The organism is Rhodopila sp. (assembly GCF_965277825.1).
In the GTDB taxonomy this organism is placed as follows: Bacteria; Pseudomonadota; Alphaproteobacteria; order Acetobacterales; family Acetobacteraceae; genus Rhodopila.
Window position 1 is genome coordinate 4,570,788 of sequence record NZ_OZ255846.1, and the last position, 55,918, is coordinate 4,626,705.

Below are 55,918 nucleotides of genomic sequence, written 5' to 3' on the forward strand. Positions count from 1 at the left end.
CAGGGCCAGCGCGGCGTCCTGCAGCGCCATCAGCAGATCGACGAACGCCTCGCGCGCGGCGGGATGTTTCCAGCGCGGACTGGCGAGCACGCGTCCCAGGCTGGATGGCGCCAGGCCGGCCTCGACGAAGCCGCGGCTGACCGGCAGCGGGAACTGGACCACGTCGCGCAGTGCCTCGGCGAAGATCCCGCCCAGCCCGGCGATCAGCACCAGTCCGACGCCATCGGCGCGGCTGACGCCGGCGATCGCCTCCAGTTCGGCGCGAATCTGAGGCTGGACGATGACGCGCGGGCAGCCGACCGTGGCGCAGGCTTTGGCCACCGCGTCGGGATCGCGCAGACCGATATGCACCAGGCCGAGGTCGCTCTTGTGCGCCACCCCGTCGGCGACGCCTTTCAGCACCACCGGATAGCCCAGCCGGGTTGCCGCCGCGACCGCATCCGCGGTCGAGTTGCATTGCAGGGTGGGCACGGTGCGCACGCCGTATTCGGCCAGCAGCCGCAGGCTTTCCGGTTCGCTGAGCGGGCGCGCAGGCAGCGGGTTGGCCGGACGCCGCGATGTTTGCGCCGGAGCATCCGCCGCGGGCGTCATCAAGGCGCCGATCGCCTCCAGCAGGATGTCGGTTTCGGTGAACACGTCGATGCCATGCTCGCGGTAGGTCTGGCGTTCGGCGTCGGGCATGCCGCCCGGCGTCACCACCAGCAGCGGTTTGCCCGAGCGTTCCCGCGCCGCCGCCATCGCCGATCGGTAGGGGTCGCCCTGCCACGGGTTCATCGAATGCACCAAGGCCAGCCCGACCGAGACGCCTGGATCGCCCAGCAGTAGCGCGGGCACCTCCGCCGAACGGCGCATGCCACCGAAAATGCCCAGGTCCAGCGGGTTGCCGATGCGGGAAAACATCTTGTGCGCGTCGATCGCCGCATGGGTTTGCGGCGTCAGGGTGGCGAGCGGGACGGCCAGCGCCTCGCACCGATCGGCGATCAATGAGGCTCCGGCGCCCGAGGTCGACAGCGCGCCCAGGCGGCCGGGGCAACTGCCGTACTTGTCGAGCAACGCGGCGGCCGTCATCAGCCCTTCCAGCGTTTTCACGGTGGCCACTCCGCTGGCCGCGAACAGCGCGCGATACGCCGCATCGTCGCCCGCCAGGCGAGACGAATGCGCCACCGCGGCGGCGGCGCCGGCCGCCGACCCGCCGATCTTCAGCGCAACGACGTGTTTGCCGGCGGCGTGCGCGGCCGAGGCCAGGCGGCGGAAGCGGGGCCCGTCGTCCAGGCTGTCGATCAGCAGCGCGATCACCCGCGTCGGCGGGTGGCCGATGCCGTACTCCATGTAGTCCAGCACCGACATGTCGGCCTCGTTGCCGGCCGAGGCGAACAGTGACAGCCCGGCACCCAGCATGCTCAGCCGCCCGGCCATGGCATCGAACAGCGCGCCGCTGTGGGAAAAGATCGAGATGCCGCCCGGCTTCTGGCGCTTGGCGTGTGAGGTGTTGAATCCGACCGACAGCGGCAAGTGCGCGTTATAGATGCCGTTGCAGTTCGGCCCGACGATGCGGATGCCGTGGTCGCGGGCGAGTCGCTGCAATTCGCGCTGGCGTTGTTCGCCGCCGGCATCCAGGCTCTCGGCATAGCCCGCCGACCCGACGATCACCGCGGACAGGCCGGCTCGGGCCGCGTCGCGCACCGCCTGCACGGCGGCCTCGGCGGGGACCGCCAGGAACGCGATATCCACTGGTTCCGGCAGCGCTGCCAGGTCAGGCCAGCAGGGGATGCCGTCGATCTCGCGCAGTCGTCGGCTGATGCCGTGGATGCCGCCCTGAAAACCGGTCTCGCGCAGGTTGGTCAGCACGATGTAGCCGTGCTTGGTGGTGTCGTCCGACGCCCCGATCACCGCCACCGCGCGCGGGTGGAACAACGCGTGCAGCGCGGCCTGGGTGGTGATCTGGGCTGGCATCCGGCGGTTTCTCCGTCATGATCGCGCGGCATACTGTCCACGGCCCGCTGCCATGTCCATGCGGGCGGGGCCGGGCTAGTGTCCCGGGTCTGAAGTTCGCCAAATCGGGCGAACATCAGTCTCGCGACGCTAGCTCTTTGTTTCAGTGGCCTGCTGATCCCAAAAGTCTGCCGCATAATGCGGCGAACTTCTGGGGCGGGACACTAGGTTTGCGACCAGCTTCGAACGGAGACAACGATGACCGACCCGATCCTGTTGTCGGAAACACGCGGCCATGTCCTGGTGCTGACGATCAACCGTCCCGAGCGGATGAACGCGCTGTCGCCGGACCTGTCCGACGCCTTGATCGCGGCGTTCGTGGATGCCGGCGCCGATCCCGCCATCCGAGCCATCGTGCTGACCGCGGTGGGAGATCGCGCGTTCTGCGCCGGCGCCGACCTCAAGGCCAGGGCGCAGCAGGACGCCGAGGGCAAGCCGTTTCAGCCGTTACTGTCCCGCGTGCAGCGCTACCTGTTCGAAGTGGTGTATGAAACCGTCAAGCCGACGATCGCGGCGGTGAACGGTCCGGCGGTGGCGGGCGGCATGGAACTGGCGCTGGCCTGCGACATCCGCGTCGCCGCCGATCATGCCCGGTTCGGCCTGCCGGAGGCGAAGCGCGGCAAGGGCGCCCATTTCGCCAATGTCATGCTGCCGCGGATGATCCCGTCCGGCATCGCGTATGAGATGCTCTACCTTGGCGAGTATATCGGCGCCGAGGACGCGCGGCGCTGGGGGCTGGTGAACCGCGTGGTCGGGCGCGGCGAAGTATTGAATGAGGCGCTGCGCATGGCCGAGGCGATCTGCCGGAACGCACCGGTGTCGCTGCGCCGGATGAAGGAAACCGCGATCCGCTCCAACGGACTGCCGGTGCCCGCGGCGCTGCGGCTGAACGAGGGACTTAGTCCATACAGCAGCGAGGACCGTGTCGAGGGCATCCGCGCCTACATCGAAAAGCGTGAGCCGGTCTGGCGGGGAAAGTAATGCTTAATCACGCCATCAGGCTCAGGCCAGTTCCAGCCGCACCGCAATTGCCGCGGCGGCGATGACCGCGTTGTCGCCGCGTTCGCGGTCGATCACGTCCAGGCCGCCCTTGACCGCGTTGACCGTAACGATACCGTGCGGCAGCGACGCCTTTACCGCCTCGGTATCCACCTTTTCGGGCTGTTGTACGCCGATGGTGACCTCAACGAACATCTGCGTCTTGGGGTCGATGCCGAGCGAACGCAGCATCGACAGCGAGGAGTGGTGCAGCGCGTCCTGCACCGCGCGTAGCGCCGCCTTGGTGTAGTCGCCGCCGTGCAGATCGTTGCCGCTGCCGAGTTCCAGGATGACGCGCTTGCGTGCCATGGTGGTTGTTTCCTTACGCGATATCGAGCCACACCACCGCGGCGGCATTGGCGATCAGGGTGGCGTTGGTGCCGTCGTCAGTGGTGATCTCCAGCCCACCATCGACTACGGTGACGGTTCCGCTGCCGTGCGGCAGCACTGCCAGCACCGCGTCCTTGTCCACCCGTTCGGGATGCGGCACGCCGATGGTGACCTCCACCTGCATCTGATCCGTGTCGAGGCCGAGCGCGGCGGCAACGCTCAGTGAATTGTGCCATAGCGCGTCTCGCAGCGCGCGGACCGCCGCCTTGGTCGGTTCGGCACCCCTGATGTCGGTGCCCATGCCGATCTCCAGCACCATGCGTTTCAGCGCCATGCGGTGGTTCCCTTGCTGCGGCTTGGACCTTACCCGCGCCTCAGCACCCGGCCAAATTTGCCCCCTACGCAGGTCCGTGAAAGCATGGCGGGCAAACGTATCAGGAGGACGCGATGGACGTCGGCTTGCAGATGGTGTTTGCCAGCTATGGCTGGACCGGGGTTTCGGACGAGCAGGTCTGGGACGAGGAGATCAGGCTCGCCCGGCTGGCCGCCGACAGCGGGTTCGACGCGCTGTGGTCGGTCGAGCATCACTTCAACGATTACTCGTTTTGTCCCGACAACCTGCAACTGATGGCCTATCTTACCGCGGTCTGCCCGAACGTCGATCTCGGCACCGCCGCGGTCATCCTGCCGTGGAACGATCCGCTGCGCGTGGCGGAGCGGGCGATTATGGTCGACCTGCTCAGCAAAGGGCGGCTGCGCCTGGGCATGGGCCGCGGCCTGGCTCGGCGGGAATTCCACGCCTTCCGCGGCACGATGGATGAATCGCGCGGCCGGTTCGATGAAGCAGCGGCGATGATCGTCGATGCGCTGCGCACCGGCTTCATCGAGGGCGACGGCAAGTTCTATCCCCAGCCGCGCACGGAGCTGCGGCCGCGTCCATACAAGCCGATTGATGGACGTGTCTACGCGGTGGCGTCGTCGGACGATTCTGTCGTGTCGGCGGCAAAACTGAATGCCAGGATGGTGATGTTCGCCGATCGGCCGTGGCCGATGCGGATGCCGGCGATCCAGAAACACCGCGAGCTTACCCGCCAGATGCACGGCGGGCCGGCGCTGCCGCCGCTGCTGGCGGACTTCTGTGTCTGCACCCCGACCATGGATGGCGCCGAGGACAGGGCGCGGAAGTACATGGGCAAATTCGTCGAAAGCAACTTCTATCACTACGAGTTGCTGGGGGAGCATTTCAGCACCGTGAAGGGATACGATGCGTACGCGCAGAAGATCGCGCTGGCCAAGGAGGTCGGCATGGACGGCATCGTCTCGGCCTTCATGCAGGCGGCGGTCTGGGGCACGCCCGATCACATCCTGCGGATGTTCGAGGAACGCCGCGCCCTGGTCGGCGACTTCGAACTGGCGACGTCGTTCCGCTTCGGTGGCACGCCATACGCGCTGGCTGAGGATGGGCTGAAGCTGTACGCGAAAGAGGTTCTGCCGGTGCTGCATTCGTGGCAGCAGCCGATGGCGCAGGCGGCGGAATAAGCGCGGCGCTGACGCCGCGTGCCCGCTGCCGGGCACGTTCGTTCAGGAGAACCTAACGGACACAAGTACGCGATCCCGCAGCGCGTGAGCCTGTCCGGCCGGCGTCGATGCCAATTTGGCAATGAATTTCCTGTGCGCATGCGTTATCACCGGTAGAAATCCGGTAATGATCGGCAACGGCGTCCAACCGACACCGTCTTGCCCCGATCCGCCGCTCGGCGGGAAACTGGAACCGCCCGATGACACCGGCTGACCGCATGCAGAAGCCTCGCTACCGCTACCGCCATTTCGGCGGCTTTCGGCTGCTGCTCGCGATGCTGGTGATGTTGCAACACTTCGCCGCCGACCTGGCGCCCTTGCCGCTCGCTCGGGCGTTCGCGCCATACCCGGTCGGCGGCATCGCGGTGCTGGTGTTCTTTGCCCTGTCGGGGTTCGTCATCACCGAGGCGATCGACTGCATCTACCGGGAACGGGCTGGCGCTTTCCTCGGCAACCGGCTGTTGCGCATCGTTCCGCACTTCCTGCTGGCGGTCGCGCTGTCGATGCTGGCGCACGAGATCTTCAGGGCCACCGGCGGAGCGCGGCTGTGGCGTTCGCAGCCATCGTTTCCCGCCGACGCCTTCGCGCCGATCAATGTGGCGTTGAACTTCATCGGCATCACGCCGTTCATCGACCGCGCCATCGACTACAACTTCCTCGACATCACCTGGGCGGTCCGCGTCGAGATGGTGTTCTACCTGGTGATGGCCGGCTGCATCGCGATCGGGGCAAGATTGCCCGGCAAGAAGGGGTTCACCATCGCGGCCACCGCCGCGGCGCTGCTGCTGACGCCGTTGTTCGCTTTCGCGGTCTACGGCCGCGGCGCCAGGATGATGGAGTTCCTGCCGTATTTCGGCTTCGGCGTCGGGCTGTACTTCGCCACAATCGGCCGCCGCGCCGGCTGGCTGACGGTGGCGCTGTCGGTTCCCGCCATGCTTTGGCAATCCATCCTGCAGCAGTCCCTCGAACCGGTTGCCGGCATGCCGGCACCGTCACTGGCGGGACAGTTGATCATGCTTGGCCTGCTACTGGGCGTGCTCGGCGTGCTCGCGTTCAGCGACATCGCCCGGGGGCGCGACACCGACCGCGTGCTCGGCGGACTGACCTACCCGCTCTATTTGTATCACCAGGATGTACTGGTGCTGCTGCTGACCTTTACCGTCGGCTACAGCTACGCCGTGTTCGTCACCGGCATCCTGCTCAGCCTGCTGGTGGCGATGGCGCTCACCAGCTTGGTCGACCCGATGGTGACGCGCTACCGCGACAAGGTCCGCGGCGGCGCACTGCGCGCCGGCAAACCGGCGCGATATGCGCTGGTGCGGCACTGAACCGGGCCGCCAGCGAGGTCGGGGTAGCCGAAACCGCGATCCATACCGCGACCCGCCGATAGAAGCTTGCCGGCAGCCGCCGTCGTCCGCACAATCGCCGCCTGGGACGGCTTGCTTGTCAGGACAAACATCATGCGCATCCGCCTGCTGGCCGTTATCTGCGGCTTGGCCGCTTTATTCGCCGCCGCAGCCCCGACGCGGGCGCAGACCCTGCGGATCGCGCTGCGTGAGGACCCCGATATCCTCGACCCGACCCTGGCCGGCAGCTATGTCGGGCGCATCGTGTTCGCCGGCCTGTGCGACAAGCTGTTCGACATCGACGAAAAGCTGCGCATCGTGCCGCAACTGGCGTTGGGCTACGAATGGGCCGACCCGCGCACCCTGGTCATCCACCTGCGCCCCAACGTGAAGTTCCAGGACAACGAACCGCTCGACGCCGCTTCAGTGAAATACTCGCTGCTGCGCTACCTGACGTTTCCCGGCAGCTACCGCCGCGGCGAAATCAACATGATCGACGACATCCAGGTGGTCGATCCGCTGACCGTGCGGCTGGTGCTGAAATCGCCCTCGGCACCGTTGCTGGCGACGCTGACCGACCGCTCCGGCATGATCCTGGCGCCGAAGGCGGCCGAAACCGAGGGCAAGGATTTCGGCCTGCACCCGGTCTGCGCCGGCCCGTTCAGCTTCAAGGAACGCGTGGCGCAGGATCGCATCGTGCTGGAGCGCTTTCCCGGCTACTGGGACGCCGCCAACATCCATTTCGACCGGGTGATCTACCAGCCGATGCCCGACCCGGCGGTGCAGTTGGCCAACCTGCACACCGGCAACATCGACATTGCCGAACGCGTGCTGCCGTCCGATGTCGCCGAGGTGAAGCGTGATCCCAAGCTGCGCATCGTTACCTCGCCGGCGCTGGGCTACAACGGCATCGTCTTCAACCTGGCGAATGGCCCGCGGGCGAACACCCCGATCGGTCAGAATGCGCTGCTGCGCCAGGCGTTCGAGGCGGCGATCGATCGCCAGGCGCTGGTCGATGTGGTGTTCAACGGCATGTATAAGCCCACCGCGCAGGCGGTGTCGGCGGCCTCGCCGTTATACGTGAAGGGCATCGAACCGGCGCCGCGCGACATCGGCAAGGCCAAGGCGCTGGTCAAGCAATCGGGCGCGGCGACGCCGATCGCGGTGACCCTGCTGGTGCCGAACACGCCGGATCAGACCCAGCTCGCCGAGGTGATCCAATCCATGGTCAGTGAAGCCGGCTTCGAGGTGAAGATCAGCCCGGTCGATGTCGCGACCTTCCTGTCCGCCGGCCACCAGGGCAACTTCCAGTCCGCGCTGCTCGCCTGGTCGGGACGCCCCGACCCGGATGGCAACCTGTATGTGTTCCTGCATTCCGGCATCGGGCAGAATTACGGCCACTATGCCAGCCCGATCGTCGATGCCGCGCTCGACGCCGCCCGCACCGCCACCGACCCGGCCGCGCGGCTGGCGCAATACGCCAAGATGATGCAGCAGGAACGCCGGGATCTACCGATCATCTACCTGTATAATCCGGTCAACATTGTCGGCCTGTCGGCGAAGCTGTCCGGCTTTCGCGCGGTGCCCGATGGGTTGATCCGGCTGCAGGGACTGGCGATGCAAACCACCGCGGCGAAGTAACCGGCGGTGGGTTTCCGCCTCGGCAGCCGGCTTGCCCAGATCGTGCCGACGCTGGTCCTGGTCAGCATGCTGGTGTTCGGCCTGCAGCAGTTGATGCCGGGCGATCCGGCGCTGGCCTTGGCCGGAGAGCAGAGCGGCGATCCGCAGGTCGTAGCACAGATCCGCCAGGAGCTGTGGCTGGATCGGGCGCTGCCGCTGCAGTACCTGCACTGGGTCGGCAACCTGCTGCGGGGCAACCTTGGCTATTCCTGGCATACCCGCCAGCCGGTCGCGCAACTGATCGCACAGAAGCTGCCGGTCACCGCTCAACTGGGTGTCATGGCGTTTGTCATCGCCGTATTGATCGGCGTGCCGACCGGCGTGCTGGCGGCGGTCAAGCGCAACGGCCCGCTGGATTACCTGGCCAACGCGATCGGCCTGGCCGGCTTGTCGATGCCGACGTTCTGGCTGGGCATCATGCTGATCCTGCTGGTCTCGGTCGACCTCGGTTGGCTACCACCGTCCGGCTACGTGCCGCTGACGCAGGATTTCGGGCGGTCGCTGGCCACCACCATCATGCCGGCGTTCGTGCTGGGCAACGCCATCGCGGCGATCCTGATGCGCCACACCCGCAGCGCCATGCTGCTGACGTTGGATCAGGACTATGTCCGCACCGCGCGCGCCAAGGGGCTGCCGGAATGGCGGGTGATCCTGCGCCACGCGCTGCGCAACGCGCTGATCCCGGTGGTGACGCTGGGCGCTCTGGAGTTGGGCACTCTGCTGTCCGGCGCGGTGCTGACCGAGCAGGTGTTCTCGATCCCGGGGTTCGGCAAGATGGTGGTGGATGCGGTGTTCGACCGGGATTATCCGGTGGTGCAGGGCGTGGTGCTGGTCACCGCGTTGCTGTTCATCGTGCTGAACCTGCTGGCCGATGTGCTCTACGTGCTGATCAATCCGCGGCTGCGCCGAGCATGACGATCAGCGCGCTTGGGGTGGTGGCGCTGCCGTTGGACAGTGCAGCCCGCGGCGCGGCGCAATGACGGCTACGGCCACACCGGCGCTGCGCTCGATCGCACCCGCTGCGGCGCCGCGCACGCCCGGCAACCTCGCGGTCAGCCGCTTCCTGCGCCGCCCGGCGGCGGTCGCCGGGCTGGTGGTGATCGTGCTGTTCGTCGCCGTCGCGCTGCTGGCGCCGCTGATCGCGCCGTTCGACCCGATTGCCACATCCTGGACCGCGATCCGCAAGGCACCGTCGGCGGCGCACTGGATGGGCACCGACGAGAACGGCCGCGACGTGCTGTCGCGCGTGCTGTTCGGTGCCAGGGCCAGCCTGTTGGCCGGCGTCGTCTCCGTGCTGATCGCCGCCGGGATCGGAGTCCCCGCCGGGCTGCTGGCCGGCTTCTCCGGCGGCTGGATCGACGCCGCGCTGTCGCGGCTGGTGGATGCCATGCTGGCCTGTCCGTTCCTGATCCTGGCGATCGCCCTGACCGCGTTCCTCGGGCCGGACCTGGCTAACGCGATGATCGCCATCGGGGTGTCCACCGCGCCGCGGTTCATGCGCGTCGCGCGCGCCGCGACACTGGAGGTGGGCAGCGCGGATTACATCCAGGCGGCGCGCTCGCTGGGCGCGCGGGGGCTGCGCGTGGCGCTGCGCCATGTGGCACCCAATATCGTGCCGCCGGTCCTGGTGCAGGCGACGCTGTCGCTGGCGGCGGCGATCATCGCCGAGGCCTCGTTGTCGTTCCTCGGCCTGGGCCAGCAGCCGCCGTCGCCGTCCTGGGGCTCGATGCTGAACGCGGCGCAGCGCTTCCTGACCCAGGCGCCTTGGCTGGCGGTGTTCCCCGGGGTGGCGATTTTCCTCTGCGTGTTGTCGTTCAACCTGGTTGGCGACGGGTTGCGGGATGCGTTGGATCCGCGTGGGTCGTAGGGAAGATCTGAACAAGCCCATTTTCGGCGAGGACCAAGCGGCTGCCGTGTTCGCCCGGCGAGCCCAGACTCATCCTCCAAGATTTATCGCATGAACCGAGAGGCCCGGGCCGGAATTCGCCCTATTTGAGGCTCGGCTGAAGCACGCTGGACACAGTGCTCCTATCAGGCGTGAAGCAGCCGATGCCGAACCATGAACAGATTGGCGAGACCGCAGGTCACCCATGCCCGCTGCGTGTTCTTCGCCAACCCCGAACACCCGCTTGATCACCGCGAACGGGTGCTCAACCTTGGCGCGAACTCCGGATTTCGTGCGGTTCTTGCCGCGTTCCAGCTCATCGACCACGCCGCGGTGACGATACCGCTGGTTGGTGAAGTCCTTGGCGTTCGGCGCGTGCTCGCGGATCACCGCCGTCTATCCACGATAGGCCTGATCGCCTTACACCCGGGTCTCATCGCCATGCAGCAACTCGCCCAGCACCTTGGCGTCATGCACATTCGCGGCCGTGGTTGTCATCGAGTGGATCAGCTTGGTCTTGCTGTCCACGCCGATGTGCAGCTTCATCCCGAAATACCATTGCTGGCCCTTGCGGGTTTGATGCATCTCCGGGTCGCGCGCCTTGGCGGCGTTCTTGGTCGAACTCGGCGCGGCAATGATGGTGGCGTCGACGATCGTGCCGCCGGCCACCTTCAGCCCGCGTTCGGCAAGGTGCTGGTTCACCTGGTCGAACAGGGGTTCGCCGAGGTTGTGCCGCTCCAGCAGGTGGCGGAAGTTCAGGATGGTGGTTTCGTCGGGCACCGGTTCGCGGCCAAGGTCGATGCCGACGAAGCGCCGCATGGAGAGGGAGTCGTAGAGAGCTTCCTCAGCCGCCGGATCCGACAGGTTGAACCAATGCTGCAGGAAGTGCAGCCGCAGCATGCGTTCCAGCCCGACCGGCGGGCGGCCGTTGCCTGCCTTGGGGTAGAACGGCTCGACCAGGGCACATAGTTCGCGCCAAGGCACCACCTGGTCCACCTCGGCAAGGAACTTCGCCCGACGCGTTTGCTTGCTATGCTTGTCGAAGCTGACGCTCGCCAGGGTCTGTTGTCGCATCTCAGCCAACTCCGCTGTTGCGGCTACACTCCTATAGATCGATCCGTGACCGTGTCGAGTGGGACTTGCTGTTTCGGAGGTTCCTTAGGCTGCGGGAGGCGTTCAGCCTGGCCGGAAGGCGCAGGGCTGTTCCTTTCTGGTCAAATCGTCGCTCTGGACAATCAACCGATCGGCCCCGCATCCGTCTGCCTGACCTCGAGCCGGTAGAAGCGCCATTCGTTGCGGTCGAGGCAGACGCGGATCAGCGAAGCGGAGTTCGCGAAGAGCGGCAGCTTGGCCGGGACGGGGCATGCGGGCGGACTGTGCGGCGTTCGGCCGGTTCAAAGGAGAACTGAATTACGCCTGCCGCGATCCATCCCCTAGCGTCGGCGGTTATCCTCATGAAATCCGGGACTGGATCGGGGCGACGGTCCAGCTAGGCTGATACACTATTAGCACTAATGGTTCAGCGCTTCTTGCGCGGAGGAGTCGCCGCACGAACGTTCCTGGTCCAGCGAGATGAAGCTTCCATAACGCCTTTCGGGTCAGAGCTGGCCTTTTACCGAAATTAGGAAGTTGACTATATCGAAATCCTGAAAATGAGTGCGGCCGGTCCTTTCACAAACCTATGCTTCTTCTGGCAGAAGACTGACCTCATACTATGACGGACTCTCGCTCTGCTCGGACATAGTGTCTACCTCTTAAACAACGGCAAGTCTTCCAGCGTTGTACCGGACCGAGACTCTGACGGGTAGCCATATCGTGAGCTTCAGAACGGTGTATCATTTCCACAATAGCCGTTATCGCGCGTCCCGGCGCTCCTGAAAATCAGAGGTTGCGAGGATTGGCCGGTTCTTCGCATCGCTCAGTGCTCGCTCAAGGTATGTGATGATCCCGTCAGGCCCGTCGTCGGCATCCGCGCAAAAGCTCATTGGTTGCCCGGTATAGCCGTTCGGCCGCCCTGCCTCGTCACAATAGACCTCGTGCAAGGCAAGCAAGCCGCCCGGATGGCGAAGAACACGATAGTGCCAGGTCATGCAGGCGTTGCATCGCGTAGGGTGGCCCTGTTGCCTTTCCCGGCACGCGCCGGTTTGGATGCGGCGTCATCTGCCGCGCCGAGCCCGGCGAGGATGACCGGCGGCCGGTCGGGAAACTCGGCGACTAGCTGCAGACGTCCACCCATGGCGGTGACGTAGCTGCTCAAGGTGGAAAGCAGCAGATCACTCCGCTTTTCCAGGCGGGAGATGCTTTCCTGATTGATGCCCAGCATTTCAGCCATGCGCTCCTGAGTCAGGGCGCGGGCTTTCCGCAAGTCCTGAAGCGTCAGATATTCGTCGATCAACTGGCGGGTGCCCACCGCTATGGCCTGCTGCTCCTCCTCGGGAAGTTCATTCAGTAAGTCCTTGAATGGAATCGCCATCATCTGCCTCCTTTTTTGTCGAGCCGGGTGAGGTGGTCCGCGAAACGGGCGTCCGCCTTTGCGATCAGCTGCCGGTAAAATCGCCCGCTGCTCTGCCCTGACTTGTCGGCGGCCACAAGAAGAATGCCATTGCGCGCCGTGTCGAAGGCATAAGCCACGCGCCACACGCCATCGGCCGCATTAAAACGCAGCTCCTTCATGTTGGCGTAACGCGAGCCGTTCAGCGTGTCGGCATAGGGTCGCCGCAAATGCGGGCCGAACTGCTCCAGCAGGCCGATGAGCATGGAAACTCCTCGCCGGACCTCTGGTTCCAACGCCCGGAATTCATCGGCAAAGGCCTCATGCGCCAGAACATCCCAGTCCACCTCATCATAATGAACCAAAGACCAATATGATGTCAAGAGCATAACTTCATCCCGCCCCAATCGACGCCAGTTCCCGGCGTGTGCTCCGTATAGGCGGATGATCGTGCCACGGCGGCGCCCGGGGCGCCCCCCGCACCGCGGCGATGCCGTCCTAGCCCAACCCGATTAGACGCACCCAACCCACGCGCCTAAACAAGCCGCCAATGACCAACCCCGATCCCGATACCCTGGCCCGGCGCACCCTGCGCCGCCACCGCAGCTTCGCGACCGGTCTCCTGGCCCTTATGGCCTGCCTCACCATTGCCAGCTATTTCATCCCGCCCGGCTGGTGGAGCGGACTGCTGCAAGCCTCCGCCAAGGCGGGGTTCATCGGCGGCGTCGCCGACTGGTTCGCGGTCACCGCGCTGTTTCGCCACCCCTTGGGCATCCCCATCCCGCACACCGCCATCATCCCAAACCAGCGCCTTCGCCTGGGTCAAGCGCTCGGCCGCTTCGTCGCCACCCACGTGTTCACCAGCACCGAGGTGTCGAACGTGCTGGCCCGGCTCGACCTGCCCGGTATCGTGGCCCGCTTCCTGGCCGATCCGGCCTCGGCCCGCCCCGCCGCCGTAGCCCTGTCCGGCGTGCTGCCCCGTTTGCTGGCCACCGTCGAGGACGGACGCGCCCGCCGCATCGTGGCCCGCGTGCTGCCACGGATCGTCGGCGGTCCGGCGGCCGGCCAGGTCGTCGCCCGCGCCCTGCACAGCCTGGTCGATGGCGGCCGCCACCAGGAAGTGTTCGGCTTCGTCCTGGGCCAGTTGAAGACCACCCTCGGCGGGCGGGAGGGCGCGTTGCGCCACGCCATCGAGGAACGCGTGCGCGAACAAGGCGGCCGCCTGGTCGGCTGGGCGCTCGGCGCCTCCATCGCGCGCCGCGTGCTGGCGGTGATCAACGTCGAACTGGACAAAATGAGCCCCGACGGGTCGGAACTGCGCGCCGCGTTCGACGAATGGGTGCGGCGTGAGATCAACCGCATGGAAACCGAGCCGGAACGCGCCGCAGAGGTCGGCGCGGCGATCCGCCGGGTGGTTGCCCATGAAACCATCCAGACCTGGATCTGGGACATCTGGGCGCGCCTGCGTGCCGGGCTGGAGGCCGACATCGCCAAGCCGAACGGCCGGGTGGTGCCCTACATCCAGGACGCCCTGGGCAACCTCGGCAGCATCCTGGAAGCCGATCCGCTGGCCCGCGCTCGGCTGCAGACCGCCGCCGAGGGCCTGGTGCGCACCCTGTTGCCCACCGCCCAGGTGCGCATCGCCGACTTCATCGGCCAGGTGGTCGCGAATTGGGATAGCGCAACGATCGTCGACCGCCTGGAGCTGCGCGTCGGCAAGGACTTGCAATATATCCGCATGAACGGAACCATCGTCGGCTTCCTGATCGGCGGACTGCTATACGCGGTGCTGGACACGCTGTTCGGCCAGACCCCGTTCTAGGCACGATCGCGGCTTCGGCGGAAGGTTCACGCCGGGTGGATCATGCGACAAACACAAGCCGGGTGAATCATGCGACAAGGCAACTGAACCAAGCGGCGGAGAAATCGAGGCATGGCAAGACTTTCGGTGCTGGATCAATCGACCATCGTCGCCGACCGCTCGCCGGATGCGTCGATCCGCGAGAGCATCGCGCTGGCCCAGCATTGCGAGGCGCTGGGGTACCACCGCTACTGGTGCGCCGAACACCACAACTCGGATAGTCAGGCCGGTACCGCGCCGGAAATCCTGATCGCCGCGATCGCCGCCACCACCCAGCGCATTCGGGTCGGTTCGGCCGGCGTGATGCTGCCGCATTACTCGGCCTTGAAGGTCGCCGAACAGTTCCGCGTGCTCGATGCGATCGCGCCCGGGCGCATCGACCTGGGCGTCGGACGAGCACCCGGATCGGACGGGCTGACCGCCTATGCGCTGAACCCGAGGGCGGACACCGCGGCCGACCAGTTCCCCGCCGACATGCGCGATCTGCTGGCCTGGCTGTCGGGCCAGAAGCTGATCGAGGGCCATCCGTTCCGCGACGTCCGCGCCCAACCGGCGGGCCCGACCACGCCTGAGGTCTGGGTGCTGGGCAGCTCCGACTACGGCGCCCAGGTCGCGGCCTATTTCGGTCTGCCGTTCTGCTTCGCCCATTTCATCACCGATGGCCAGGGCGCCGAACAGGCGGTGGCAATCTACCGCCAGGGATACCGGCCGAGCGCGCGCCACGCCGCTCCGCACGCCGCATTGTGCGTCTGGGCGATGGCCGCCGAGACCCAAGGGGAAGCCGACTACCTGTTCCGCTCGCGTGAGATCTGGCGGCTGAACCGCGACCGCGGCCTGTTCACCGCGCTGGCTTCACCTGAGCAGGCAGCGAGCCACGCCTACTCGGATGCCGAGGCCGCCCGCGTTGAGCGGCTGCGCGCACGATCCTTCTACGGCACCGCCGATAATGTGGGCGCCAAATTGCGCGCGTTGGCCCAGCAGCACGAGGTCGAGGAGATCGCCATCCTCACCACCCTGCACGATCCAGCGGCCCGACGGCGGTCCTATGCCCTGCTGGCGGATCAGATGCGGTAGCTTCGTCAGGCGCCCGGCGGAGGCCGCGGTCGTTGGCGGTCCAACGCCCGGCCGGGGCGGCAAGTCCAAAGTCCGGCCCGGGCGACAAGTCCAACGGCTGGCCGGGGCGACAAGTCCAACGAACGGCCCGGGCGGCGAGTCCAGCGGCCGGCCCGGCCGGGCGACAAGTTCAACGGCTGGCCGGGGCGGCAAGTTCAACGGCCGGCCGGGTAGCAAGTCCAACCGCCGGCCGGGGGCAAGTGCAGCGTCAGGAAAGCGCTGGCCGGCCGGTCAATGGTCGGCCAGCCAGCCGGCCACGGTCAGCGCCGTGACCGGCATCGCGAACACCGCCCAATTGGCGAGACCAAGCCCGGTCAGCACCGCCGCCACCGCCACGATCAGGCCGACCCCGGCAAGGTTGCGGCTGTCTCCGAACAGGGTCTTGGCGAACGCCTTCACGCCGCCGCCCGCCGCGGCCGGGCGCGTATCAGCGGCACCAGCGCCTGGCCGCCGACCAGGAAGAACAGTTCCAGCGCCAGCAGCGTCCAATCGCCCAGCGGCCAGACGTTGCCGGCCAACGCGCCCAGCGTCCAGAACGTTCCAAACGAAACGATCATCGCGCCGACCACGAACTTGATCGTGTTTTCCGGCACCCGGCGCAGCGGTGCTCGGATCGAAAGCCCGGCCACGAACACCACCAGCAGAGCGGCCAGCGCGGCGCCGGCGTTCGACACCCAGGCCTGGCTGTGCAGGCTGAACGCCACCACCAGCAGCCAGACCTCCAGCCCCTCGAGCAGGGTGCCCTTGTAGGCGATCAGCCAGGCGGCGAACCAGTCACCCTTGCTGACGGTGGCTTGGGTGTCGCGGAATTCGGCGTCCTCGTCGTGCAACGGTTTCAGGCCGGCCTGGCGGGCGATCGCCTTGGCCAGCCAGCGCACGCCGAACAGCAGCAGGAACACGCCGATGACGAACTGGATGACATGCAGGTTCAGCCCCAGGCTGAACGCCCCTCCGGTCAACGCGGTCAGCACCGCCAGCGTGGCAAGCCCCGCCGCCGCCGCCGCCAAGGAGGCGCCCCAGCCGATGGTCAGGCTGACCGCGAGCACGATGGTGAACGCTTCCACCCACTCCACCCCGGCGGTGAGAAACAGAGGCAGCAAGGCCGGCCAATCCATGCGCTAGGATCTCCTTCGCTGCTGAAGGTCATAGCGTCAGACTTTGCAAGGTCGCAACCGTCTTGCGACACCCGAGCGCGGGCGCCACCCGAGCGGTTTGTTGGCATGGAAGTATTATCAGGGAGTTAGCGGTGCTATTATTGCCTTTTGCCAATTTATAGTTCCAATTGCAACCAAGCGATCGCGGCATCGCGCGGTCCGGGGGACAATGCATGACCGGACATCTGGATGATTTCAGCGGTGACATTCGGCGCAACTGCGACAGCGGCGCTGGGCCGATGTTGTTTGCCGACCGTGCGGCCGGGACGATAGCCCGTCAAGCCGATGGCCGAGCCGGTAAAGGCGGGCGGGTCTATTGCTGAGTGCGATGGCCGCGGCGGGTCTGATCGGTCGGCGCCTCGGCCACTTCCTCCACCGTATGCCACGGCCGCTCCGCCGCGGGGCGGAGATCGGACGGCACCTGGTTGATCGCGGGCTGTGGCGCCGGACGGGTCACGCTGGAGATCGTCGACCCGATGTCCGGACGGTTATAGATGAATCCGTAGGTTGGATAGACCGATCCGAACCGGCTGCTGTGACCGAGTTCGACGCGGACGGCCGACCAGTTGTTGGCCTCGGAGACGTCCACCACCGCGATGTTGTGCGATACCGCGCCATAGTAGCCGCGGGTCGGCCAATTGGCCTGGTCCACCCTGACCTCGCGCGGATTGACCACCGTGGTGACGACGGCGACATGGCCGAGTTGCATGCGGCTGTTGGCGCGGAAATTGAGCACGCTGCCGGATTCGGGCTGATCACCGCGGGCATAGACACCCTCGGCGTTCTTCCACCATTGCCAGGCGTTGCCGGGGACCATGATGTGGGACACCTGGCGGGCGTAGGGCACGCAGGAAATGCCGTACGAGATGGAGCCGAACGGCTCGTCGCGCAGGTTGGTGCGGTAGGACACACCGGCTGTGGAGGGCATCCGGCTGCGGATCGGGTGTCCTTGCAAGGACGCGGTCGGGCGGATCATGGCGCGGCTCGACCGGGTTTGCGCGGCGGTGGCGGAGGTGGCGAGCAGACTGAGACCGAGCGGTAAGACCGAAACCAAGAGCCATGTCTTTGTTCCTGATTTCGCCGCCCGCATTGGACTCGATCCCCCGACCACCGTAGATAGGTCTGGCGGTAACAGCAGGGTTGCAGAGGTGACAACCCGTCGCGACGGCAGAATCGGCGGCGGTATCGGATTTCGTCGTATCGGCCCTGTGGATAACGTTGAAAAATAGGGACATTGTCCTAAAAAATAGGCTTTCATGATGATTGGCCAATAAATATGGCTTAGCTTCAATCTTGCTGCACGGCGTTGGCACCGGAGTCGCGCTTCGAATCGGGAGTTGGTGCTGGTGGGTCAAGGAAGCTGGCGCGGCTTTTGGAGGGAGATCGGCGGATGGATGCGGGCATCGACCGGGTGGTACGAATCGGCGGGATGGCGATCGGCAACCGCTGCCCGTTCGTGCTGATCGCCGGACCGTGCCAGATCGAGTCGCGCTCGCACGCGCTGGAGGTGGCGCAGGCGCTGCGTGAGATCGGCGAGCGCACCGGCGTGCCGGTGATCTACAAGTCGAGCTTCGACAAGGCCAACCGCACCAGCGCGTCGGCAGAGCGCGGCATCGGCATGGCGGCCGGGCTGGGGATCCTGCGCGACGTGCGGGAGGCGACCGGGCTGCCGGTGCTGACCGACGTGCATACGGCGGATCAGTGCTCGGCGGTGGCCGAGGCGGTGGATGTGCTGCAGATCCCGGCTTTCCTGTGCCGGCAGACCGATCTTCTGCTGGCGGCGGGGGAGACCGGGCGGGTGATCAACGTCAAGAAGGGCCAGTTCCTGGCGCCGTGGGACATGGCGAACGTCGCCGCCAAGATCGCCGGCACCGGCAACCAGAACATCCTGCTGTGCGAACGGGGCGCGAGTTTCGGCTACAACACCTTGGTCAGCGACATGCGCAGCCTGCCGATCATGGCGGCGACGGGTTACCCGGTGGTGTTCGATGCCACGCACTCGGTGCAGCAGCCGGGGGGTCAGGGGACCTCATCGGGCGGTCAGCGCGAGTTCGCCCCGGTGCTGGCCCGGGCGGCGCTGGCGGTGGGGGTGGCGGCGGTGTTCATCGAGACCCATCCCGATCCGGACCGGGCGCCGTCGGACGGTCCGAACATGATCCCGCTGCGGCAGATGGAGGCTTTGGTGGCGCGGCTGGCGGCGTTCGACCGGCTGGCGAAGCAGCCGGGGTGACGGGTTGCGGCGGTCATCCCGCCGGGGTTGTTGCATTTGTCACCGTCGGCGGCTGCGTTCGGCGCTTGATGCGGCCGCGGCAGCGTTGGACCCGGGTTCCCGTTCAGCAATCCAGCCGGTAGACGCGCCGTGCCGTGCCCGCGAAGATCGCCGCCTTTTCGTCGGCCGAACAGCCGGAGGCCAGACGTTTCAGGGCGTTGAACAGGGCGGCGTAGCCGATGCCCATTTTCTCCACCGGGAAGTTGCTTTCGGCCAGGCAGCGGTTGGCGCCGAAGCGTTCGATGCAGGTCTCGACATAGGGGCGCCAGTGCGCGGCGAGTTGTTCGGATGATGGCGGTGCGTCGAGTGCGAGGTAGTCGTAGGCGGCCAGGCGCATCATCATGCCGCCCAGCTTGATGCTGACGCTCGGGCAGCTCGCCAGGTCGGTGATCGATCGCTTCCAGTCGGCGAATACTGCGTCGCGCTGGCCGGCGTAGCGGCCGTAGCCGAGCGGGCCGCCGCAGTGGCCGACGATGATGTTGCTGGCGGGAAACGCCCGCGCCAGGTCGGTGATGTCGGGCAGTTGCGGATGAAAGCACCAGGCGTCGAGCGACAGGCCGAGGGCGGACAGGCGGGCCATGCCGGCGCGAAAATCGGGGCGGAGGTACAGTCCGGGCTGGATGCCGGGGGCGCTGTTGCCGATCACCGGGTCGGCGTCGTGGCCGGCGGAGTGCCGCACGCCTCGGAAGCGGCCGCCGCCGGCTCGGATATGGGCCTCCAGCACCGGGGTGACCCAGTCGCCGGCGGTGAGGTCGGCGTAACCGACGATGCCGGCGCCGACCCGGGTCTTGGCGTAACCGCCGCTGTCGGCCATGGCGGCGATGCCGGCGACGAACTCGGTCTCGCCGACCGGGCGCATCGGTGCCGGTCCGGTGGCGCGATACATCGAGTGGCACTGCAGGAACACGCTGCCGACGATGGTGTGGCCGGTGGCGCAGTCGGCGAGGAATTCGTGCATCAGGTAGCGGAATGCCGGTACGTGCCACGATTCGCCTTGGGTTGGGGCGGTGCGGTGCCAAAGGTGGTGATGGGTGTCGATGATCGGCAGGTCGGGGTCGATGATCGGTTCGGGCGGGGCTTTCGCCAGCCAGGCGTCGCGCGGTGGGAAGATCCTGCCGAAGGAGGTTTGAGCTTGGGTTGAGGTCATTTTTCCCCCGGAAATCCAGTTGGCGGATTACCGCACGGGCACGCTCGACGCTCAAGCCGGGGTCAGTGCGCCGGCGGGGGCACGCCGGGTTGGGTATCGGTGGGAGCCGCCGCGGGCGGCGCGGTGTCGGGGGGCGGGGCGGCGTCGGGGGACGCCGTGGCGGCGGGTGGGCTGAACGGCTGGGTTGCCGGCGGGTTGGCCTGCGACGGAGCGCTGTTCGGCGGCGGCCGCAGTGCCTGCGTCTGGCGCGTGAGGTCGGTGACACAGCGGCTGAAGGTTGCGCTGATCGCCGAGGACCCGGCGAGCGAGATGGTCCACGGTGGCTCATTGCCGTCGGGGAAGGTCAGCGTCATCGACGGCGCGGCACGGAACTGCTGATCGAACGTTTGCGTGGCCGCCGGGTCGATCGACCAATCGATGCTGTTGGCGTGCCCGGTCGCCTGCTCGGTCCAGGGCGTGTTCAGGCCAAGCTGCATCACCACCGGGATCGGCGTGTTGTCCGGGATCGACCAGCCCGGCTTGGTCGCCGAGAACATCCGGTTGGCGCCGCCAATGTCGAAGCGGATCGACAGCCGGCGGTGGTCGGCGGGGTTGGTGGTGCCGACGCCGCACACCGCGCCGCCATTGGCGTTGCGGCCGCTGAACGCATCCCACGCCCCGGCATGGTAGTAGCTTTGCAACGGTGGGTCCGCCGCCGCCGATGCACACTGGGAGCCGATGGCCAGGGAAGCGGCGGCAAGTGTGATCAGGGCCAACGGTTTATAGGATCGAGACTGTTGCACGCGGCTCTCCTTTCCGGCTTGTGGGAAGGTGGGATGGCGCGCGGGCGAGGCGAACGATCCTGTTCTCAAATGAAGGTGAGATAGCGTCGGGGCGATGAATGCCAGACGCCGCGCAGCGGTGAACATCAGACGGCGCGCGGCGGTGAACATCAGATGGCGCGCGGCGATTAATATCAGACGGCGCCGTGGGCGGGAGGGTCATCGCACTTGGATTCTCTGTCGGCGCCATCTGCCGGACGCGGCGTGACCAAGAGAAGCGGTTTGAAACCGCAGATGCGCGCCAATGCAGGCAGATTGGAGTTACGCTGAAAACCGGGTTGCATGTCCTTTCCGCATCCGTGGTTCCGGCATCGTGCGCTTGCGGCAAATGCAATTGCCCTGAGCCGTGGGCGCGGCTTGGGCCGGCAACATCGGGATCAAGCGGCTTGGGCTGGCAACATCGGGGTCAAGATGATAGGCACCCGGTCCATTCACGACCGGAGACCCCAAGCCATGGCCGCGATCGCCGATATCACCGCCCGCGAGATCCTGGACAGCCGCGGCAACCCGACGATCGAGGTCGATGTGGTGCTGGATTCCGGGGCACTGGGGCGCGCGGCGGTGCCATCGGGGGCGTCCACCGGGGCGCACGAGGCGGTGGAATTGCGCGACGGCGACAAATCCCGCTACAGCGGCAAGGGGGTGCTGACCGCGGTCGGCAACGTCGAGGGCGAAATCCTCGAGGCGCTGGGTGGCATCGAGGCGACCGAACAGATCGTCATCGACAACATCATGATCGATCTGGACGGCACGCCGAACAAGGCTCGGCTCGGCGCCAATGCGATCCTTGGGGTGTCGCTTGCGGTGGCCAAGGCGGCGGCGTCGGACCAGGGGCAGCCGCTGTATCGCTATATCGGCGGCGCTTATGCCCGCACCCTGCCGGTGCCGATGATGAACATCGTCAATGGCGGCAAGCACGCCGACAATCCGATCGACATCCAGGAGTTCATGATCCAGCCGATCTCGGCGCCCACGCTGGCTGACGCGGTGCGGATGGGATCGGAGGTATTTCAGGCGCTGAAGAACGGACTGCACGACGCCGGACACAACACCAATGTCGGCGACGAGGGCGGCTTCGCGCCGAACCTGAAATCCGCCGACGAGGCGCTGGGCTTCATCGCCAAGGCGGTCGAGAAAGCCGGCTACCGGATCGGCGAGGACATCACCTTCGCGCTCGATCCGGCCTCCACCGAGTTCTTCAAGGACGGGCGCTATCATCTGGCCGGCGAGGGCAAGGTGCTGGATTCGGCCGGTATCGTCGGCTACTACGCCGACCTGGTCAGCCGTTATCCGATCGTTTCGATCGAGGATGGCTGTGCCGAGGATGATTGGGAGACCTGGAAGCTGCTGACCGAGACGCTGGGGGCCAAGGTGCAATTGGTGGGCGACGATCTGTTCGTGACCAACCCGGAACGCCTGCGCCGCGGCATCGCCCTGGGGTCGGCCAACGCCATCCTGATCAAGGTCAACCAGATCGGCACGCTGTCGGAGACGCTGGAGACGATGGAGATCGCTCAGCGCGCCGGGTGGGGCGCGGTCATGAGCCACCGTTCGGGGGAGACCGAGGACGCCACCATTGCCGACCTGGCGGTGGCGACGAATTGCGGGCAGATCAAGACCGGCAGCCTGGCGCGCAGCGACCGGACGGCAAAGTATAACCAGTTGATCCGCATCGAGCAGCAGATCGGCGACGCGGCGCGCTATGCCGGATCGACGATTTTGCGCGGGTAGGCGGCGGTCCGCGGCGATCCTGCAACGACGCGGGCATCAAGGGTTCCTAGGGGCGGTTTACTCGGCTGTCTGATGATGATGCTGGTTGGTTTACGCGAACCAAAGATTTCATATGAAAGTTCTGGGCGCCCAGGACTCTGCCTCGTGTCCTATGCAGCCGCGATGTTGTCCAGCAGGCGCACGGTTCCCAACCGCGCCGCCGCGATCAGCCGAGCGCCTGGGGTGGCGGAGTCGAGGGGTGACAGGGTCTCGCCATCGACCAGCGCCAAGTAGTCCACCGCGAAGCCCTGGCGCTGCAACGCCGCGTGGGCGTCGGCCAGCGGCGCGGGGGTCGTTTCGCCGGCGGCGAGACGCGCGGCCACGTCACGCAGTGCCGCGATCAGCATCGGTGCCTGGGTGCGCTGCTCGGCGGACAGGAAGCGGTTGCGCGACGACATCGCCAGGCCGTCGGCTTCGCGCACCGTCTCGATGCCGACGATGCGCAGTGGCAGCAGCAGGTCGGCGACCATGCGCTTCACCACCTGCACCTGTTGCCAGTCCTTTTCGCCGAAATAGGCCCGGTCGGGGCGGACCTGGCCGAACAGCTTGGCGCATACCGTGGCGACGCCGCGGAAATGTCCGGGCCTGACCGCGCCCTCCCAGTGCTGCGCCGGGCCGGTTACGGTGATGGTCGTTGCTTCATCGTGGGGATACATCGTTGTCATATCGGGTAGCCAGACCAGGGCGCAGCCCTCGGCCCGCAGGGCTTCCAGGTCGGCCGCCTCGTCGCGTGGGTAGCGGGTCAGGTCTTCGTCGGCGGCGAACTGCCGCGGATTGACGAAGATCGAGGCGACGGTCGCCGCGCCGGACGCCATCGCGGCCCGCACCAGCGCGCGATGGCCTTGGTGCAGCGCGCCCATGGTCGGCACCAGGGCCAGCGGCTCGGCGCCGCGACGCAAATCGGCGCAGGCGGCATGCAGATCGGCAAGGGTTCGAAGGACCAACATGGGCGCCAACTTGGGTGGTGTGGCGGCGGCGGGCAACAGGCCTCATGCACAGAGCACGATCGCGGCTTGGGGCGGTCGAGTTGCGTCGATCATGCGACGAAACATCGATCCGGTGCGTTGCACGGTCGGCGTGGGTGCGTCTAGGCAACAGGTGCGTTGCACGGTCGGCGTGGGGGCGCCCAGGCAACAGGTGCGTTGCACCGTCGGCGTGGGGCGCGCAGGCAACCCAGGAGGCCATGCACGATGAAACTGCACAACCAGATCGCCCTGATCACCGGCGGGTCGCGCGGCATCGGCAGAGCCACGGCGCTGCTGTTTGCACGAGAGGGCGCCGATATTGCGTTCTGCCATCTGGACGACGGCGCGAAAGCCGAGGCCACCGCGGCGGAGATCCGAGCTTTGGGGCGGCGGGCGACGCATCGGTCGGTCGATGTGGCCGACATTGCCGCCAGCCGTTCCTTCGCTACCGAAACAGCCGCCGATTTTGGTGCGATCGACATCCTGTTCAACAACGCCGGGATGAACATCCGCAAGCCGTTCGAGGCTTATAGCGAAGCCGAGTTCGACCGCATCGTCGATGTCCATCTGAAGGGCATGTTCTTCATGGCTCAGGCGGTGTATCCGGCGATGGCGGCGCGCGGCAGCGGCTGCATTATCAACGTCGCCTCGCAGCGCGGGCTGAAGGGGGCGATCAATTCGGCGCCCTACTCGGCTGCCAAGGCCGCGATCATGGGGCTGACCCGGGCGCTGGCGTGGGAGGCAACGCCGAAGGGGGTTCGGGTGAATGCGATCGCGCCGGGGCCGATCGACACCGATCTGACCGCGACAATGGACCCGGCGGATCGACAGGCATTCATTGATGCGTTGCCCGCTGGTCGGTTCGGCCGGCCGGAGGAAATCGCCGCGACCGCGTTGTTGCTGGCTGGGCCGGAGGGCGGCTTCTTTGTCGGCGCGACACTGTCGCCGAACGGTGGGGATGTGATGCACTGAGGGCTCGTTCAGCGCGGTCGGGCTCTTTCAGCGCGGTCGGGCTCGTTCAGCGGTGTCCTGGCGCAGACGCGGCAGCGACCTTCGGCGATGGGATAATCCGCCGAAGGTCGCCGCCGTTTGGGCGTAGAAGATCAGTTGCGTTATCGAACGGACTTCCGCCGCGCCTTGGGTGGGCGCGGCGCGCCCTGGATCATCAACTAGAGCACGGTGCGGCTTCGGCCAGTGATCGCGTGATAGATCACCAGCACCACGATCGAGCCGACCACGGCGACGACCAGGCTGTAGATGTTGAGCCCGGTGACCGGTGCCGCTCCGAGCAGCGAGAACAGGAAGCCGCCGACGATGGCCCCGACGACGCCGAGCACGATGTCGAGCAGCAAGCCCTCGCCGGAAGAATTGACGATCTTGCTGCCGATGAAGCCGGCGATCAGTCCCAGTATTAGCCAAGCAACGATAGACATGGTTTCCCTCCTGGTTGACGGCGGCGCGGACCCTGTGGCTACCCACGCCGCGATTAAGGCCGATACGAAGTAATGTCACAACGCCGGTTAATCGAGCGTTGCATGCGGCGCTAACTCTGCGCAATGGTACAGGTTCGGCTGTTAAATCAAATAGAAAGCGGCGATCGGGGCGATGTTGGGGTAGTTCAAAATCACTATGCGACCATGACATTCCGCATGGTATCGATCAGCGGGCCCGGGTTCGGCTTTGCTTTGACTTGGGTTTTTCCTGTGCGCCAAGACCTCGCTCGCGCGCCCAGACGACGAGGGCACTGCGCTTTTGCACGCCGAGCGCGCGGTAGATCGCGGACACGTGATTGCGCACGGTGTTCCGACTGATGCCGATGCGGGCGGCGATCAGGTCATCGGACAGACCCTGGGCCACCAGCCCCAGCACCTCGCGCGCCCGCGGCGTCAGGTCGCTGACCTTTGGACCGGGGCTGTCGGCTGCGCCGTGCCGGGTCAGGCTGGCGAGTTTCTCGACGATCTTCTGGCCGAACCAGGAGGTGTCCTGCATCACCGCCTCGATCGCGGCCAGCAGCTCGGCCTCGGTCTGCTTGCGTTCGGTGATGTCGAGCATGACGGTCAGCACGCAGTGTTCGGCGCCGATGGCGACGGTCTCGGCCGAGAGCAGGAAGTCGGCGGTGCGGCCGTCCTTCATCCGGCAGCTTATATCGGTGGGGCGCAGGTGGCCGGTCTGCTGGATCAGGCCGACCAATTCGTCGCGTGCCGCGCCGCTGCCCCACAGGCGGAGTTCGGCTTCACCGCGACCGAGGATTTCCTCGCGCCGCCAGCCGGTGGCGGCGGTGAAGGCGTCATTGACGTCGAGCAGGCGCATGCTGTCGCGGGCGATGATCGCCATTGGGCCGGGCGCCATGCGGAAGGCGACCGAGAACCGGTGCTCGCTCTGGCGCAGTGCGTCTTCCGCCTGCTTGCGCGGGTGCAGGTCGGCGAAGGTGAACAGCATGCAGGCCTCGTCGCCGATCTGCAGCGGCTGACCGGCGACGATCACCATCTTCGAGGCGCCGTTGGCGACGCGCAGGTGGCCTTCCATCTGCGGAATGGTGCTGCCGGCGTGCAGACGCTCGATCGCCAGCTCGCGCCGCAGGGCGCCTTCCAGCACGTCGATTTCATGCACGGAACGACCGATCAGGGCGTCTTGCGGATAGCCGGTCAGTTCCAGGAAACCCTGGTTGACCTTGACGTAGCGCATGTCCGACAGGCGGGCGATGATGGCTGGGGCGGGATTGGCCTGGAATGCGCGCTCGAAACGATCTTCCGCGTCGAACTGCGCGGTTTCGTCGTCGATGATCAGTGCCAGGCAGTCGGGGCGTTGTCGCGGATCGGTCAGCACCAGGCTGCGGATGCGGTGAACGCCATGGCGTTGCTGGTTTGCGGGTTGGTTTGCGGGGCGGATCACCTCGACCACCAGGTCGGTGAAGGTTTCGCCGGCGAGGACGCGGTGCATCGGATACTCATCCGCCGATAGCAACTGGCGGTCGCGGTAGCGCAGTTCGAAGCGTGCCTGGTAGCCGGCGATGGTGCCGCCCAGTTCGCTGACCGAGTGGACGGCGTGCATGTCGAGCGCGGCCTGGTTGGCCCATGCGATGGTCTGATCGGGGTTGACGATGATGACACCCTCGGGCAGCGCGGCGATGATCTGTTGCAGCGGTGTCCGGTCGGTCGGGGATTGCGGCATGCTGTTTGCCATCGGCGGATAACGCGGCGACAGCGTGTTGCGTCGCGCCAGCCTGCGGACAGTTGAGCGTTGCGCGGGAACATTCCGCTTCGAACGAAGCTGCGATAGAACGCCGCATGTCGTTCGCTGAGCCTCGTGCCAATCCGGTGCTGTTTGGTCACGCCGCCGCCGAGGCGGAGATCGGGGATGCCATCCGCACCGGGCGGATGCACCATGCCTGGCTGATCACCGGGCCCGAGGGGGTGGGCAAGGCGACCCTGGCGTATCGCTTCGCTCGGCGGCTGCTGGCCGGGGTGCCGGCGGCGGACTCGCTGGCGTTGGAGGCGGACGACCCGGTGTTTCGCCGGGTGGCGGCGCATGCGCATGCCGACCTGCTGACCGTGGAACGCGTGTTCAATGACAGGACGCGGCGGATGAAGACGCAAATCGCGGTGGAGGATGTGCGCAAGATCAACGGCTTCATGTCGCTGACTCCAGCCGAGGGTGGCTGGCGGGTGGTGGTTGTCGATGGTGCCGAGGAGCTGAACCAGGCCTCGGCCAACGCGCTGTTGAAAATCCTGGAGGAGCCGCCGCCGCGGGCGATGCTGCTGCTGGTGTGTTCGGCGCCCGGGCGGTTGCTGCCGACGATCCGCAGCCGCTGTCGCCGACTGCGGCTGACGCCGCTGGCGGATGACGAGATGGCGGCGTTGCTGGCCGAGCAGTTGCCCGGGCTGGGCGCGGATCAGCGGGGGCGGCTGGTGACATTGGCCGAGGGCTCGCCGGGACGGGCGATCATGTTGGTGGAGGCGGAGGGGCTGAAGATCGCCGCGCTGGTGGACCGACTGCTGGCCGACCTGCCGGGGGTGCCGGTGTCTCGCGGCTACGAGATCGCCGATGTGCTGGGGCGCAGCGAGACCGGGTTTTCCACCTTCATGGACCTGCTGCGCGCGGCGCTGGCGGCGGCGGTGCGGGAGGCGGTGCGGGGGCGGGCCGATCCGGAACAGCAGCGGCTGGTCGGGCTGCGCTCGCTGGACGCGTGGGGCGAGCTTTGGCAGGCCCTGTGCAGGCTGCAGGACGAAACCGAGCGGTTTGCGCTGGACAAGCGCCAGGCGATCGTGGCCGGCATCGGTCTGTTGCGCGGATCGGCCTGAGCGGGGTCAGGCGGGGCCGCTGGTGGCAAGCGGTGTGGCGCTTGCGCCGGGATGGGCGGGCGCGGCACAGTGATGCGATGTCGATCCCGGTTCAAGTTCGCCGCCTGCCGCATGCCGAGGGGTTGCCGCTGCCGTCCTATGCCTCGGCCGGGGCTGCCGGCATGGACCTGATCGCCGCGGTGCAGGACCCGGTGACCGTCGGTCCGGGCCAGCGGGTGCTGATCCCGACTGGACTGACCATTGCGTTGCCCGCGGGCTACGAGTTGCAGATCCGGCCTCGGTCGGGTCTGGCGCTGCGCCATGGCATCACGCTGCCGAACACGCCGGGCACCATCGACGAGGATTATCGCGGCGAGATCGCGGTCATCCTGCTGAATACCGGGGCCGAGGCGTTCGTGGTCGAGCGTGGTGCGCGGATTGCCCAGGCGGTGCTGGCGCCGGTCAGTCGCGCGGGGTGGCGCGAGGTGGATGCGTTGGACGGGACCGAGCGTGGCGCGGGCGGCTTCGGCAGCACCGGGAGCCGGTTCGCTTAGCGTGTCTGGTTCGGCGGTGGCGAATCGGGCCGCAAGCATTATCACGATTAGTTGAACACAGATTTCTGTGTGATTTGTCATCTGTTGCTGTAAGGTAAGTGTCTCGGCACCGCAAGGACGGTGCCTCTGGCGGGAAACGAAGATGGCGACATATGTGGCCGAGACCGAACTGGTCGATCCTCAAGCGTTCCAAGCGCCGGTCGCACGGCCGAACCTCGCGGCGGAATTCCGCGGCACCGCGGATACCGACGGGTCGGCGGCGAGAGGCATTCTGATCGCGGTGTCGCTGTCGCTGCCGTTCTGGGTGTTGGTCGGGTTCGCGATCTATCTGCTGGCGTAGGCGCCGGAGCATCGTCCGGTAAGCGCAATATCGTCCGATTCCGCGGATTCCATTGCGTAGTCCGATAGACTGGCTTCGCCGGCCGGAAGTATTTTCAGGCGATGGCGGAAACGGATTAATTGCTGGTTGTAAGCGGTGTGTGGTTGCTGGCTTTGTGCCGGTGATGGGTCACAGGATTTTTCTGACTTCGAGTCGCTTGCACGGCTGGACGGTGATCCGTCGGTGCCGGTTTGACGTTTCGGCGCGGAGCGTTTCGTGGTCCTTGCGGGCGCTTGGCGTTGCGCTGCTGGGTGTTGTGCTGGTTGGCCTGGGGGTGCCCCCCGGTTGGGCGCGGCCAGCCGCATCGGTTCCGACACGGCATTCGGTCGCCGCGCTGAGGACCCTGGGTACGGCTTTGCCGACCCTGGGGACGGCGTTGCCGCCCGGGGTTACCGACCACTTCTTCCTGTCGAGCGATGGGGTCCGGCTGCACTACCTGGAGGCGGGACCGTCCGGCGGCCACACTTTGGTGTTCGTGCCCGGCTGGACCATGCCGGCGTGGATCTGGATGCCGCAGATCGTGGCGTTTTCCCGGCGTTATCATGTCGTGGCGTTCGACCCGCGCGGGCAGGGCGATTCCGCGGTGCCGGCAACCGGATACGAGCCGCGGCGGCGCGGGCGCGACGTGGCCGAACTGATCCAGCACCTCGATGCGGCGCCCGTGGTGGTGGTGGGCTGGTCGCTCGGGGTGCTGGATACGCTGGCCTCGATCCATGTCGCCGGCGACCGCTGGCTGGCTGGTCTTGTGCTGGTCGATAACTCGGTGGGCGAGGAGCCGCCGCCGGCGCCGTATCGGCCGGGACCGCCGCGCCGCGGGCCACCGCCGAACCATGCGGCGGCGATGGCGGCGTTCGTGCGGGCGATGTTTCATCACCCGCCGCCGGCGGCCTATCTGGACCGGCTGACGCAGGACGCCTTGCACACGCCGGAGACCGCCAGCCGGCTGTTGCTGGCCTACCCGGTGCCGCGGTCGTACTGGCGCGAGGCGGTCTATGCCACCAAGGTGCCGTTGTTGTACGTGATCCGGCCGCGCTGGGTTGCGCAGGGGGAGAACCTTGTGCGACACCGCGCCGATACCGAGATGGACGTATTCGATGACGCCGGGCACGCCTTGTTCGTCGACGAACCGGCGCGTTTCAACCGTGTGATGGAGCGGTTCCTGCAGCGGTCGGTCTGGCCGTGAACCTTGTCGCGCTGTTTTTGGTCTCGCTCGCCACTGTCGGGTATGAGACGGCGCTGACGCGGTATTTCGCCATCGCGAAATGGTCCGAGTATGGCTACTGGGTGATTTCCATCGTGATGGTCGGCTTCGCGCTGAGCGGCGTGGTGCTGGCGTTGTGGCGCGACGCGTTGGCCCGGCGCGCGGCGGGGCTGCTGGCGGGGTTGCCGGCGGTGTTGGTGCTGGCGGCGGCGGCGGGTTACCATTTCACCACAACGAACCCGTTCAACCCGTTGCAATTGCAGAATTCCACGACCTGGGTCCAACAGATCTGGAACATCGGCCTGTACTATGCCGCGCTGCTGCCGTTCTTCTTCCTGGCCGGCTTGTTCATCAGTCTGTGTTTCGTGCGCCATGCCGATCGCATCGGGCGCGTCTATGCGTCCGACCTGACCGGTGCCGGCGCCGGGGCGGCCAGCATGCTGGGGGCGATGTACCTGGTGGGCGGGTTTGCCCTGGTGCCGTTGCTGCTGTTGCCGCTGGCGCTGGCGGCGGGGTTCGCCGGTGCGCCGTATCGGGCGAAAGCGTTGCTGGCGGCGGTTTTGGCGTTCGGCGCGGCGGAGGCGGTGCTGTTGTTGGACGACCATGCGACTTATAATGATTTCAAGGCGATCTACGCTCCGCTGCATACCCCAAATGCGAAGATCGTTGCCTCGGTGAACAGCCCGCGAGGCGATTACGCGTTGCTCGACGACTTTACCGAACGGCTGGACACCGATATCTCCAATAACGCCGCCATGCTGGGGGTCGAGGGACCACCACGCAGTTTCGGGCTGTATCGTGACGGCAATCGGATCGCCGCGCTGCCGCGGCGGCAGCCGATCCGGTCGGACTACGCGGCGGCGGCGCTGGACGCGCTGCCGTACCAGTTGGCGCCGCATGCCAAGGTTTTGCTGGCGGGCGGGTCCGGCGGGTTCCGCGTCGCCGAGGCTTTGCGCCTGGGTGCCGCGCAGGTGCGCGTGCTGGAGCCGGAGCCGGAACTGCTGCGCATCACGCGGCACGGGTTGGGTCCGGTGATGCCGCTGCAGGCATCGCCGAATGTCCGCGTGGCCGGGTCGGCGCCGCTGGCCGGCACGGCGGGCGGGCGCTACGACGTGATCGATGTCTCGGCGGACTTCCTGGATGCGGCGGAGACCAACGCGACGGCGTTCAGCCGCGAGGCCTTGGTGTCCTACCTGCGCGCGCTGGCGCCGGGGGGGATGGTGTCGATCCCGGTCTCGATCCGCGATTTCCCGGTCTATGCGCTGCGCATGCTGGCCACGGTGCGGGCCGCGCTGCTGGCCTCCGGGATTGGCGATCCGGCGGCGCACGTCGTGGTGTATCGGTCGGCGTGGGATGTCCGCATCCTGGTATCGCACGACGGTTGGAGCGCGGCGCGGATCGCCGCGGCACGCACGTTCTGCGATGACCGCTCGTTCGACATGTCATGGTATCCTGGCCTGGATGTAGCCCAGGCCCGGAACAACATTTACAATGACTTACCGGCGGTCTCTTTCGACAAGGGTGAAGTGGAATCGGGCGGACCGGACGATGCGATCGCCGACGAGGCGCAGGCGGTCTTGTCCGGCCAGGCCTCGCCGTCGGGGCAGCAGTTCAACCTGGCGCCGATCACGCTGGACCGGCCGTTCTTTTATGCCGCGCTGCGGCTGGACCGCATCGGCACGATCCTGAAGCGGCTGGAGATCCTGCCGCAGACCGAGGTGGGCGCGCTGGTCAACCTGGCGGTGCTGGCGCAGGCGGTGGTGATCGCGGGGCTGGTGTTGCTGGTGCCGCTGGCGGCGCCGCAGCGAATCCGAGCGGCGAGCGCCGGGCTGGTTCGGGCTGTGCTGTATTTTCCGGCGCTGGCGTTGGGATTCCTGTTCATCGAGATCTACCTGATCGAGAAGGCCAGTTTCTGGCTGGGCGATCGGACCGACGGATTCGCCGTGGTGCTGACCGGCATGCTGGTGTTTTCCGGCCTGGGCAGCCTGTTGTCGGAGCGCTTCATCGACCGCGAGATGCACGCGATGGTGATCGTGGCAGCGGTGGTGTTGGCGTGGTGCGCGGCGGTGCTGGCGTTGCTGCAGCCGTTGATGCTGGCTACGCTGAACTTGCCGCTGGTGCTGCGGTCGGGGTTGTTGCTGGGGCTGATCGCGCCGGTATCCGTGGCTCTGGGGTTGCCGTTTCCTTTGGGGCTGAACCAGGTGGGGTCGGGCGGGTTGTTGCCTTGGGCGTGGGGGTTGAACGGAGCGTTTTCCGTGGTTGCCACGCCGCTGGCTAATCTGATTGCGCGTTCGGCCGGGTTCAGCAGGGTTCTGCTTTGCGCCGCGGCGCTTTATGCCATCGCGCTGGTGGCGTTTCCGGCGATGAGGAAGAGGTCGGTTTGGCACGATATCGCAGCACCATCACCCGCCGCGGAGTGATCTCCGCCGCCGCTTCGGCCGCGGTGTTGCCGGTCGGCGTCGGGCGCGCGGCGCCGGTCTGGACGCGCGCGGCATACGAGCAGGCAATGCGTCAGTCCGGGCGCCCGGTGAGCCTGACCGATAGCCAGTTCGAGGCCATCCAGGCGCGCAAGCCGGCGGCGTTGCAGCGGATCACGGGGTATCTGAAGGATCACCTGGGGTCGGCCGATCCGGCGGTGATGGCGGCGTTCGAGGCGGTGCCGCGGGAATATTACCACTACGACTATCCCGACCATCGGGCGACGCCGGGCGATGCCTACGAGGAGAACCCCAAGCCGTGGGCGCTGGGCTACGGGTCGGCGCTGTCGGACTATCTGGGGCAGGCCTACATGACCCAGGTGTGCAAGCCGAAGCCCGGCGACATCACGCTGGAGATCGGCACCGGCAGCGGGTTCCAGAGCAGCTTGCTGTCGCGCATCGTGCAGACCGCCTACTCGATCGAGATCATCGAGCCGTTGGGCAAGGCGGTGGGCAAGATTTTTGCTCCGCTGGGGTATAGCAACGTCCATACCCGGGTGGGCGACGGGTATTATGGTTGGCCGGAGGTTGGGGGCGGGTTCGACACCATCATCGTGACTTGCGCGGCGACATTCGCGCCGCCTGATCTGTTCAAGCAGTTGAAGGCTGGCGGGCGGCTGGTGATCCCGATCGGGCAGCCGTTCAAGCGTGGCCAGGTGCTGTATGTCTACAGCAAGGATGCGGCCGGCAAGATCCACTCGCGGCGGGATATTGGGGTGTTTTTCATTCCGATGACCGGGGCGATCGCGAAGTCCGCGCCGGTGCGGCCGGAGACGGTTTCGGATCGTCCGGCGGCCGATGCGGCGACCAAGCCGGCGGAGGACAGACCAGCGGATAAACCGGCGCCGGATGCCGCAAAGCCCGCGTCTGAATAGACCGCGCGACTGCAAGACGCGGCCACCGGGTGCCAGCGGGTGCCTAGCAAGGCAGGAGGGTCTGCTTTGTTGAGACCGGAAGCGTTGAGACATGCATCGGCCAAGTGGGTGGATCAGCCGGTGTTGTATTGTGGAGAATTCAAAAAATACGCCCGGTCCGTCGGGTGGAGGGTCATCCAAGGAATTGTCCGAACAGGCTATCCGCGGCCTCGCGCGCGGCTTGCGGGGCGGTGACGGTTACGCAAATGGCGTCGGGTTGCTGATCCACATGGAATGTGAGGAAGCCGCAGCATATTTGCTCCTGTTCGACCATCTGGCGCACTACGGCAGCGGCCTCGGGCGCAGAGTGAAAGCGGAGCACCAAACGTCGCGGCAATGCCGCCGCAACGATTGGCGCGTCAGGTTTTCAATCCACGCGATGCGGCTTTGATATTCGCCTGTGACGAGGCAGCAAGCGACCGGTGGCTGCGCGGGGGCGGTCATGCCGCGCGGCTACTCAGCCGCCACGCCGAGCGGCGCAGCTTGCGCGCAGCGAAGTTCGGTGCGCGCCTGACTGACGATCTGCCAACCGCCCCACAGGCCAAGGCCGCCCATGCTTGCGGCGACGATGACATCCGGCCAGCCGGTGCCGGTGCCGAATACTCCCATCGCGGCCAGCATTACGCCGAGATTGCCGATGGCATCATTGCGCGAGCAAACCCAGACCGAGCGCATGTTTGCGTCGCCGGTGCGGAACCGGTAGAGCATAAATGCCACCGCTCCGTTTGCGATCATCGCGGCGACACCGACCGCGCCCATGACTTCGGCTTGTGGCACGGTGCCGTAAATGGCGTGCCATGCTGTGTTGCCGAGCACCCAGAGAGCGAAGGCCAGCATGGTGCCGCCCTTGGCGATGGCCGCGCGGGCGCGCCACCTGAGCGCCAGCCCGGCGACGCCGAGGCTGATGGCGTAGTTCGCGGAGTCACCGAAGAAGTCCAACGCGTCGGCTTGTAGCGTGGCGGAGCCAACGGCAGCGCCAGCCACGATTTCGAGCACGAAGAACCCGGCATTGATGAACAGCGCGACCCACAGGGCCCGCCGCCATCGGGGACCGTTCAGCGACCCGAACGGGGCGGCGGCGGGGCAGTTGGGGTCGTGGCAGCAGGCCATCTAAAGCGCCTCGGCAAATTGCGATGGCTGATGATATAAACCTTGTAGTCGCTACAGGGTCAAGGAAGCGTCATGAACATCGGCGAATCGGCCCGGGCAGCGGATACGAAGACCGAAACCGTCCGCTATTATGAACGCATCGGCCTGTTGTCGCCGCCGCTGCGCACGGCGGGGAACTACCGCGACTATTCGATCGCGCATGTCAGCCGTCTGAGCTTTATCCGCCGCGCCCGCGATCTTGGTTTTTCCATCGAGCAAATCCGGACGCTGCTCGATCTTGCCGACCGAAAGGCGCAATCTTGCGAAGCCGTTGACGTGATCGCGCGCTCGCATCTTGCGGAGGTGAAGCGGAAGCTGACTGACCTTGCCGCGTTGCGCCGGGAACTGGATGCTCTGATCGGGCAATGCCGTCACGGCACGATCGCGGAATGCCGAATTTTGGAAGCGCTTGCGCCATAGATGAACTCACGGCGTTTGGGCTGTTCCTGGCGAAGGGGGGCGGAGTCTTGATACCGGCTACCCCGACCTAGGGTGCGTTTTACAAGGCCTCCGTCATGTCTGGATGTTCCTGAACCCCGAGGGCCTCGGAAACCTGCCGGATGATGCCGTCACGCTTGTCACGGACAAACTGGGGCGGTTTCACGCGGCACTATCGTCATGGAACTCAGCAGCGAACCAGCTACCGAGGCTTTAGTCATCGATGTCGAGATCAGGTTCGCGGGCCGGCGGTTCTGTCTGACCTCGAAAAGATGACCCTTACGCTTGACGATCTTCGCGGCGTCCGGTTCGCGGGGACAAGTCTTTACGCGCTTTCCGCCGAGGCTGTTTGATCCCGTGTATCGCTTGAAGCAGTTGCGGGAAATCGCCGACATGGTTGGCGTCGGGGTCAATCGCAGAACTGTCTGGATCGTGAGGAAGCGTGGCGTCTCCTCAGGCGGTGACCATGGGCGATGCAAATCGCGCCAGCATCTCGGACACTCTTGAGGCGGGCTGCGGAGCGCTGAACAGGAAGCCCTGCATCGCGTCACAGCCTTCGGCACAAACGATGGCGTCCTGCTCTGCCGTCTCGACCCCCTCGGCGGCCACCGACATTCCGAGCCCGCGGCCAAGCACGACGATCGCTTGCACGATCACGCGGGCGCCCGGGTCGGCGCCAAGATCCATGATGAAGGATTTGTCGATCTTGATCCGGTCGAACGGGAAACACCGCAAATAGCCGATCGAGGAATACCCGGTGCCAAAATCGTCCAGCGCGAAGCGAAGTCCGAGGCCGCGCAATTCCCGCATCATCGCGGTGGTGCTCGAGGTTTGGCGCAGCAGGACGGTTTCGGTGATTTCCAGCTCCAGCCGGTGGGCCGGCAGCCCGGAGATCGCCAGCGCGCGTTTGATCGCCGGCACCACGCTGCCGTCGTCGAACTGCATGGGCGAGAGGTTGACCGCCACGGGAACCTCGGACGTCCACCCGGCGGCCTGGACACAGGCTTCCCGCAGCACCCAGTCGCCCAAGCGGGCGATCATGCCGGTTTCCTCACAGAGCGGGATGAACTCGGCCGGTGCGAGCAGCCCGCGCACCGGATGGCGCCAGCGCAGCAATGCCTCGAGACCGATCAATTCGCGGGTTCGGGCGCGGATGATCGGCTGGAAGAAGAGTTCGAACTCACGATTTGCCAGGGCGCGCCGTAGATCGCTTTCCAGATCGTGCCGTCGTTTGGCTTCCAATTGCATATTTGGTGCGAAGAAGCAATATGTGCCTCGGCCCGCTGCCTTGGCGCGATATAGCGCCTGGTCCGCGGACTTCAGCAACAGCCCCAGTTCGTCGTCATCGGTGGGCGCCCAAACGATGCCGATACTGGTGCCGATGGTGAGCACATCGTTACCGAATGGATAGGGGCGGCCGATTGCCTCGATCAGGCGCTGCGCCAGCAGCGCCGCGTCATCCGGTTGGACCGCGGCGTTTTGCAGCACCGCGAACTCATCGCCGCCAAGCCGGACCACGACATCCTCGGGGCGGGTGTTGGCGCGCAACCGATCGGCCACCGCGCATAGCAGGGCGTCACCGGCGGGGTGGCCGAAGCGGTCATTGACATGCTTGAACCCGTCAAGATCGAGGCACAGCACGGCGACCGGCCCCTTGCCGCGCCGACGATCGGGATTGCGGTCCAGGTATTCCCGCAGCAGGACACGGTTCGGCAGTCCGGTCAGCGCGTCGTGCCGAGCGGTGTAGGCCAGCCGCTCCTCCGCCCTTCGCCGTTCGGTGATGTCCTCATGGGTTGCAACCCAACCCTTGTCGGGCATTGGCCGATGATGAATCGATATGATCTTGCCGTTCTTCAGCGTGACGATGCTGTCGCTTTTGCCGCTGCCGACTTGGACCCTGTCGCGCCATGCCAAATACTCCGCTTGCGTCATTTCGGGACACGATCCGGCGGCGTAGCGAAGGTCGACGATCTCTCGCAGTGTCATGCCGGGCCGGACGTGTTCGACGGCGAGGCCGTAGATCTCAGCGTAGCTTCGGTTCGCCAGGATCAGCCGCTGCTGGCCGTCGAAGAAGCAGACACCCTGAGAGATATTGTTCAGCGCCACATCGAAGCGCTGGGTCATGATCAGCGTGTCGAGGGCGCCTTCAGGGTAAACTGTCACCGCGCTCTAGCTCTTCGTTTGAGCGAACGACTGTATCAGCCTGACTTTCCCGTCAGGTTGATGTTGCTCTCGTTCGGCGTTCTGCCGAAGCAGATCGGGTCCGTCCATGGCAGCTCCGTCTTCACTCCGGCGTGCGGCCATCAGAGTGGTTTCGCGTCGCGATCGATTAATCGCATTGGTTTCTTAAGATAGGGTTAAAGCGGTGCGCGGTTCGGGCGGGCGGCGAACAACGGGCGTCTGGGTCGCGGCGGCGGATCGTGGCAGGGTTGCGGTTCCGTCCATTCAAGGAGCCGCCATGAAGATCACCCGCCTGCGCACCGAGGTCGTGCATCTGCCGATCGATCCGCCGATCCTGACCGCGATCCTCGGGTCGATCCGCTCCGCCGACTGTGTCCTGACATTCCTCGACACCGACCAGGGCATCACCGGCGAAGGATTGGTGTTCTCGATCAACAACCGCCGACTGAGCGTGATCCTTGAGATGGTCCGCCAACTCGAGGACCTGGTCGTCGGCCTCGACCCGCGGATGGGCGGGGCGGTCAACGCCAAGGCCTGGGGCGAGCTGAACTTCCTTGGCTACGAGGGGGTTTCGATCGTCGGTCTGGCGGCGGTGGACAACGCGCTGTGGGACCTGCGCGGCAAGGCCGCCGGGCTGAACGTTGCGCATCTGATCGGGGCCTGCCGGAGCGCGGTGCCGACCTATGCCAGCGGCGGGCTGTGGCTGGATGCCTCGATCGATGCGCTGCAGGCGCAGGCGCGCGGCTTCGTCGAGCGGGGATTCCGGGCGATAAAGACTCGCGTGGGACCGATGGAGCCGGAGCGCATGGTGGCCAGGGTGGCGGCGGTGCGCGAGGCGGTCGGGCCGGACATCGCGCTGATGGTCGATGCCAACCAGCAGATGAGCGTGAAGCAGGCGATCCGCATCGGGCGCATGATGGAGGGACTGGACCTGACCTGGTTCGAGGAGCCGGTGATCTGCCACGACCATGCCGGCGAGGCTGAGATCCGGGCGGCGCTGGATACGCCGATCGCCTCGGGTGAAACGGTCTATACCCATCGCGGCGTGCTAGCGATGCTGCAGGCCGGGGCCGCGGACGTGGTGATGCCGGATTTGCAGCGCATGGGCGGGGCGACGGAGTTCCTCAAGGCCGGGCATCTGTGCGAGGCGTTTCATGTGCCGTGCGCATCGCATCTGTTTTCGGAGATGAGCCTGCCGTTGCTGGCCTCGCTGCCCGGCGGATATTATCTGGAGCACATGCCGTGGTTCGAGAAGATCTATCGTGAGCGGATCGAACTCGACGCCGAGGGGCGGGCCATCGTGCCGGACCGTCCGGGCTGGGGGTTCAGCTTCGACCCCGAGGCGATCCGTCGCTTCGCGGCCTGAAACGGTGGGTGCGGTTGCCGGACGTCGCCGGCATGATTAGCGTCTGGGTTTCGGTATCGGGTCGCGGGCCAGCAGGATCATGAGCAAGCATGTCGTGGCGACGGTCGCCGAGGTTCCTCCGGGCCAGCGCAAGCTGGTCACGGTGCGCGGGCGCCAGATCGCGGTGTTCAACCTGGGGGGCGAGTTTTTTGGCCTGTTCAACCGCTGCCCGCACCAGGGTGGCCCGATGTGCGAAGGTATTTTGACCGGGCTGATCGAGTCCGACGCGCCGGGCGAATACCGCTATTCGCGCAAGGGTGAGATCCTGCGCTGCCCGTGGCACGGCTGGGAGTTCGACGTGCGCACCGGGCAGAGTTTCTGTGATCCGTCGAAGGTCTCGGTGCGCAGCTATGCGATGGAGGTCGCCGAGGGGCAGCGCGTCGTGCAGGGACCCTATGTGGCGGAGACGATTCCGGTGACGGTCGAGCAGCAGTATGTGGTGGTCGAGGTCTGAGCGGTCGTTCCGGGCGAGAGAGCCTGCGGGCTTGCTGCACGGCAATTCGTTCAGCGAGTGGATGGAGCTTCAGCGCCGCCGATCGATACTGGGATGCACTGAACGTGCTCCAACGATCTGCGTTAATCAGCGTTGATCTGCGGTTGATGGCCCGCCTGACGGGTTGGTTGAACGGACAGAGGTCGGCGCAGTGTCTCGGAAGTATTTTGCAACGCGGATGAACGCGGATCAAGTCATGTCGTTACTTGGGACGCGTTTTATTTCATACCCCGACGCATTGGTTTCGCTCGCATCTTCAACAGATAGTCTCTCTGAACCGGATCCGCGCTAGCCGCCGCCTATTTTCGGGATGAGATAGATTTCGCTGCCTGGCTTGAGTTCCACGGCGTAGGCGTCCTGGAAGATTTCGCCGTCGACGGCGATGGCCATGGTTTCCTCGACTTGGGTGCCGAGGCCGGGGAAGCGGCGGTTCAGTTCGATCACCAGGCGGCGGAAATTGGTCGCCTCGACCTCGAACTCGGTCTGGCCGCCGGCCAATTGCTGGCCGGCGGAGCCCGAGGCGAGGACCACGGTGGGCATCGGCGCGGGCTAGGAACCCGCCGCGTCGAACGCCGCGCGCAGCTTGGGCGGTGACATCGGCAGATGCGCCATGCGCAGGCCGGTCGCGCTGCGGATGGCATTGGCGATCGCCGCCATTGGCGGCACGATCGGCACCTCGCCCACGCCCCGGGCGCCGAACGGATGACGTGGGTTGGGGACCTCGACCAGCACCGCCTCGATCATCGGCACGTCGGAGGCGACCGGTACCCGGTAGTCCAGGAAGCCGGGATTCTCCATCTGGCCTTTGGTGTTGTAGATGTATTCCTCGTTCAGCGCCCAGCCGATGCCTTGCGCGGCGCCGCCCTGGATCTGGCCCTCCACGTAGCTGGGGTGGATTGCCTTGCCGACGTCCTGGACCGCGGTGTAGCGCTCGATGGTGACGTGGCCGGTTTCCTGGTCCACCGAAACGTCGCAGATATGCGCGCCGAAGCCGGGGCCGGCGCCTTGGGCGTTGAGCGACACCTCGGCCTGGATCGGGCCGCCGGTGCGCGGCGCCTTCAGTGCGAGCGCGGCCAGGTCGAGCGGTTCGAAGGCGCCGGCGTTGGCGCCGGCGGGGACCGCCTGGCCGTCCTTCCACTCCACCGCCTCGACCGGGATGTCCCAGGTCTGCGCGGCGCGGGCCTTGAGGTCCTCGACCACCTTCTCGGCCGCCTGGGTGGCCGCCATGCCGGTGGCGAAGGTGACCCGCGAGCCGCCGGTGACGTGGGTGAAACCGATCGAGGCGGTGTCTGCGACGATGGTGCGCACCGTGGCGGCCGGCACGCCCAGGACCTCGGCCACCATCATGCCGATGGAGGCGCGCGACCCGCCGATATCGGGGCTGCCGGTGGCGGCGGTGACCGATCCGTCTTCGTTGACGTGGACCTGGGCGGTCGACTCGCCGCCGATGTTGAACCAGAAGCCGGTGGCGAGGCCCCGCCCCTGGCCTTGCTTCAACGGCGACTTCCAGTGCGGGTGGGCCTTCACCGCGTCGAGCACGGCGGTGAAGCCGATGTTCTGGTGGGTCGGGCCGTAGTGGGTCTTGGTGCCGTTCTTGGCGGCGTTCTTTTCGCGCAGCGTGAGTGCGTCGATGCCCAGCTTGATCGCCAGGTCGTCGATCAGGCTTTCCACCGCGAACGAGGTGATCGGCGCGCCTGGGGCTCGGTAGGCCGCGACTTTCGGGCGGTTGCTGACCACGTCGTAGCCGACCACGTCGACGTTCGGCAGGTCGTACATGGCGAAGCCACACATGCAGCCTGGCCCGATCGGCGATCCGGCGAAGGCGCCGGCCTGGTATTTCAGCACCTGCTGGGCGGCGACGATGGTGCCGTCCTTCATGGCGCCGATCTTGACCTGCATCCAGGCGCCCGAGGTCGGGCCAGAGGCGCGGAACACGTCCTCGCGGGTCATCTGCATCTTCACGGTGCGGCCGGACTTCTTCGACAGCGCAACCGCGATCGGTTCCAGGTAGACCAGGGTCTTGCCGCCGAAGCCGCCGCCGATCTCGGCCGGGTTGACCCGGATGTTGGACATGTTCATGCCGAGCAGCTTGGCGGTGTAGGCGCGGACCATGAAGTGGCCCTGGCTGGAGCTATGGATCTGCACCTGGCCATCCGGCGAATAAGTCGCCAGGCAGGCGTGCGGCTCGATATAGCCCTGGTGCACCGGCTGGGTGGTGTAGCTCCCCTCGACGATGATTTCGGCCTGCTTGAAGCCGGCCTCGACGTCGCCTTTGCGGAAGGTCACAACCTTGGAGACGTTGGACGGCTTGGTGGGCTTCGGATCGACGCCGGTGGTGAACATGTCGTCGTGCAGGATCGGCGCGTCGGGGGCCATTGCCGCCTCGACGTCGATGACGTGGGGCAGGACGTCGTATTTGACCTCGATCAGTGCCAGCGCCTGATCGGCGATTTCCTGAGTGGAGGCGGCGACCGCGGCCAGTGCGTGGCCTTCGTACAGCACCTTTTTGCGTGCCATGCAGTTCAGCGCCAGATCGCGGAAATTCATCGGGCCCTCGCCGACGAAGGCTTCTTCCGAGGGGATCTCGGGGAAGTCGGCGGCGGTGACCACGGCGAAGACACCCTTCAGGGCCTCGGCCTTGCTGGTGTCGATCGAGACGATCCGAGCGTGGGCGTGCGGTGAGCGCAGCATCTTGCCCCACAGCATCCCCGACGCCCTGGTGTCGGCGGCGAACACCGCGCGTCCGGTGACTTTATCGACGCCATCGGGACGGATGGGCCGGGTGCCGACGACTTTCAGGCTGGAATCGACATAGTTCATACCACAGTCTCCCCTCGGATTTCAGCCGCGGCATCCATCACCGCTCGGATTATCTTGTCATAGCCGGTGCAGCGACACAGGTTGCCGGCGAGCCAGTAGCGTGTCTCGGTCTCGGTCGGATTGGGATTTTCGTCCAGCAGGGCCTTGCTGGCGACGATCAGGCCGGGGGTGCAGAAGCCGCATTGCAGCGCCGCGTGCTCGAGGAATTTCTGCTGCACCGGATGCAGCTTGTCGCCCTGGGCGATGCCCTCAATGGTGGTGATCGCGGTGGCCTCGGCCTCGACGCCCAGCATCAGGCAGGCACACACCAGCCGGCCGTCGACGATGACGGAACAGGCGCCGCAGTCGCCGGAGGCGCAGCCTTCCTTGCTGCCGGTCAGGCCGACGACGTCGCGCAGCACATCCAGCAGGGTCTGCTGGGTTTCGCACAGGAACTCGGTTGGTTCGCCGTTAATCGTGGTGGATACGTAGGTCTTCGCCATTCTTAGTGAGCCTTTCCGTTCTTGATAGCTTTCGCGTCACCGGTATCGCTCGCGGCGCGGGCGAAGGCGATCGCGGCGGCGCGGCGGGCCAGCACGCCGGCGACCTTGGTGCGGTAATCGATGGTGCCGCGCTTGTCGCTGATCGGTTTGGCGGCGGCGCGCGCGGCGGCATCCAGCCTGGCCAGCGTGTCGGCATCCAGGGTGTGCCCGATCAGCGCCTCGGCCGCCGCCGGCACCATGATCACGGTCGGAGATACCGCGCCGATTGCCACCCTGGCGGCGGTGCAGACGCCGTTTGCGTCCAGCGTGACGCTGACGCCGCAGCCGACCACGGCGATGTCCATTTCGGTGCGCGGGATGAAGCGCAGATAGGCGTCGGACGAGCGCGGCGGGCGTGGCGGCAGCTTGAATTCGAGGATGAACTCGTCCTTGGCCAGTGAGGTGCGGCCTGGGCCGGTGGGGATCTGGTCGACCGGGACCTCGCGCCGGCCGTTGCCACCGACGATCACCGCGGTGGCGGCGGCGGCGTAGAGTGCCGGCACACTGTCGGCCGCCGGCGAGGCGTTGCAGAGGTTGCCGGCGAGGCTGCAGCGGCCCTGGATCTGGGTGGAACCGATCAGGTCGAGCGCTTCCACCAGGCCGGGCCAGGCGGCGTTCAGTTCCGCGTGCGCCTCGACAACGGCGCCCGGGGTGGCGGCGCCGATGACGAAGCCGCCGTTTTCCCGGCGGATCCCGATGATGCCCGGGATCTTCTTGGTGTCGACGATCAGATCCGGCTTTAGCCGACCAGAGCGGAGCTGGACCAGAAGGTCGGTTCCGCCCGACATCGGCTTCGCCAAGCCGGCCGACCCGGCTAGAAGTTTGACCGCATCGTCCACCGATGTCGGTGCGGCATAGTTGAGACTTGACATCATCGCTCCCGATTAAACGCAGTCTGTCCCGCCCGGTTCGCGCTCCGCGACGGCTGGCCGGTTCGCGCTCCGCGGCGGCTGGGTCTAACGCTAGGCGAAAGAGCGGCCGCGGTCGAGGGGGCGGCCCGCGCCAGCGGCGCGACGGGCGTTCAGCGGACGCGCCGAAGCCGCCATCTGCGAGCCTTATCGTGCGATATTCGCCAGTGTCGTGGGCTGCGCAGACGGGCGATATCGTGCCTGGGCGAGACCAGGTTCCGCCGGCCGACGCCGGGGGCGGCAGCTAGACCATTTTCAGCCTGACTGTGCATGCCGAAAATGGTCTAGCTCTTTGTTTTGTCGCATGATTCACGCGCTTTGAACGTTCCGCCCAGCGCGATCATGCTCTAGTCGCCGAGCGCGCCGACGATTTCCTCGGTCATCTTCTTGGCGTCGCCGAACAGCATCATCGTGTTGGGGCGGAAGAACAGCTCGTTTTCCACGCCCGCGTAGCCCGATGCCATCGACCGCTTGACGAACAGCACGGTGCGGGCCTTTTCAACGTCGAGGATTGGCATGCCGTAGATCGCCGACGATGAATCGGTCTTTGCCGCCGGGTTGGTGACGTCGTTGGCGCCGATCACGTAGGCGACGTCGGCGGTGGAAAATTCGTTGTTGATTTCCTCGAGTTCGAAGACATCGTCGTAGGGGACGTTGGCCTCGGCCAGCAGCACGTTCATGTGGCCGGGCATGCGCCCGGCGACTGGGTGGATGGCGTATTTGACTTCGACGCCCTCGCGCTTCAAGGTGTCGGCCATCTCGCGCAGGGCGTGCTGGGCCTGGGCTACCGCCATGCCGTAGCCGGGCACCACCACGACCTTGGATGCGTTCTTCATGATGAAGGCGGCGTCCTCGGCGTTGCCGGAGCGGACGGTCTGGTCGCCGGGCGTGCCGCCGGGCGCTGCGCCGCCGGCGCTCTCGGCGCCGAAGCCGCCAAGAAGTACGTTGATGATGCTGCGGTTCATGCCTTTGCACATGATGTAGGACAGGATCGCGCCGGACGCGCCGACCAGCGATCCGGTGATGATCAGCGCCAGGTTCTGGATGGTGAAGCCGATGCCGGCCGCGGCCCAGCCGGAGTAGCTGTTCAGCATCGAGACCACGACCGGCATGTCGGCGCCGCCGATCGGGATGATGATCAGGAATCCCAGGGCCAGCGCCAGGATCGCGATCAGCCAGAACAGTACTTGTTCGCCTCCGGTGGCGATGAAGCTGATAATCAGCACCAGCAGCACGACCCCGAGCGCCAGGTTGAGCCAGTGTTGGCCGGGGAAGCTGATTGGCGTGCCTTTCATCAGCGCCTGCAGCTTGGCGAAAGCGATCAGGCTGCCGGAGAAGGTGATCGCGCCGATCGCCAGGCCGATCGACATCTCGACCAGGCTTTCGGTGCGGATGCCGCCAGGCACGCCGATCTTGAACGCTTGCGGCGCGTTCAGCGCGGCGGCGGCGACGAACACCGCGGCCAAGCCGACCAGCGAATGGAACGCCGCGACCAGTTGCGGCAGCGCGGTCATCTGGATACGCCGCGCGACGATCACGCCGGTGCTGCCGCCGATCAGGATGCCCAACAGGATCAGCAGGTAGCCGTGGCCGGCGATGCCGTGCTGCAGCAGCGTCGCGAGGACCGCGATCGCCATGCCGATCATGCCGAAGCGGTTGCCGGCGCGTGAGGTGACCGGCGAGGACAGGCCGCGCAGTGCCAGGATGAACAGCACGGCGGCGACGAGGTATGCGAGGGACGTCAGGCTGGCGGACATCGGGGCGGCCCTATTGCTTTCTTCTGAACATCGACAGCATGCGCTGCGTCACCATGAATCCGCCGAAGATATTCACCGAGGCCAGGGTCACCGCGATGAAGCCGAACAGCATCGCCCAGCCCGAGGTTGCCAGCCCGGTCGCCAGCATCGCGCCGACGATGATCACCGATGAAATCGCGTTGGTCACCGCCATCAGCGGCGAGTGCAGTGCCGGCGTCACGTTCCACACCACGTAGTAGCCGACGAAGCAGGCCATCAGGAAAATCGCCAGCAGGAAGATGATCGGATTGACCTGGGGGGCGGCCACCGTGGCGGCGCCGATCGCCATGTTCTGGGCGTGGTTGGCGAGTTCCAGTGCGTTGCCGGCCAGCCGCGCGGCTTCGTCCGCCAGTTGGTTTGGCGCCAGTTGGGTTGGGTTCATTGCGGCGATCTCCGGGACGGTCAGGCGGCTTTTTGCGGCTGGAAGTTGGGATGCACGATCTCACCGCCGCGGGTCAGCATGACGCCCTTGATGATGTCGTCGGTGTCCGGCAGGTTCGGCGTCTTGGCTTCCTTGTCCCAGAACGTGGTGAGGAAGGTCAGCAGGTTGCGGGCATACATCGACGAGGACGCGACCGGGATCCGGCCGGGCCAGTTGTTGAAGCCCAGCACGGTGACGCCGTTGGCGGTGGTGGTGGCCTCGCCGGGGACGGTGGCGGCGCAGTTGCCGCCGGCGTCGGCGGCGAGGTCGACGACGATGCTGCCGGCGCGCATGCTGTCGACCATCGGCTGGGTGACGATGACCGGCGCCTTGCCGCCCATCACCAGCGCGGTGCAGATGACGATGTCGTTCTTGGCCACGGTGGTGGCGATCAGTTCGGCCTGCTTCTGGCGGAACGCGTCGGTCATTTCGCGGGCGTAAGCGCCGGTCTGGCCGGCGGTTTCCTCGTCCTCGACGCCCACGAAGGTGGCGCCGAGCGACTTGATTTCTTCCTTGGCGGCGGGGCGGACGTCGGTGGCGGAGACGATGGCGCCTAGCCGGCGGGCGGTGGCAATGGCCTGTAGCCCGGCTACGCCGGCGCCGATGACGAAGACCCGGGCGGGCGGAACCGTGCCGGCGGCGGTCATCATCATGGGGAAGCCGCGATGGAAGGTGTTGGCGGCCTCGATCACGCCGCGATATCCGGCGAGGTTGGCCTGGCTCGACAATATGTCCATCGATTGGGCTCGGGTGATACGGGGAAGCAGTTCCATTGCGACTGCATCGATCCCACCGGAGGCGAGTGCGGGCAGCAGTTCGGCGTCGGCGAAGGCGCCGGCGATGCAGACCAGCAGGGCCCCGCGGGGGATCTTGGTGCGTTCCTCGGGGCCGGGGGCCTGGACTGCGAAGACGATGTTGGCGTCGGCCAGGGCGGCGGCCGCGTCGGGCGCGATCTCGGCGCCGGCGGCGGTGAAGTCGGCGTCCGAGATCGAAGCCGCTTCCCCTGCCCCGGCTTCGACGGCGACCGTCAGGCCGAGGCCGACCAGCTTCTTGATGGTATCCGGGGTCGCGGCGACCCGGGTCTCGGCGGCGCGCCGTTCCTTCAGCACCGCAAGGCGCATGCTTCTGATCCTTCAGGCACGGGGTTGTTTGTTCGGGCGCGGGATCGCGTAGTGCGGGACGCGCGGCTGATTCCCCAGGTTAGACCGCATGCCTGAATGCACGGTGGGCGCGGCATGTGCAAGAGGGGCAGTGGGGGTGGCACTGCTTGCGATGAAGCCTACGGTTCCAAAGCCCTCTGTGGTAGCCATATACTCGGAGTCGTCTGAGAAATGGGTGGTTACATGAGTTCCGTCGCCAGGGTCTCCGAGGGAGGCAAGATGAACATACCCGCGCACATACGCCGCGCGGTTGGCCTCGAACAAGGTGGTCCCGTCCTGGTTTCCGTCGTCGACGGCGAAATCCGCATGCGGGTGATGCGGCAGTTGCTCGCCGATCTGCAAGACGAAGCCCGCGTGGTTTTCGCCGGCTCTGGCGAGACGGTTGACGACTTCCTGCGCGACCGCCGGGAAGAGGCAAACCGCGAAGACGATCCGCCGGCATAATCGTCGCGACGGACCCTCCTGACATGATCCTAGATGCCTCGGCTCTGCTCGCATTCCTGCTGCCTGAGCCCGGCAAGGAACGGGTAACTGAGGCGCTGCTGGGCAATGCGACCATGACTACGATCAACTTCGCAGAAGTCGCGACGAAATATGTGCTGCGCGGTGCCAAGGCGCGCGCCGAGACATTGGCGGACCGCGTCCCCGTCACGCCCATACCGGTTGATGCGGACCTTGCCCTGCGTTCCGCGTTGATGGCTGACCTTACCCGACCGGCGGGATTATCGCTCGGCGACCGGGTCTGCCTCGCGATGGGGCAGCGCACCGGCCATACGATCCTGACGGCCGACCGTAGCTGGGTCGGCGTTGCCGGCAGTGTGAGCGCCCGGGTCGAACTCGTGCGCTGACGAGGTGCATGCCCACGGTCGGCCGGTCATTAAGTCGAGCATGTGTCGCTGCGCCGGCCAGCGTGTGGTGATCGGCAATCCGGACAGATCGGGCATGGTCGCGCTAGCGGCCCGCTGTCCAGGCATCGTCGATCGGCAGCGCCGCGCCGTTGATATCGGCGCCATGCGGGCCGCACAGGAACGCGATGAGGCCGGCGACGTTGGCGTCCTTGACGAATGTGCGCGACGGCTGACGGACGGCGAGGAAGCGTTCCTCGGCTTGTTCGAAGGTGGTGCCGTCGCGCTGCATTTCCTGGCGTAGCCGCCAATCGATGGCCGGGGTCAGCACGGTTGCGGGGCAGATCGCGTTGCAGGTGATGGCGGTCCGCGCCACCTCCAGCGCGACCGCGCGGGTCAGCCCGATCAGGGCGGTCTTGGTGGTGACGTAGTCGATGCGGTTGACGGTGGCGAACAGGCCGTAGATCGAGGCCATGTTGACGATGCGGCCCCAGCCTTTTGCCTTCATCCCGGGCAATGCCAGGCGGATGGCGTGGAACGGGGCTGAGAGATTGACCGCCAGGGCCTCGTCCCAGTGTTCGGGCGCGAAGGCCTCCACCGGCGCGAACGAGCGCACGACGGCGTTGTTGACCAAGATGTCGGGGCCGCCATGGTCGGCTTCGGTGGTCTCGATCAGGGCCTCGATCTGCTTCGGGTGACGCAGGTCTGCGTTGTGGTGGCGCGCCCGCACGCCGAAGGCGCGCAGTTCCGCCAGCCGGTCGGCGATGACCTCGGGCGGGGCGAAGCCGTTCAGGGTGATGTCGCAGCCGAGTTCGGCGAGTGCCTTGGCGGTGGCGAAACCGATCCCGCCGAGGGATCCGGTCACCAGCGCGGATTTTCCGTTCAGCATCCTGTGGTCCTTGTGCAAGCGGGGCGATCTTGGCCGCGCGAACGTGACAATCAAGGTTTTGACACAGCGGATTTCGGCGGCCCAGACTGACAGCGGAGGCACGTCATGAACAAAATCAGCCGGACCTGGCCCAGCGATGCCGCGGGCCGGGTGCCTTACTGGGTGTATTCCGATCCCGATGTCTACAGCGCGGAGCTACAGCGGATCTGGTATGGTCCGCACTGGCTGTTCTGCGGGCTGGAAGCGGAAATCCCCGAGGTTGGCGACTTCAAGACCACGACCCTTGGCGAGCGTCCGGTAGTGGTGGTGCGCAGTGCGCCGGACGAGGTCAGCGTGCTGGAAAACCGTTGCGCGCATCGCGGCGTCAAATTCTGCCAGGTGCGCAAGGGTCACGCCAAGGACCTGCTGTGTCCATATCACCAGTGGAACTATAGCCTGCGCGGCGATCTGCAGGGTGCGGCGTTCCGGCGCGGCGTTCGCGGCCAGGGCGGCATGCCGGCCGATTTCGATCCGAAACAGCACAGCCTGCGCAAGCTGCGGGTCGAGGTGGTCAACGGGCTGGTCTGGGCGACATTCTCGGACGCGACGCCGGCGTTCCGCGAGTATCTTGGGGAGCGGTTCTGGCAGCACTACACGCGTGTCTACGACGGCCGGAAACTGGAGGTGCTGGGCTTCAATCGCCAGCATATTCCGGGCAACTGGAAGTTGATGCAGGAGAATATCAAGGACCCGTATCACGCGTCTTTGCTGCACGTATTCTTTGTCACGTTCGGGCTGTTCCGCGCCGACCAGAAATCCGCCACCGAGGTCGATCCGAGCGGGCGGCACGGGATCCTGCGCAGCCGAAGAGGCAAACAGGAGACCAACGACGTCACCACGGACCTGCGCAATTTCCAAAGCGACATCAGGCTCGCTGATCCGCGCGTCATCGAAGCGGTGCACGAATTCCCCGGCGAGGACACCGTCGGCATGATCACGGTATTCCCGAGCGTCGTGCTGCAACAGCAGAGCAACTCGCTGACCACGCGTCAGATCGTGCCGACCGGCCCCGCCGGGTTCGACTTCCACTGGACGCATTGGTGCTACGCCGACGATCCGCTCGAAATGCGGCTGCGACGCACCCGGCAAGCCAACCTGTTCGGTCCGGCCGGATTCGTATCGGCTGACGACGGTGAAATAATCGAAATGGCCCAGCAGGGCCTCGCCCAATACCCGGATGAAGACGCACTGGTGATCATGGGCGGGCGGGAGATCGAGAGCGTCGATCACATGGTCACCGAAGTCGGCATCCGCGGCATGTATCGTTACTGGCGCGAGGCGATGGGGCTATGATCGAGCGTGACGCGGTGCGCGACTTCTACGACGAGTATTACAGCGCACTGGACGATGTGCGGCTTGACGAATGGCCCGGCTTGTTCACCGAGGCTTGCATCTATCGCGTCATCCCTCGGGAGAACTACGAGGAGGGGTATACGCTTTCGACGATCTACGCGGAGAGCCGCGGGATGCTGGTCGACCGGGTGATGGGGCTGACGCGGACCCAGATGTACGCTCCGCGCAGCTATCGGCGGTTTCCCGGCCCGTTGCGCATCGTGGCGCGGGACGATGCTGGGGTGCAGGTGCGGCATAATTTGCTGATGGTGCAGACGTTGATCGACAAGCAGACCGAGATCGTGCTGTCCGCCGTCTGCCACGACGTTGTGGTGGTGGACGATGGGCGGCTTCGGCTGCGGCAACGGATTGTCGTGTTCGATTCGGAGATGCTTCCGAACAGTTTGATCTATCCGGCGTGAAGGAACCGAGCGATGTCCGCGACCTTGAGCAATGACGCCGCCGCGCAGTTGCGGGCGCTGTATGCGGAAATGCAGCCGCGCAGCCTGTATCCTCTTTGGGAGGTGTTGGGTGCGCTGGTGACGCCGCAGCCGCGGTCCCCGGCGCGGCCGCACCGCTGGCGCTATGCCGAGGCACGCGAGTATCTGCTGCGGGCCGGCGACCTGATCAGCGCCGAGCAGGCGGAGCGGCGGGTTCTGGTGATGGAAAATCCCGGGTTGCCCGGGTCGTCGTCGATCACCTCCAGCCTGTATGCCGGGCTGCAACTGATCCTGCCTGGCGAGATCGCGCCCTGCCATCGACACGCGCAGTGCGCGTTGCGCTTCGTGATGGAAGGGGACGGCGCGTTCACCGCGGTCGATGGTGAAAAAGCGCTGATGCGGCCGTTCGATCTGGTGCTGACGCCGGGTTGGCAGTGGCACGACCATGGCAATACTTCGAGTCAGCCGATGATCTGGCTGGATGGTCTCGATCTGCCCACGGTGCTGAATTTCGACGCCAGCTTCGCGGAACATTTGCCGGCCTCGGCGCATCCGGAAACCGTGCCGCCGGGCGACAGCGCGCTGCGCTATGGGCGCAACATGCGGCCGATGCGTGGCACCGCGACCGACCGCCGTTCGGCGAGCCAGCCGCTGTTCCACTATCCGTACGCGGAATGGCGTGAATCGCTGCGGCGCATCGCCCGTGATGGCGATCCCGATCCGCATCTGGGATATGCGCTGGAGTTCACTAATCCGGCGGACGGGGGTGCGGTGATGCCGACGATCTCGGCCCATGTGCGATTGCTGCCGGGTGGATTCAGCTCGCGGCCGCGGGCCTCGACCGACGGCACGATCTTCGTCGTGGTCGAGGGCAGCGGCAGCGCGCGGGTTGACGGGGAGGACCTCGAGCTGCAGCCGCGCGATACGTTCGTGGTGCCGTCTTGGCGCGAGCTGGTGCTGCGGGCGGATAGCGAGCTGGTGCTGTTCGGATACTCCGACCGCACGGCGCAGGAGAAGCTGGGTTTGTTTCGTGAACGGCGGGGATAATTGCGTTTAAGAAAAGATCAGGCGGCTCTGCTCGGGGCGGGCGATTTGCGCCGGGCCAGCCGTTCCTCCAGGCCTTGGATCAGCACGAAGAAGCAGGGCACGAAGACCACCGCCAGACAGGTCGAGGCCAGCATTCCGGTGGAGACCGAAATGCCGATCGACTTCCTGGCATTTGCCCCTGCCCCGGTGGCAAACACCAGCGGCAGCACGCCCAGGATGAAGGCGAACGAGGTCATCAGGATCGGGCGCAACCGCGCGCGCGCCGCGCCGACCGCGGCACCTGCGATGGAGGCGCCGTGCAGGATACGCTGTTCACGCGCAACCTCGACGATCAGGATCGCGTTCTTGGCGGCGAGCGCGATCAGCAGCATCAGGCCGATCTGGGTGTAGAGGTTGTTGTCGATGCCGAGACCGGTCAGCGTCAGAACCGGACCCAGCAGTGCGAGCGGCACCGCGAGCACCACCGAAATGGGCGCCAGCCAGCTTTCGTACTGGCCGGCCAGCACCAGGTAGACCAGCAGGATCGCCAGCGCGAAAACCAGATACATCTGGCTGCCGACGGCTTTTTCCTGATACGACATCGCGGTCCATTCCGATCCGGTGCCGCGCGGCAGCGCCTTTTGTGCTATCTGTCCCATCAGGTCCAGCGCCTCACCCGAACTGAAGCCTGCCGCAGGCGAACCGATCACGGTGGCGGACGGATACAGGTTGTACAACTGCACCACCGCCGGCCCGGTGCTTGGGGTCACGTTCACCACCGTGCCGAGCGGCACCATGGTGCCGTTTCCGGCCCGCACCGGCAGCGCCTCGATCGCGGCTGGCGTCAGCAGCGCCGAGGAGTCGGCCTGGGCATAGACCTGGAAGGTCAGCCCGAACTTGTTGATCTGGCCGACAAAGCTGGACCCGACATAGGTTGAGAGCGTCTGAAACACCTGGCTGGTGGTGATCTGCAGTGCCTCGGCCTGGGTGCGGTTCACCGTCACCGACATCTGCGGCACATCGGCTCGGATTGTCGCGTTCAGATGCGCCAGACCGGACTGCGAACCCGCGTCCTGCACGATGGTCCGCGTCAGGGACTGCAGCTTGGAAAAATCCGCGCTGCCGTCGCGCAGTTCCACCTGCATGGTGAAGCCGCCGGAATTGCCGATCCCCTGGATTGCCGGTGGCGGAACCACCAGGATCGTTGCGCCCTCGATCGGTGCCACCGCGGCGCTGAGGGCTTGGAACATGCCGAGCAAACCCTCGCTGGCGGAGGTGCGCTGGCTCCAGTCCTTCAACATGACGTAGGCGACGCCGGCGTTGGACAGTGAGGCGCTGTTGTCGAGCACCGAAATGCCCGAGATCGTGATCACGTTTTCGACGCCGGGGACGGCGCTGACCGCGTGCTGGACCTTGTCCATCGCCGCCCGGGTGCGGCCCAAGGAGGCGCTGTCGGGCAATTGCACCGCGACGACGAAATATCCCTGGTCCTCCAGCGGCAGGAATCCGGTGGGCAGCCGAGCCAAGCCCCAGATGCCACCGCCCATCAGGATCAAGGCGACGATCACCATCAATGCGCTGTGTCTGGTCATCGCGCCGACCAGGCCGACATAAGATCGTTCGAGGCGGGCGTAGCCACGGTTGAAGCCGCGATAGAACCAGTTGCGCTGTTCCATCGGCACGGTCGGTCGCAGCCACAGCGCGCACTGCGTTGGCTTCAGCGTTGCCGCGTTGATCGCGCTGATCAGCGCGGTGGCGGCGATCACCAGGGCGAACTGGGCATAGAGCCGCCCGGTCAGGCCGGGCAGGAACGCAGCCGGAATGAACACCGACATCAGCACCAGGGTGATGCCGATGATCGGCGCGAACAGGTCGCGCATGGCGCTGACCGCGGCATCGTGGCCGTTCATTCCCCGTTCGATATAATGCGCCGCGCCTTCCACCACCACGATGGCGTCGTCCACCACGATGCCGATCGCCAGCACGATGGCGAACAAGGTCGAGAGGTTGATGGTGAAGCCCAGTGCGGCCATCGCCGCGAAGGCGCCGATGATGGTCACCGGCACCGTTGTCGCCGGCACCAGCGTGGCTCTGATGTCCTGCAGGAACACCAGAATGACGATCAGCACCAGCACGCCGGCCTCGATCAGCGTCTTGTAGACTTCGTCGACCGAGGCGGAGACGAAGCGCGTGGTATCGAACGGCATGTCCCAGGACATGCCCTGGGGAAACGCCCCCGACAGTTCCGCCATCTTGGCGCGGACTTCTTTCGCCACGGTCAGCGCGTTGGCGCCGGGCGACTGGAACACCGCCATGCCGGCCGCCGGCTTGCCGTTCGAGGTGAACGCCTGCGAGTAGGTCTGCGCGCCTAGTTCGACGTGGCCGATATCGCGGATCCGGGTGACCGCGCCATCTGCTCCGGTCTTGACAATGACGTCGGCGAACTGCGAGGGGTCGCTCAGTCGTCCGGCGACGTTCAGGGTGTACTGGAAGTCCTGGCCGGCAGCGGGCGGGGCGCCGATCTGGCCGGCGGTGACCTGGGTGCTTTGCTGCTGCAATGCGGAGGTCACGTCGCTGACGGTCAAGCCGCGCGCCTGCATCAGCGCCGGATCCAGCCACACCCGCATGGCGTATTGACCGGCGCCGAACACCGTGACCGTGCCGACGCCCGGCAACCGGGCGATCTGCTGCTGCAGGTTGATCGCGGCGTAGTTGCTCAAATAGAGGCCGTCATACTGGCCGCTGGGGGAAGCAAGGGTAACGATCCCCAGGATCGCGGTGGATCGCTGCTGAACCGTGACCCCTTGGGACTGCACCGACTGCGGCAGCGAAGCCATGGCGCTGGATACGCGGTTCTGCACCAGAACTTGCGCGAAGTTGAGGTCGGTGCCGATGGCGAAGGTAACGACCAGCGCATAGGTGCCGTCGCTGGCGCTGTTCGACTGCATGTACAGCATGCCCTGGACGCCGTTGACCTGCTGCTCGATCGGCAGGGCGACGGCGTTCATCACGTCGCGGGCGTTGGCGCCGGGATAGCGGGTGGTCACCTGTACGGTCGGGGGTACCACATTCGGCAGTTGCGCGACCGGCAGGGTGAACAGCGACACGCCGCCGATCAGCACGAAGAGGATCGCCAGCACGTTGGCCAGGACCGGCCGCTCGATGAAGAATTTGGCGATCATTTCCCGGCGGTCGCCACATTGACCGAGGTCGGTTCGACCTTCTGGCCCGGGACAGCGCGCTGCAGGCCGTCGATCACCACGAGATCGTCCGGTTGCAGACCGCTCTCGATGACCCGCAGGCTGCCCTCGATCGGCCCGGTGGTGACATGTTTCTGCGCCACCACATTGTCCTTGCCGACCACCAGCAGGTAGCGGCCGCCCTGATCGGCGCCCATGGCGGCATCCGGCACCAGCATGGCACTGACGTTGGTGTCCAGCGGCACGCGGACGCGGGCGAAATAGCCCGGCAGCAGGGTGCCATCGGCATTGTCCAGCACGCCGCGGGCGAGCAGCGTTCCGGTGGAGGCATCGACCGTCGGCGAGACATAATCCATGTGGCCGGTGTGCGGGTAACCGGTCTCGCCCTGCAAGCCGATCTCGACCGGGATGGTCTGCAGCCCTGCCCCGGGCCTGCCCTGGCGCGCGACGCTGGCCCGGATGCGGATCACCACTTGTTCGCTGACACTGAAGGTGACGTACATTGGCTGCATCTGCACGATCGTCGCCAGCTTTGTGGGCTGCGACCCGACGAGATCGCCGATCGACACCAGATGCGCCGATACCCGGCCGTTGAACGGCGCGAGCACCCTGGTATAGCCATAGTCGATCGCGGCGAGTTTGGTGCTGGCCTGGGCCTGCACCAGATTGCCCTGCGCGGTGTCGCGCTGGGCGCGGGCGTCATCCAGGTTCTGCACCGATGCCACCGCGCCGCGCTGCAGCGATTGCTGGCGGGCGAAATTGATCTGCGCGTTGTTCAGCGTGGCCTGGGCGGAGGCCTCCGCCGCCTGCGCCTGCTGCAGCTTCGCCTGATACGGCAGCGGCTCGATAGTGAACAGGATGTCGCCGGTTTTCACTTCGGCGCCATCGGTATAGCTGATGCCCTGCAGGAAACCCTGGATGCGAGCCACCAGGTCGACCGAGGCAACCGCGGCGGTATTGCCGGTCGCTTCCAGGTAGCGGGTGATTTTTTGCTCGACCGGCTTGGCGACGGAGACCTTGGGCGGCGGCGGCGGCGCGTACTGGTTGGCCTTCTTGCAGCCGCTGATGGCCAGCGCGAGGCCGATGGCACCGGCGTAGCCCACCCTGTGCCAAGATCGCCGCATGCCCATTGCCCCACCGCCGGTATGTACCTTGCCGGATGTTTAGCGGGAACTCATCCGTTTCGACCAGACCCGGGGCCGATTGCCGGTATCGCGGTCGAAAAAATTCAATTGTGCGTCGCCGCAACCACGGTCTATGGTTTTCGATCACGTGATTTCTCGGCCATTCCGGCGGCTACGCCCGCGTCTAGGCAACGCCGGCGACCGAATTTCCGTTGGCCCCCTGAAAGGGAGAATGAGATGTCCAACTCGGCCGACGATGATAAAGCTGCCGCTGAGGAACAGCAGCCGCAGCAACGGCAGGCCCAGCAACAGCAGGTTCGGGAGCAGGCGGGTCAGGAGCAGCGGGCGCAGGGACAGCAGGCGCAGGACCAGCAGCCCGAGCGGGTCCATGAAGACCACGACGCGCACCTGGAGGATGAGGAGAAAGTCCTCGCCGGCCGGCACGACGTGAATTTTCCGGCGCTGCTGACCAAGGACGTGCCCGGC

52 protein-coding genes and 1 pseudogene (2 of these 53 only partly in view) are annotated in these 55,918 nt (G+C 66.2%); 26 read left to right on the plus strand and 27 right to left on the minus strand.

What is annotated here, in order from left to right:
• Positions 1-1,953: the 5' portion of an acetate--CoA ligase family protein gene (locus ACQY4T_RS22050; RefSeq protein ID WP_428535059.1), read on the minus strand. Its footprint begins 93 nt before the window's first position; 1,953 of the gene's 2,046 nt are visible here — the first part of the coding sequence; its start codon is at positions 1,951-1,953; the stop codon falls past the left edge of the window.
• A gap of 237 nt (positions 1,954-2,190) precedes the next feature.
• Between ACQY4T_RS22050 and ACQY4T_RS22055 the strand changes: the two genes are divergently transcribed.
• Positions 2,191-2,973 carry an enoyl-CoA hydratase/isomerase family protein gene (locus ACQY4T_RS22055; RefSeq protein WP_428535061.1) on the plus strand — a complete coding sequence of 261 codons (783 nt, stop codon included), beginning with the start codon at positions 2,191-2,193 and terminating at the stop codon, positions 2,971-2,973.
• 21 nt (positions 2,974-2,994) lie between these two features.
• Here the strand turns inward: ACQY4T_RS22055 and ACQY4T_RS22060 are convergent, their stop codons facing one another.
• Both ACQY4T_RS22060 and ACQY4T_RS22065 read right to left on the minus strand, forming a co-directional pair.
• Positions 2,995-3,339, minus strand: a complete 345-nt coding sequence (locus tag ACQY4T_RS22060) for a Lin0512 family protein (RefSeq protein WP_428535063.1) — start codon at positions 3,337-3,339, stop codon at positions 2,995-2,997.
• Positions 3,340-3,352: 13 nt separating this feature from the next.
• Positions 3,353-3,694, minus strand: a complete 342-nt coding sequence (locus tag ACQY4T_RS22065; protein ID WP_428535065.1) for a Lin0512 family protein — start codon at positions 3,692-3,694, stop codon at positions 3,353-3,355.
• 113 nt (positions 3,695-3,807) lie between these two features.
• On the opposite strand from ACQY4T_RS22065, the gene ACQY4T_RS22070 reads away from it, so the two are divergent.
• The 5 genes from ACQY4T_RS22070 to ACQY4T_RS22090 all read left to right on the plus strand — a co-directional run bounded on the left by ACQY4T_RS22070 (position 3,808) and on the right by ACQY4T_RS22090 (position 9,831).
• Positions 3,808-4,899 carry an LLM class flavin-dependent oxidoreductase gene (locus ACQY4T_RS22070; protein WP_428535067.1) on the plus strand — a complete coding sequence of 364 codons (1,092 nt, stop codon included), beginning with the start codon at positions 3,808-3,810 and terminating at the stop codon, positions 4,897-4,899.
• Between the two features lie 239 nt (positions 4,900-5,138).
• Positions 5,139-6,266 (plus strand): acyltransferase family protein, encoded by a 1,128-nt coding sequence (locus ACQY4T_RS22075; RefSeq protein WP_428535069.1) that lies wholly within the window; start codon positions 5,139-5,141, stop codon positions 6,264-6,266.
• Between the two features lie 132 nt (positions 6,267-6,398).
• Positions 6,399-7,925 carry an ABC transporter substrate-binding protein gene (locus tag ACQY4T_RS22080; protein WP_428535071.1) on the plus strand — a complete coding sequence of 509 codons (1,527 nt, stop codon included), beginning with the start codon at positions 6,399-6,401 and terminating at the stop codon, positions 7,923-7,925.
• A 6-nt stretch (positions 7,926-7,931) separates the two neighbouring features.
• On the plus strand, positions 7,932-8,879 hold the full coding sequence (locus ACQY4T_RS22085; RefSeq protein WP_428535073.1) for an ABC transporter permease: 948 nt from the start codon (positions 7,932-7,934) through the stop codon (positions 8,877-8,879).
• Positions 8,880-8,940: 61 nt separating this feature from the next.
• The gene (locus ACQY4T_RS22090; protein WP_428535075.1) at positions 8,941-9,831 is read left to right on the plus strand and encodes an ABC transporter permease; all 891 of its coding nucleotides are present in this window, start codon (positions 8,941-8,943) and stop codon (positions 9,829-9,831) included.
• A gap of 164 nt (positions 9,832-9,995) precedes the next feature.
• On the opposite strand, the pseudogene ACQY4T_RS22095 reads toward ACQY4T_RS22090, so the two are convergent.
• From ACQY4T_RS22095 to ACQY4T_RS22110, 4 genes and pseudogenes are all read right to left on the minus strand, one after another.
• Positions 9,996-10,923 (minus strand): annotated as a pseudogene (locus ACQY4T_RS22095) (IS5 family transposase).
• 779 nt (positions 10,924-11,702) lie between these two features.
• Complete coding sequence (locus ACQY4T_RS22100; RefSeq protein ID WP_428535077.1) at positions 11,703-11,939, minus strand: hypothetical protein; 237 nt, start codon at positions 11,937-11,939, stop codon at positions 11,703-11,705.
• A complete protein-coding gene (locus ACQY4T_RS22105; RefSeq protein ID WP_428535079.1) occupies positions 11,936-12,322 on the minus strand; it encodes an XRE family transcriptional regulator in 387 nt (128 codons plus the stop codon). The genes ACQY4T_RS22100 and ACQY4T_RS22105 overlap by 4 nt, the downstream gene beginning before the upstream one ends.
• The gene (locus ACQY4T_RS22110) at positions 12,322-12,729 is read right to left on the minus strand and encodes a type II toxin-antitoxin system RelE/ParE family toxin (protein WP_428535081.1); all 408 of its coding nucleotides are present in this window, start codon (positions 12,727-12,729) and stop codon (positions 12,322-12,324) included. The genes ACQY4T_RS22105 and ACQY4T_RS22110 overlap by 1 nt, the downstream gene beginning before the upstream one ends.
• A 161-nt stretch (positions 12,730-12,890) precedes the next feature.
• Here ACQY4T_RS22110 and ACQY4T_RS22115 point away from each other — a divergent pair, with 161 nt between their 5' ends.
• Positions 12,891-14,162 carry a DUF445 domain-containing protein gene (locus ACQY4T_RS22115; RefSeq protein WP_428535083.1) on the plus strand — a complete coding sequence of 424 codons (1,272 nt, stop codon included), beginning with the start codon at positions 12,891-12,893 and terminating at the stop codon, positions 14,160-14,162.
• A 111-nt stretch (positions 14,163-14,273) separates the two neighbouring features.
• On the plus strand, positions 14,274-15,275 hold the full coding sequence (locus ACQY4T_RS22120; protein WP_428535085.1) for an LLM class flavin-dependent oxidoreductase: 1,002 nt from the start codon (positions 14,274-14,276) through the stop codon (positions 15,273-15,275).
• Positions 15,276-15,545: 270 nt separating this feature from the next.
• On the opposite strand, the gene ACQY4T_RS22125 is transcribed toward ACQY4T_RS22120, so the two are convergent.
• The 3 genes from ACQY4T_RS22125 to ACQY4T_RS22135 form a co-directional block, all read right to left on the minus strand.
• The gene (locus tag ACQY4T_RS22125) at positions 15,546-15,713 is read right to left on the minus strand and encodes a hypothetical protein (RefSeq protein ID WP_428535086.1); all 168 of its coding nucleotides are present in this window, start codon (positions 15,711-15,713) and stop codon (positions 15,546-15,548) included.
• Positions 15,710-16,429, minus strand: a complete 720-nt coding sequence (locus ACQY4T_RS22130) for a hypothetical protein (protein WP_428535087.1) — start codon at positions 16,427-16,429, stop codon at positions 15,710-15,712. The genes ACQY4T_RS22125 and ACQY4T_RS22130 overlap by 4 nt, the downstream gene beginning before the upstream one ends.
• Positions 16,430-16,781: 352 nt before the next feature.
• Positions 16,782-17,396: a CHAP domain-containing protein gene (locus ACQY4T_RS22135; protein WP_428535089.1), complete on the minus strand. Its 615-nt coding sequence runs from the start codon at positions 17,394-17,396 to the stop codon at positions 16,782-16,784.
• 462 nt (positions 17,397-17,858) lie between these two features.
• On the opposite strand from ACQY4T_RS22135, the gene kdsA reads away from it, so the two are divergent.
• Positions 17,859-18,698, plus strand: coding sequence for a 3-deoxy-8-phosphooctulonate synthase (kdsA, locus tag ACQY4T_RS22140; protein WP_428535091.1), 840 nt, complete (start codon positions 17,859-17,861; stop codon positions 18,696-18,698).
• Positions 18,699-18,801: 103 nt separating this feature from the next.
• Here kdsA and ACQY4T_RS22145 read toward each other — a convergent pair whose 3' ends face one another.
• Positions 18,802-19,884 (minus strand): amidohydrolase family protein, encoded by a 1,083-nt coding sequence (locus ACQY4T_RS22145; RefSeq protein WP_428535093.1) that lies wholly within the window; start codon positions 19,882-19,884, stop codon positions 18,802-18,804.
• Between the two features lie 62 nt (positions 19,885-19,946).
• Positions 19,947-20,666, minus strand: a complete 720-nt coding sequence (locus tag ACQY4T_RS22150) for a hypothetical protein (RefSeq protein ID WP_428535095.1) — start codon at positions 20,664-20,666, stop codon at positions 19,947-19,949.
• A 492-nt stretch (positions 20,667-21,158) separates the two neighbouring features.
• On the opposite strand from ACQY4T_RS22150, the gene eno reads away from it, so the two are divergent.
• Positions 21,159-22,436, plus strand: a complete 1,278-nt coding sequence (gene eno / locus ACQY4T_RS22155; RefSeq protein ID WP_428535097.1) for a phosphopyruvate hydratase — start codon at positions 21,159-21,161, stop codon at positions 22,434-22,436.
• Between the two features lie 149 nt (positions 22,437-22,585).
• On the opposite strand, the gene panC is transcribed toward eno, so the two are convergent.
• Positions 22,586-23,422, minus strand: coding sequence for a pantoate--beta-alanine ligase (gene panC, locus ACQY4T_RS22160; RefSeq protein WP_428535099.1), 837 nt, complete (start codon positions 23,420-23,422; stop codon positions 22,586-22,588).
• Between the two features lie 243 nt (positions 23,423-23,665).
• Between panC and ACQY4T_RS22165 the strand changes: the two genes are divergently transcribed.
• The gene (locus tag ACQY4T_RS22165) at positions 23,666-24,412 is read left to right on the plus strand and encodes an SDR family NAD(P)-dependent oxidoreductase (RefSeq protein WP_428535101.1); all 747 of its coding nucleotides are present in this window, start codon (positions 23,666-23,668) and stop codon (positions 24,410-24,412) included.
• Between the two features lie 197 nt (positions 24,413-24,609).
• Here the strand turns inward: ACQY4T_RS22165 and ACQY4T_RS22170 are convergent, their stop codons facing one another.
• Positions 24,610-24,873: a GlsB/YeaQ/YmgE family stress response membrane protein gene (locus ACQY4T_RS22170; RefSeq protein WP_428535103.1), complete on the minus strand. Its 264-nt coding sequence runs from the start codon at positions 24,871-24,873 to the stop codon at positions 24,610-24,612.
• Between the two features lie 226 nt (positions 24,874-25,099).
• Positions 25,100-26,611 carry a PAS domain S-box protein gene (locus ACQY4T_RS22175; protein WP_428535105.1) on the minus strand — a complete coding sequence of 504 codons (1,512 nt, stop codon included), beginning with the start codon at positions 26,609-26,611 and terminating at the stop codon, positions 25,100-25,102.
• Positions 26,612-26,727: 116 nt separating this feature from the next.
• On the opposite strand from ACQY4T_RS22175, the gene ACQY4T_RS22180 reads away from it, so the two are divergent.
• The 6 genes from ACQY4T_RS22180 (at position 26,728) to ACQY4T_RS22205 (ending at position 33,206) form a co-directional block, all read left to right on the plus strand.
• Positions 26,728-27,741, plus strand: coding sequence for a DNA polymerase III subunit delta' (locus ACQY4T_RS22180; RefSeq protein WP_428535107.1), 1,014 nt, complete (start codon positions 26,728-26,730; stop codon positions 27,739-27,741).
• A gap of 77 nt (positions 27,742-27,818) precedes the next feature.
• Complete coding sequence (gene dut / locus ACQY4T_RS22185) at positions 27,819-28,274, plus strand: dUTP diphosphatase (protein WP_428535109.1); 456 nt, start codon at positions 27,819-27,821, stop codon at positions 28,272-28,274.
• A gap of 142 nt (positions 28,275-28,416) precedes the next feature.
• Complete coding sequence (locus ACQY4T_RS22190) at positions 28,417-28,614, plus strand: hypothetical protein (RefSeq protein ID WP_428535111.1); 198 nt, start codon at positions 28,417-28,419, stop codon at positions 28,612-28,614.
• Positions 28,615-28,876: 262 nt separating this feature from the next.
• Positions 28,877-29,836: an alpha/beta fold hydrolase gene (locus ACQY4T_RS22195; protein ID WP_428535113.1), complete on the plus strand. Its 960-nt coding sequence runs from the start codon at positions 28,877-28,879 to the stop codon at positions 29,834-29,836.
• The gene (locus ACQY4T_RS22200; protein ID WP_428535115.1) at positions 29,833-32,274 is read left to right on the plus strand and encodes a hypothetical protein; all 2,442 of its coding nucleotides are present in this window, start codon (positions 29,833-29,835) and stop codon (positions 32,272-32,274) included. Before ACQY4T_RS22195 ends, ACQY4T_RS22200 begins: the two co-directional genes overlap by 4 nt.
• Positions 32,235-33,206: a protein-L-isoaspartate O-methyltransferase family protein gene (locus tag ACQY4T_RS22205; protein ID WP_428535117.1), complete on the plus strand. Its 972-nt coding sequence runs from the start codon at positions 32,235-32,237 to the stop codon at positions 33,204-33,206. Before ACQY4T_RS22200 ends, ACQY4T_RS22205 begins: the two co-directional genes overlap by 40 nt.
• Positions 33,207-33,698: 492 nt before the next feature.
• Here the strand turns inward: ACQY4T_RS22205 and ACQY4T_RS22210 are convergent, their stop codons facing one another.
• Positions 33,699-34,355 carry a cation transporter gene (locus tag ACQY4T_RS22210; RefSeq protein WP_428535119.1) on the minus strand — a complete coding sequence of 219 codons (657 nt, stop codon included), beginning with the start codon at positions 34,353-34,355 and terminating at the stop codon, positions 33,699-33,701.
• Between the two features lie 72 nt (positions 34,356-34,427).
• Here ACQY4T_RS22210 and ACQY4T_RS22215 point away from each other — a divergent pair, with 72 nt between their 5' ends.
• Positions 34,428-34,814 carry a MerR family transcriptional regulator gene (locus ACQY4T_RS22215; RefSeq protein WP_428535121.1) on the plus strand — a complete coding sequence of 129 codons (387 nt, stop codon included), beginning with the start codon at positions 34,428-34,430 and terminating at the stop codon, positions 34,812-34,814.
• Between the two features lie 471 nt (positions 34,815-35,285).
• Here ACQY4T_RS22215 and ACQY4T_RS22220 read toward each other — a convergent pair whose 3' ends face one another.
• A complete protein-coding gene (locus ACQY4T_RS22220; RefSeq protein ID WP_428535123.1) occupies positions 35,286-36,995 on the minus strand; it encodes a putative bifunctional diguanylate cyclase/phosphodiesterase in 1,710 nt (569 codons plus the stop codon).
• A 295-nt stretch (positions 36,996-37,290) separates the two neighbouring features.
• Here ACQY4T_RS22220 and ACQY4T_RS22225 point away from each other — a divergent pair, with 295 nt between their 5' ends.
• A complete protein-coding gene (locus ACQY4T_RS22225; protein WP_428535125.1) occupies positions 37,291-38,379 on the plus strand; it encodes a mandelate racemase/muconate lactonizing enzyme family protein in 1,089 nt (362 codons plus the stop codon).
• Between the two features lie 79 nt (positions 38,380-38,458).
• Entirely contained in the window at positions 38,459-38,872 is a 414-nt protein-coding gene (locus ACQY4T_RS22230) for a Rieske (2Fe-2S) protein (RefSeq protein WP_428535127.1), read from the plus strand.
• 327 nt (positions 38,873-39,199) lie between these two features.
• Here ACQY4T_RS22230 and ACQY4T_RS22235 read toward each other — a convergent pair whose 3' ends face one another.
• The 7 genes from ACQY4T_RS22235 to ACQY4T_RS22265 form a co-directional block, all read right to left on the minus strand.
• A complete protein-coding gene (locus ACQY4T_RS22235; protein ID WP_428535129.1) occupies positions 39,200-39,451 on the minus strand; it encodes a MoaD/ThiS family protein in 252 nt (83 codons plus the stop codon).
• Positions 39,452-39,460: 9 nt separating this feature from the next.
• Entirely contained in the window at positions 39,461-41,731 is a 2,271-nt protein-coding gene (locus ACQY4T_RS22240; protein WP_428535131.1) for a xanthine dehydrogenase family protein molybdopterin-binding subunit, read from the minus strand.
• Entirely contained in the window at positions 41,728-42,213 is a 486-nt protein-coding gene (locus ACQY4T_RS22245; protein WP_428535133.1) for a (2Fe-2S)-binding protein, read from the minus strand. The genes ACQY4T_RS22240 and ACQY4T_RS22245 overlap by 4 nt, the downstream gene beginning before the upstream one ends.
• A gap of 2 nt (positions 42,214-42,215) precedes the next feature.
• Positions 42,216-43,124 carry an FAD binding domain-containing protein gene (locus ACQY4T_RS22250; protein WP_428535135.1) on the minus strand — a complete coding sequence of 303 codons (909 nt, stop codon included), beginning with the start codon at positions 43,122-43,124 and terminating at the stop codon, positions 42,216-42,218.
• A 383-nt stretch (positions 43,125-43,507) separates the two neighbouring features.
• Positions 43,508-44,917 carry an NAD(P)(+) transhydrogenase (Re/Si-specific) subunit beta gene (locus tag ACQY4T_RS22255; RefSeq protein WP_428535137.1) on the minus strand — a complete coding sequence of 470 codons (1,410 nt, stop codon included), beginning with the start codon at positions 44,915-44,917 and terminating at the stop codon, positions 43,508-43,510.
• 10 nt (positions 44,918-44,927) lie between these two features.
• Positions 44,928-45,338, minus strand: coding sequence for an NAD(P) transhydrogenase subunit alpha (locus ACQY4T_RS22260; protein WP_428535139.1), 411 nt, complete (start codon positions 45,336-45,338; stop codon positions 44,928-44,930).
• A gap of 20 nt (positions 45,339-45,358) precedes the next feature.
• Entirely contained in the window at positions 45,359-46,498 is a 1,140-nt protein-coding gene (locus tag ACQY4T_RS22265; RefSeq protein ID WP_428535141.1) for a Re/Si-specific NAD(P)(+) transhydrogenase subunit alpha, read from the minus strand.
• 222 nt (positions 46,499-46,720) lie between these two features.
• Between ACQY4T_RS22265 and ACQY4T_RS22270 the strand changes: the two genes are divergently transcribed.
• Positions 46,721-46,981, plus strand: a complete 261-nt coding sequence (locus ACQY4T_RS22270; protein ID WP_428535143.1) for an AbrB/MazE/SpoVT family DNA-binding domain-containing protein — start codon at positions 46,721-46,723, stop codon at positions 46,979-46,981.
• 23 nt (positions 46,982-47,004) lie between these two features.
• On the plus strand, positions 47,005-47,385 hold the full coding sequence (locus ACQY4T_RS22275) for a type II toxin-antitoxin system VapC family toxin (RefSeq protein ID WP_428535145.1): 381 nt from the start codon (positions 47,005-47,007) through the stop codon (positions 47,383-47,385).
• Positions 47,386-47,488: 103 nt separating this feature from the next.
• Here ACQY4T_RS22275 and ACQY4T_RS22280 read toward each other — a convergent pair whose 3' ends face one another.
• Positions 47,489-48,271: an SDR family NAD(P)-dependent oxidoreductase gene (locus ACQY4T_RS22280; protein ID WP_428535147.1), complete on the minus strand. Its 783-nt coding sequence runs from the start codon at positions 48,269-48,271 to the stop codon at positions 47,489-47,491.
• A gap of 105 nt (positions 48,272-48,376) precedes the next feature.
• Here ACQY4T_RS22280 and ACQY4T_RS22285 point away from each other — a divergent pair, with 105 nt between their 5' ends.
• The 3 genes from ACQY4T_RS22285 to gtdA are packed head-to-tail and all read left to right on the plus strand — an operon-like array spanning position 48,377 to position 51,129.
• Positions 48,377-49,603 (plus strand): aromatic ring-hydroxylating oxygenase subunit alpha, encoded by a 1,227-nt coding sequence (locus tag ACQY4T_RS22285; RefSeq protein ID WP_428535149.1) that lies wholly within the window; start codon positions 48,377-48,379, stop codon positions 49,601-49,603.
• A complete protein-coding gene (locus tag ACQY4T_RS22290; RefSeq protein WP_428535151.1) occupies positions 49,600-50,064 on the plus strand; it encodes an aromatic-ring-hydroxylating dioxygenase subunit beta in 465 nt (154 codons plus the stop codon). The genes ACQY4T_RS22285 and ACQY4T_RS22290 overlap by 4 nt, the downstream gene beginning before the upstream one ends.
• Before the next feature lie 12 nt (positions 50,065-50,076).
• Positions 50,077-51,129 (plus strand): gentisate 1,2-dioxygenase, encoded by a 1,053-nt coding sequence (gene gtdA / locus ACQY4T_RS22295; protein ID WP_428535153.1) that lies wholly within the window; start codon positions 50,077-50,079, stop codon positions 51,127-51,129.
• Positions 51,130-51,146: 17 nt separating this feature from the next.
• On the opposite strand, the gene ACQY4T_RS22300 is transcribed toward gtdA, so the two are convergent.
• Together ACQY4T_RS22300 and ACQY4T_RS22305 are read right to left on the minus strand one after the other, a co-directional pair.
• The gene (locus tag ACQY4T_RS22300) at positions 51,147-54,290 is read right to left on the minus strand and encodes an efflux RND transporter permease subunit (protein ID WP_428535155.1); all 3,144 of its coding nucleotides are present in this window, start codon (positions 54,288-54,290) and stop codon (positions 51,147-51,149) included.
• A complete protein-coding gene (locus ACQY4T_RS22305; protein ID WP_428535157.1) occupies positions 54,287-55,432 on the minus strand; it encodes an efflux RND transporter periplasmic adaptor subunit in 1,146 nt (381 codons plus the stop codon). The genes ACQY4T_RS22300 and ACQY4T_RS22305 overlap by 4 nt, the downstream gene beginning before the upstream one ends.
• 237 nt (positions 55,433-55,669) lie before the next feature.
• Here ACQY4T_RS22305 and ACQY4T_RS22310 point away from each other — a divergent pair, with 237 nt between their 5' ends.
• Positions 55,670-55,918, plus strand: partial view of a hypothetical protein gene (locus tag ACQY4T_RS22310; RefSeq protein ID WP_428535159.1) — the 5' portion only. 6 nt of this gene lie beyond the right edge of the window; only the first 249 of its 255 coding nucleotides appear in the window; the start codon lies at positions 55,670-55,672; its stop codon lies off the right edge, out of view.

Bases quoted from the DNA above. Each gene is read 5' to 3' on its own strand.
- ACQY4T_RS22055 (WP_428535061.1), top strand. From the start codon at position 2,191: ATGACCGACCCGATCCTGTTGTCGGAAACACGCGGCCATGTCCTGGTG.
- ACQY4T_RS22060 (WP_428535063.1), bottom strand. From the start codon at position 3,339: ATGGCACGCAAGCGCGTCATCCTGGAACTCGGCAGCGGCAACGATCTG.
- ACQY4T_RS22065 (WP_428535065.1), bottom strand. From the start codon at position 3,694: ATGGCGCTGAAACGCATGGTGCTGGAGATCGGCATGGGCACCGACATC.
- ACQY4T_RS22070 (WP_428535067.1), top strand. From the start codon at position 3,808: ATGGACGTCGGCTTGCAGATGGTGTTTGCCAGCTATGGCTGGACCGGG.
- ACQY4T_RS22075 (WP_428535069.1), top strand. From the start codon at position 5,139: ATGACACCGGCTGACCGCATGCAGAAGCCTCGCTACCGCTACCGCCAT.
- ACQY4T_RS22080 (WP_428535071.1), top strand. From the start codon at position 6,399: ATGCGCATCCGCCTGCTGGCCGTTATCTGCGGCTTGGCCGCTTTATTC.
- ACQY4T_RS22090 (WP_428535075.1), top strand. From the start codon at position 8,941: ATGACGGCTACGGCCACACCGGCGCTGCGCTCGATCGCACCCGCTGCG.
- ACQY4T_RS22100 (WP_428535077.1), bottom strand. From the start codon at position 11,939: ATGACCTGGCACTATCGTGTTCTTCGCCATCCGGGCGGCTTGCTTGCC.
- ACQY4T_RS22105 (WP_428535079.1), bottom strand. From the start codon at position 12,322: ATGGCGATTCCATTCAAGGACTTACTGAATGAACTTCCCGAGGAGGAG.
- ACQY4T_RS22110 (WP_428535081.1), bottom strand. From the start codon at position 12,729: ATGCTCTTGACATCATATTGGTCTTTGGTTCATTATGATGAGGTGGAC.
- ACQY4T_RS22115 (WP_428535083.1), top strand. From the start codon at position 12,891: ATGACCAACCCCGATCCCGATACCCTGGCCCGGCGCACCCTGCGCCGC.
- ACQY4T_RS22120 (WP_428535085.1), top strand. From the start codon at position 14,274: ATGGCAAGACTTTCGGTGCTGGATCAATCGACCATCGTCGCCGACCGC.
- ACQY4T_RS22130 (WP_428535087.1), bottom strand. From the start codon at position 16,429: ATGGATTGGCCGGCCTTGCTGCCTCTGTTTCTCACCGCCGGGGTGGAG.
- ACQY4T_RS22135 (WP_428535089.1), bottom strand. From the start codon at position 17,396: ATGCCCTCCACAGCCGGTGTGTCCTACCGCACCAACCTGCGCGACGAG.
- kdsA (WP_428535091.1), top strand. From the start codon at position 17,859: ATGGATGCGGGCATCGACCGGGTGGTACGAATCGGCGGGATGGCGATC.
- ACQY4T_RS22145 (WP_428535093.1), bottom strand. From the start codon at position 19,884: ATGACCTCAACCCAAGCTCAAACCTCCTTCGGCAGGATCTTCCCACCG.
- eno (WP_428535097.1), top strand. From the start codon at position 21,159: ATGGCCGCGATCGCCGATATCACCGCCCGCGAGATCCTGGACAGCCGC.
- panC (WP_428535099.1), bottom strand. From the start codon at position 23,422: ATGTTGGTCCTTCGAACCCTTGCCGATCTGCATGCCGCCTGCGCCGAT.
- ACQY4T_RS22165 (WP_428535101.1), top strand. From the start codon at position 23,666: ATGAAACTGCACAACCAGATCGCCCTGATCACCGGCGGGTCGCGCGGC.
- ACQY4T_RS22170 (WP_428535103.1), bottom strand. From the start codon at position 24,873: ATGTCTATCGTTGCTTGGCTAATACTGGGACTGATCGCCGGCTTCATC.
- ACQY4T_RS22175 (WP_428535105.1), bottom strand. From the start codon at position 26,611: ATGCCGCAATCCCCGACCGACCGGACACCGCTGCAACAGATCATCGCC.
- ACQY4T_RS22180 (WP_428535107.1), top strand. From the start codon at position 26,728: ATGTCGTTCGCTGAGCCTCGTGCCAATCCGGTGCTGTTTGGTCACGCC.
- dut (WP_428535109.1), top strand. From the start codon at position 27,819: ATGTCGATCCCGGTTCAAGTTCGCCGCCTGCCGCATGCCGAGGGGTTG.
- ACQY4T_RS22190 (WP_428535111.1), top strand. From the start codon at position 28,417: ATGGCGACATATGTGGCCGAGACCGAACTGGTCGATCCTCAAGCGTTC.
- ACQY4T_RS22210 (WP_428535119.1), bottom strand. From the start codon at position 34,355: ATGGCCTGCTGCCACGACCCCAACTGCCCCGCCGCCGCCCCGTTCGGG.
- ACQY4T_RS22215 (WP_428535121.1), top strand. From the start codon at position 34,428: ATGAACATCGGCGAATCGGCCCGGGCAGCGGATACGAAGACCGAAACC.
- ACQY4T_RS22225 (WP_428535125.1), top strand. From the start codon at position 37,291: ATGAAGATCACCCGCCTGCGCACCGAGGTCGTGCATCTGCCGATCGAT.
- ACQY4T_RS22230 (WP_428535127.1), top strand. From the start codon at position 38,459: ATGAGCAAGCATGTCGTGGCGACGGTCGCCGAGGTTCCTCCGGGCCAG.
- ACQY4T_RS22235 (WP_428535129.1), bottom strand. From the start codon at position 39,451: ATGCCCACCGTGGTCCTCGCCTCGGGCTCCGCCGGCCAGCAATTGGCC.
- ACQY4T_RS22240 (WP_428535131.1), bottom strand. From the start codon at position 41,731: ATGAACTATGTCGATTCCAGCCTGAAAGTCGTCGGCACCCGGCCCATC.
- ACQY4T_RS22245 (WP_428535133.1), bottom strand. From the start codon at position 42,213: ATGGCGAAGACCTACGTATCCACCACGATTAACGGCGAACCAACCGAG.
- ACQY4T_RS22250 (WP_428535135.1), bottom strand. From the start codon at position 43,124: ATGTCAAGTCTCAACTATGCCGCACCGACATCGGTGGACGATGCGGTC.
- ACQY4T_RS22255 (WP_428535137.1), bottom strand. From the start codon at position 44,917: ATGTCCGCCAGCCTGACGTCCCTCGCATACCTCGTCGCCGCCGTGCTG.
- ACQY4T_RS22260 (WP_428535139.1), bottom strand. From the start codon at position 45,338: ATGAACCCAACCCAACTGGCGCCAAACCAACTGGCGGACGAAGCCGCG.
- ACQY4T_RS22265 (WP_428535141.1), bottom strand. From the start codon at position 46,498: ATGCGCCTTGCGGTGCTGAAGGAACGGCGCGCCGCCGAGACCCGGGTC.
- ACQY4T_RS22270 (WP_428535143.1), top strand. From the start codon at position 46,721: ATGAGTTCCGTCGCCAGGGTCTCCGAGGGAGGCAAGATGAACATACCC.
- ACQY4T_RS22275 (WP_428535145.1), top strand. From the start codon at position 47,005: ATGATCCTAGATGCCTCGGCTCTGCTCGCATTCCTGCTGCCTGAGCCC.
- ACQY4T_RS22280 (WP_428535147.1), bottom strand. From the start codon at position 48,271: ATGCTGAACGGAAAATCCGCGCTGGTGACCGGATCCCTCGGCGGGATC.
- ACQY4T_RS22285 (WP_428535149.1), top strand. From the start codon at position 48,377: ATGAACAAAATCAGCCGGACCTGGCCCAGCGATGCCGCGGGCCGGGTG.
- ACQY4T_RS22290 (WP_428535151.1), top strand. From the start codon at position 49,600: ATGATCGAGCGTGACGCGGTGCGCGACTTCTACGACGAGTATTACAGC.
- gtdA (WP_428535153.1), top strand. From the start codon at position 50,077: ATGTCCGCGACCTTGAGCAATGACGCCGCCGCGCAGTTGCGGGCGCTG.
- ACQY4T_RS22300 (WP_428535155.1), bottom strand. From the start codon at position 54,290: ATGATCGCCAAATTCTTCATCGAGCGGCCGGTCCTGGCCAACGTGCTG.
- ACQY4T_RS22305 (WP_428535157.1), bottom strand. From the start codon at position 55,432: ATGCGGCGATCTTGGCACAGGGTGGGCTACGCCGGTGCCATCGGCCTC.